The following is a 43,054-nucleotide window of genomic DNA, read 5'->3' as shown; positions in this document are numbered from 1 at the left end:
GTCCTTCACGGCGACCACCACGTTCGTCCCCGCGGGCGTGTGCTTCGACGCGTTGGAGAGCAGGTTCTCGAGGACCCTCTCGATCAGGATCCCGTCCGCTTCGACCGTCCGGGCCGACTCGACCTTCACCTGCAGCTCGCGGTCCGAGAAGAGGGAGCCGAGCCTGGCGGCGACGGAGGTCGTGAGCTCGCCGAGGTTCACCTGTGACGGGTGTGCGCTGATCCGGCCGGCCTGGAGGCGGGAGAAGTCCAACAGGTTGGTGATGATCTGCCTCAGGGTCTGAGCGTTGCGGTTGAGCCGGTCCAGCAGGTCGCGCCGGGTCGCCGGGTCGATCTCGTCCCATCGGTCGCGCAGGGTCACCCCGTTGCCCTCGATCACGGTCAGCGGCGTCCGCAGCTCATGGGAGATGTTGGAGAGGAAGTCCTCCTTGAGCCTGTCCAGCTCGGCGAGCTGCTCGACCATCTTCCGTTCCGCCTCGAACCGGTCGGCGTTCTCGAGGGCGCGGCCGGCCTGCGCGGCCAGCAGCTCGAACATCTCGACCTCCTCGCGGAAGACGCTCGCACGTCGGGACCCCGCCACCAGCGCTGCCACGAGCTGACCGCCGGACCAGATGGGTGTGGCCACGACCCCTCTGAACCCCTCGCGCGCGAAGGCGGGGTCGGCGTAGGGCTGCGCCGCGTAGTCGTCAACGACCACCGTTCGTCTGATCTGCCAGACCTGTCCGGAGATCCCCGCATCGATGGGGTACTCCTCTCCGCTGTACCCCTGCGGGAGGTTGCGGGCCATGAATGTTCGAGTCACCGCGGCCTCCGGGTCGTAGAGCGCCACCTGGACGGCCTCGGCTCCCTGGTCGGCGGCCGTGTCGATCACGGTCTCGATGACGCGCAGCGGGTCGAGGCTGTTGATCTCCTCCGAGGACCGGGCCAGCGACGAGAGGAGGTGCGCGCGACGCTCGGCGAGCAGCCTCTCCTCCTGGGCTCTCCAGGAGCTGCGGGCGATCACCTCCCCGACGAGGACGCACACGGGGATGGCGACCGTCGCCGACAGGGCGGCGGCGGCGCCCTGCCTGGGGTTGAGCATCGGCGGCACGACGTACGCAGCCGTCGCGAGCGGGGACATGAAGAGGCTCGTCCGGGGTGGCTGGGTCAAGCCTATGTAGGCGAACACGACGACGAAGTACACGGCGTAGCTGTAGGCGGAGACGCCGCCGAAGAGGTTCGCCACCGCGATGTGGCCCAACGCGACGGGGCCGAGGGCGAGCGTCGCCGACAGCGGCCACCTCTGCCACGGGAGGAACCAGCACGCGGCCCCCCACGCGATGGCACTGGCTCCCACCCCGTACAGGACGGGGCGATCGAGGTGCTCGAAGGGCGGGATGTGGTTGTTGACGATGGTCAGGACGCCCGCGGCGAGGAAGAGCTTCGCGGCGAGCCGGCCGGAGTACTCCCCGCTGACCGAGGCTCCCACTGAGGACACCCACCGCTCCCGAGATATCGACTGACCGGCCACCCCTAGTTTGGGGGCAACGGTCCTGCAAGGACAGCGTTGGAGGGGGCGGGACCGCGGCCGGGTCCCGCCCCACTTCGACTAACGGACCGGCAGGTCCACCACCGCGTCCTCGAGCAGGACGACGCTGGGGACCCGGCTGGTACCGATGAACATGTCCGAGGTCGGGGAGACGGTCAGGTACAGCTTCTGTCCCTCCGTCAGGGTCGCGGCGACACCAGCGAGCTCCAGCGAGAAGGCCTCACTGAGCTTCGGGAGCCGCAGCCTCATCGGCATCACGTTGTTCTGGAGGACCGTGGCGTTCGCGGGAGAGGTGCCCACCGACAGGGCGAAGAACGCCCGCGCCTCGGGCGCGGCTGACGTCACCTTCGCGAGCAGCACGGGCACACCCGCGATCGTCATGGGTCCGCTGGCGATCTCGTAGGAGATCGGCGCTCCGACCGCGGTCGGGGCGGCCAGCGTGCCGAGCTCCACGGAGGCGCTCGGCTCGAGGGTGTCGACCCACAGGCACTGACCGGTGGCGGTCGTGATGCCGACCTGCTTGCGGAGGAGCTCCCTCGTGTCCTCACCCGCGAAGGCCCTCTTGAAGAAGGCGCGGCTGAGCGCGTCGAACCCGCCAGAGCAGGCGTCCGCACCGCTCGAGCTACCCAGCGGCAGGGCTTGCGGCAGCGCGTGTCCGCCGTTGTAGCCGATGAAGAGGCTGCGCTCCCGGGCGTCGTCGGTCAGCGCCTGGCTGAAGATGTCCCAACCCTCGTTGAGCGGGAACAGGTTGTCCGAGGTGCCCTGGCCGACGAGGAGCGGGATGTCGAGCTGCACCTCCTGGTCGACGAACCAGGCGGGGCTGTTGTTGTAGAAGCGCTCCTTCAGGTTGTACGTCTCGGGGATCTCCCCGTTGGGGAAGGTCGCCGTGGCCACGCCCAGCGCGTACGAGCGGTGCACGTAGTCGGGGAGCCGCGACGCGCCCGCGGCGTACAGCAGCGTGTTCCACAGCGTCCGCGGGACGTCGCTCGGGCCGAGGCTGCGCGGCAGGTCGTACCAGGTGATCTGAGGGGCGAGGGCGTTGAACCGCGTGCTCCCCTTGGTCAAGACCTCGGTGAGCGAGGTGATCATCTGGTACCCGCCGCCGTACGACCCCCCGATCGCGCCCATGACCGGGTCGCCGGGCCCGTCGAGCTGCACCCAGTCGAGCGTCGCCACGTGGTCGATGACGGCGATGATGTCGCGCGCCTCGTAGTCGGGGTTCTGGACGTGGGCGGTGCCCCCGGTCTGGCCGTGGCCGCGCTGGTCGATGCTCACGACCCCGAACCCTTCCTCGAGCCATGCTCCGAACGCGGTCGGGCTCGTCGTGCGGGAGCCGCCCCACCCGTGCGACTGCAGGATGACCGGCACGGGCTCCTCGGCGGTCGCATCCGCCGGCTTGTAGATCGAGATCCAGATCTCCGTGCCGTCGAAGCTCTTCACGGAGACGTGCTGCGGCGCGGCCGACGCGGACGGTCCGGCTCCCACGAGCGCGGTCAGGGCGACGGACAGGGCCAGCAGACCAGGCAGATGCCTTCGGCGCATCCTTCCTCCTCGTTCTCCCCAGGGTCGGGCGGCCGCAGCCGCCCCAGCCTCGAGACGGTTCGACGGGGGGCCCGCGGAGTCCTGCCGACCGGCTAGCCTCGAGGACCGTGACCGACGACGTCCGTTCCAACATCCGCTACTGGGAGTCAGCGAGCGACGAGTACCAGCGGCTGCATGGCTCCCAGCTGGAGGCGGCCCCGCTGGCCTGGGGCACCTACAGCGCCCCCGAGGCCGAGCTGGGGGTGCTGGGCGACGTGTCCGGACGCGACGTGCTCGAGCTCGGATGCGGGGCCGGGCAGTGGTCCGTGGCGCTCGCCCGCGCGGGGGCGCGCGTGGTCGGGCTCGACTCCTCTGCACGGCAGCTGGGACACGCGCGGCGGAGGATGTCCGAGATCGGGACGAAGGTCCCGCTCGTGAGGGCGTCCGGAACGGAGATCCCGTTCCGCGACGCGTCCTTCGACGTCGTCTTCTGTGACCACGGCGCGATGAGCTTCGCCGACCCGTACCTGACCGTCCCGGAGGCCGCGCGCGTCCTGCGTCCGGGCGGGCTGCTCGCGTTCTCCCACACGTCGCCCTGGCTGTACGTGTGCTGGAACCCGGAGGCGAGCCAGACCGAGCCGATCCTGCACGCCGACTACTTCTCCATGCACCGGTTCGAGGACACGGACGGCAGCGTCGATTTCCAGCTCCCGTACGGCGAGTGGATCCGCCTGTTCCGACGCAACGGTCTGGTCGTGGAGGACCTGATCGAGCTCAGGCCCCCGGACGGCGGTTCCAGCACCTACGACCTCGCGCCGTATTCGTGGATGCGGCGCTGGCCGGCCGAACAGATCTGGAAGGTCCGCCGGGAGGCCTAGACGACCCGCCGGTAACGCCGGACGGCGAGCGGAACGAGGACGAGCAGGATACCGGTCGACCAGGCCAGGGACTTCACCACGTTGGTGGCCGTCGGTCCCCCGAGCATCAGGGCGCGGGCCGCCTCGATGGTGATGCTGACCGGCTGGTGCCTCGCGAACACCTCGAGGGGAGCGGGCAGCGTCTGGAGGGGGACGAACGCCGACGAGATGAAGATGAGCGGGAAGATCAGCGGGAAGGCCATCGTCTGCGCGACCTCGCTGTTGGGAGCGGAGAGACCCACGATCGCGAACCCCCACGAGACCGCGTAGGCGAACAGGAGCATCACCGCGGCTCCCGCGAGATAGGCGAGCACGCTCGTCTGGACGCGGAACCCCACGAGGTAGCCGACGCCGGTGATGAGACCGATCACGAATGCGTTGCGGACGAGGTCGGCGATCGTGCGTCCGGCGAGGACCGCGGACCGGGCCATCGGCAGGGCGCGGAACCGCTCGATCAGCCCCTTGTGCAGGTCCTCGGACAGCCCGATCGCCGTCCCTATCCCCCCGAACAGGACCGTCTGCACGAAGATCCCCGGCATCATGAAGTTCACGTAGTCGAAGCCGGGCACCCGTATGGCGCCGCCGAACACGTACCGGAACAGCAGGACGAACATGATCGGCTGGACGCTCGCGAAGAAGAGAGCCTGAGGGATCCTCAGGTACGCGATCAGGTTCCTCTGCGTGACCGCAGCGATATCGGCGAGGCTCCAGCGCAAGCGTGCCCCTGGGGCGAGGGTGGCGGCGCTCATCGGTCGCGCTCCTGCGGTCCTTCGGCCCGGTGGCCGGTCAGCGCGAGGAACACGTCGTCGAGGCTCGGCTCCCGCAGGGCGACCCGCGTGGGAGTGAGCTTGCGCCGGCTGAGGGCGCGCAGGGCCGTGAGGAGGAGGTCGGGCCCGTCGTCGACGGTGAGCTCCACCGTGACCCCGTCGAGCGTGGGCGGCTTCGACGCGACCTTCTCGAGCGCCGTCGCCGCCTTCGCGGCCGCCGCCTCGTCGGCCAGCTCGAGCTCCAGGACGGTCGCCCCCATCTTCGACTTCAGCTCCGCGGGCGTCCCTTGGGCGATCACCGTCCCGTGGTCGACGACCGCGATCTGATCGGCCAGTCGGTCGGCCTCCTCGAGGTACTGCGTGGTGAGCAGGACGGTGGTCCCCTCGAGCACGAGCTGCTCGATCACCTCCCACAGGTCCTGGCGCGAGCGAGGGTCCAGGCCGGTGGTCGGTTCGTCCAGGAACAGGACGGTGGGGCGAGAGATGAGCGCGGCGGCGAGGTCCAGGCGGCGGCGCTGTCCGCCCGAGTAGGTGCGGGCCGGACGCGAGGCGACCTCCGCGAGGCCGAACCTCTCGATGAGCTCGTCCGCGCGCCTCGACCACTCCGTGCGGGGTAGGTGGTTCAGCCGTCCGATCAGCCGCATGTTCTCGCGGCCGGTCAGGTTCTCGTCGACGGCCGCGAACTGGCCGGCCAGCCCGATGCGTGCCCGGACGACCGCTGCGTCATCCACCACGTCATGCCCCAGCACGCGCGCCGTTCCCGAGTCGGGGCGCAGCGTGGTCGTGAGTACACGGACGGCCGTCGTCTTGCCGGCCCCGTTCGGACCGAGCAGTCCGAACACCGTTCCCCGCTCGACGCTGAACGTGACGCCGTCCAGGGCCCTGACCGCCCCGCCGTACGTCTTGACGAGGTCGCGCACCTCGATCGCCGCGTCGCTCATGGTCCTCCCGTGTCAGCCCGTCGCGTTGCAAACCCGGTCAAGGATGTCCCATTCCCGGGGGCCGTGACGGTGTCGCGTGTCCGGCTCTGGACGCATCCGCGGCGTATGCGGCAACCTCGACAGGTGAACGAGAGGACCGAGAGGGTCGCCGAGCTCCTGCACGAGGCGTCGGAGCTCCACCACGCCGTCTATCGGATGGTGGACGGGGACGACCCCGACTGGGCGTCCTGGTACGCCTCCTGGCTCATCGAGCTCTCGGAGCTCCCTGAGATCCTGGGCTCCCGGCCCGTGCGGTCGGAGCTGATACACGAGCTCGTGGAGCTGGGACGCGGCCAGGACGCGGAGGGCAGGCGCTGGGAGGACCGCTACGCCGAGCGCATCGTCGAACGGTTCGGGAGCCGGACAGGATGAGCGCGTTGAAGCGATCGGCGCTCGCCCTCCTCGCTGCGTTGCTGCTGGGGGCCTGCCGGACCGACGAGCCGCCCCCCACCGCGACGCCGACGACGCGGCCGTCCCCGACTCCTGTCGCCGGGTCCCCACAGCCGGAGACGCTCACGCTCGCGCCGGACGGTATCGGCGTGGCGAGGTTCGGTGAGGACCCGGACGTCGTCGTGGCCGCGGTGACGCAGAGGCTCGGGGAGCCGACCTCCGACAGCGGATGGGGGGCGTCGTCTGGGGCCTTCGGCACCTGTCCGGGGACGGAGCTGCGGGTCGTGCGATGGAAGAGCCTGTTCGTCTACCTCGGGAACGGCGAGACCTCGTACGCGGCAGCCGGGACCCGCCATCTCTTCTCGTACATGGACTCCCGCTACGACGAGCGGGGTCGTGAGACGGAGCCGACCGGGCTGAAGACGGACTCCGGGGTCGGGGTCGGATCGACGGTCTCCGCGCTGCGGGGCGCGCACCCCGAGGCCGAGGTGCAGGACGACCCAACCTTCGGTCCGCGCTGGCGGGTCGAGACGCCCTCCGGCGCGCTGTTCGGCAACGTCACCGGTACCGCCGACACGGACACGATCTCGAGCGTGCACGGGGGCGAGGAGTGCGGCGAGTAGGCTTGTCGCATGCAGCACCGCAGGACCACATTCCGCAGTGACGGCCTGACGCTCGTCGGCGACCTGCACATCCCGGACCGCACCCCGGCCCCCGGGCTCGTCTTCACGGGGCCCTTCACGGGCGTGAAGGATCAGGTGACCGGCTCGTACGCGCGGAGGCTCGCCGAGGCCGGGTACGTCACGCTCGCCTTCGACCACCGCAACTTCGGGGAGAGCGAAGGCGAACCGCGTCAGCACGAGGACTCGGCCGGGAAGGTGGCCGACCTGCGGGACGCGACGAGCCACCTGGCTTCCTTCGACGAGGTCGATGCGTCGCGGCTCGGATGCGTCGGGATCTGCCTGGGCGGCGCGTACGCGCTGAGGTTCGCCGCCTTCGATCCTCGCATCGGCGCCGTCGCCTTCGTCGCGGCCGCCTTCAACGACCCGAGGGTGATTCGTGAGGGGATGGGCCCCGAGAACTACCGAGGGATGCTCAGGCGGTTCGCCGAGGTCTCGCAACGCCAGCACGCCACCGGCGAGGTCGAGTACATGGCAGCCGTCGCCGCGGACGGCGGCGAAGCGGCGATGGGCGGACAGGAGCCGTTCGACTACTACGGGACCGACAGGTCGGCGAGCCCGCACTGGGAGAACCGGGTGAGCGTGCTGTCGATACGGGAGCTGATCACGCTCGATGCGATGTCGGCGGCCGATTTCCTCTCCCCCACCCCCGCGCTGATCGTCCACGGTCGCAACGACGACTACTGCTCCCCCGCGGGCGCGCAGGCCCTCTACGACCGTCTCGGGGAGCCGAAGGAGCTCGTGTGGCTCGACACCTCGAACCACATCGATCTCTACGACCAGGAAGGCTTCGTGGGTCCGGCCTCGGAGCGGGTAGCGGCCTGGTTCGACGCGCACCTGCGAAGCTCGGTGAACGCGTAGACCAGCGCGTCCATCTGATAGTGGGCATTGAGCCCGCTCGGGTTGGGAAGCAGCCAGATGCGGGTGTCCGCGACCATCAGCGGCTGTTCGCCGACCTCTGCGTCGGGAGCGTCGAACGCGACGCGGTAGGCGGTCAGGCCGAGGACGGCGAGCCATCGAGGACGGTGCCTGCGGATCTTGCGCCGTAGGCGGCGCGCGCCGTCGCGGATCTCGTCGGTCGTCAGCTCGTCGGCCCTGGCGGTCGTCCGGGCGCAGATGTTGGTCACGCCGAGGCCGTAGGAGAGCAGCTCGCGCTCCTCGTCCGGGCTCAGCTGTCGCGGCGTGAACCCCGACCGGTGCAGCACCGGCCAGAACCGGTTGCCTGGACGGGCGAAGTGGTGGCCGACGGCCCCCGAGTAAAGGCCTGGGTTGATCCCGCAGAAGACGACATCCAGCCCGGGAGCGAGCACGTCGACGATCGTGCGCCCGACGGCTGACGCCAGCTCGTCCGGCGTGGGTCTGCGCAAAGGCGTCAGGCGCTGTCGCTTACCGAGGTGACGCCGGAGGCGTGCGCGCAGTGGGCACAGCAGAAGACGCGCTCGCCGTCTTCCATCCCGTGGCCGACGATCCTCACCCCGCAGGTCTCGCAGGTGGGAGCCAGCTTGTGGATCGCGCACTCGAAGCTGTCGAACGTGTGGGTCTCCCCGTCGATGCGCACCTCGAACGAACGGTGGTAGTCGTTCCCGCAGCTGTCACAGGTCGCCATCGCTGCCTCCTCAGGGAGCCGGGATGTCATCGACGGAGACCGCCGTCCCACAGTCGGGACACGCCTCCTCGACACCCAACGTGACGGGTACGTCCCGCCCGCAGGAGGGACACTCGGCGTTCACGCTCACCGCCTCCGGTACGGGAAGGTCGTCACCGGGCTGATCCGAGGCGTGCTCGTGATGGCTCACTTGCCTTTCTTCCCGGACTTCTTGCCGCCCTTGCTCGACGCGTTGGGCGTGTTGGCGATCTTCGCCGCCCGCTCCTTGGACATGCCCTTGTCCTTGAGAGCCTCGTACTGCTTCTCGTTCTTCACGCTGGGACGCTTGCCTCCGGCCATGGGGACCTCCTTCTCTCTCCAGGAGGATCCCCCCCGGTCCGAGCCACGAAACGGGAGACGGGTCCGACACCGCCTGGAACTCCTCGCGGGAGACCAGCGGGCCACCGACCTCACGTCTTGAGGTAGGCCGCAAGGCGGACCGCGCGATCGCGCGGGGTGACCCGCCGCCGAGCCGATGCCCTCCCTCGCGGCCTGAGGTGTCATCCTGAACGTCACGGTGGGGAACGTAGCCCCTGGTCGGGTGGAGAGACCTGAGATGGACGGACGACGGATCCCGATGGCAACGAGCTTGTTGCTGGGAGTAGAGGCTGTCGGATCCCTCGTTGGCGCCCTGATGGCCTACGTCGTAACGACCCTCCCCGTGGGCGATCACGAAGCCTTCGACATGACCCAACGGGACTGGATCCTACGAGGCCTCAACGTGCTCGCGCTGGTCACGGTAGCCGTGGCGATGGGTAGCGCTCTCGTGTGGGCCGCGAACCGGGCCGCTGCTGAGTTCGGCCTCTTCCCGCGGGGATGGGTCCGGAGGAGCGCGCTGGCCGCGGCAGGTACGGTGCTCCTGGGAGGCGCGATCGGGACGGCGCAGTTCATCATCGACAAACCGTTCATGTGAGGGTCGACCAACCGCCAAGCCTCATGCCGACGGAGCACAACGATGTGGACGCGAGGAGCGGAACCGGCGTCCCCGCTACTGCCGAAACACACGAAGAGCAGACGACTGATCGAGGTACTGGACGAGCTGTCCGATGCGATGATGACCGCGAGTGCGGTGAAGGTCTTCAGCGGATGAGGGGACCGGATCACGTCTTCACCAGACCGGCCGGCGTCGTCGTGTCCCGATCCGAAGTGCTAAGGGGGCTCAGGGAACGGACGGTAGCTGTCGACTCCTATCGGGTGGAGGACCTGGACGTCCGCCATCACGGCCACGCAGCCATCGTCATGGGTCGCGCTGAAGGTATCGGAACGACTCCAGGCGGAGAGCCCTTCAGCGGTGTGTACAGCTTCACCTCCGCGTGGTTGCACTCGGACGGAGACTCGACGCTGCTCACTTGGTCAGCGATCGCGATCGACGGGTCCGTCACCCCACCCCCTCCCGTCGAAGCGACCTAGCCGAGACAGGACCCGACTCATGTTCAACACGATCGTCACGGTCATCGGAGCGCTCATCCTCGCGCTCGGACTCGGCTCGAAGTGGCTCGAGAGGACACCCGTGCCCGCGACGCTCCTGGCGCTGCTCGCCGGGGTCTTGGTTGGCCCGGCCGTCCTGCATTGGGTCGACCCAGCGGCACTCGGCGAGCGCCCCGTGATCCTGGAGAGGGCAGCCCGGCTGACCCTTGGCATCGGTCTGGTCAGCGTGGCCCTGAGGATCCCGAAGGAGTACCCACGTCGACACTGGCGCGAGATGATCACCCTGATCTCGTTGGGCATGGTCCTGATGTGGGGCCTCAGCACCGCCGTGGTCCATCTGGTGCTTGGGTTACCCCTCGCCTTGGCGGCGGTGATCGGAGCGGCGGTCACCGCGACCGATCCGATCGCTGCAACGCCCATCGTGACCGGACGCCTGGCCGAGCAGAACCTGCCCGACCGCATGAGGCGGGCCATCTCCTTCGAATCGGGCGCCAACGACGGTTTGGCATACCTCTTCGTCTTCCTCCCGTTCCTGCTGCTGACCCGCCCGGCGGAGGAGGCGGTGTCGCACTGGCTGGTTCACACGCTGCTGTGGGAGGTCGGGGCGGCGACGGCGTTCGGGATCGCTCTGGGTTGGGCCGCAGGGCGGTCGCTGCAGGCCGCCGAGCGTCGGGACCTGATCCAGGAGGACTGGCGCATGGTGTACGTCGCAGCGATGGCCCTTCTCGCCGTGGGGGCGGGAAGGCTCATACGTAGCGACGAGGTGCTGCTGGTCTTCGCAGCCGGCGCCGCGTTCGCTCAGGTCGTAGGCCCCGACGACCGCAAGGCCGAGGAACACGGCCAGGAGGCCGTCAACCGGTTCTTCTCTATCCCGATCTTCGCGCTGATAGGCACCGCCCTCCCCTGGCGCGGATGGGCCGAGATGGGCTGGAAGGGTCCGCTGGTGGCGGTCCTGCTCCTGCTCCTCCGTCGTCCGCCCGTGCTGCTGCTGCTTCGGCCGGTGTTACCCAGCGTCCGGAGCACCAGAGACGCGCTCTACATGGGGTGGTTCGGACCCATCGCGGTCGCGGCGGCGTACTACGCCGCTCTCATGGAGCACCGGTTGCACGAACCGCGGATCTGGCACGTCGCCAGTCTGGCCATCTGCGCCTCGGTCATCGCGCATGGGATGACGGCGGCTCCGCTCACCCGACTGTACGGCCGCACGGCCGCGTCTCACGAGGAGACGTCCCCGGACGGATGAGCACGATGAACCATGAGGGGGCAGGAGCGCGAGATCCGAGCCGTGGAGGACGCCTACGACGCCGCGTGGAACGCCGGTGATGTTGCGTCGCTGATCGCGTGCTTCGCCGATGACGCCGTGCTGGTGAACCCCCGCGGGGAACGTGCGATCGGCCACGCCGAGATCCAGCGGCAGCTCGGGGCCTTCCTAGAGGGCGAAGCCCGAGGGTGGCTACACTTCAGCGACCTGATGAGCATCTGGTTCGTGACGCCGGATGTAGCCGTGGTGGACGGCGAGGCACGATTGGGAAGCGCGCTCGGGGGAGGGTCGGTGAGGCATCGCTTCACGGACGTGCTGGTCCGGCGAGACGGCCGATGGGTCATCGCTCATGTGCGCGCGTACGGGCTCCGATCGTGATCACCGCGTCGGTACGGGTATCGCCGGGCGCACCAGGAGCGGGCGTAGTCGCTGGACGAAGGGAGGTACGGGATGAAGAAGTCAGCAACCGATCTGGTCGCAGAGGCCAAGCGCGAGGTGCAGAACCTCACCCCGGATCAGGTGGCCCAGGAACTGGAGGAGGGCGCCCTCCTCGTCGACGTCCGGGAACCCGAGGAGAGGGCCGCGGCGAGCATCCCCAGGGCGATCGCCGCCCCACGAGGGATGCTCGAGTTCTACGCCGACCCCGACCTCCCCTATCACAAGCCCGAGTTCACCCACGATCGCCGCATCATCCTCCACTGCGCGAGCGGGGGCAGGTCGGCCCTGGCCGCGGCGACCCTGCAGAGGATGGGTTACGAGAACGTGGCTCACCTCGACGGCGGGATCAAGGCGTGGCAGGAGGCGGGGCGGACGACCGAACCGGGCGCCTGATCCCCCCTGAGCACCACCTGGACTCCCGCACGTGATGCCGGGGGAGGACGGGATGGGCTCGGCTGATGCCGTCGTCCGACGCTTCTTCGATGCGGGGGCGAGAGGGGATGTCGAAGGGATGGTCGCGTGCTGGACCGACGATGTCGTCCTGCACTACGCCGCGCGGAGCCAGCTGACGCTCGTCGCAGGGGCGATGCCTGGAGCCGACACCTGACGAGCGTCGCCTGACCGCTAGCCGGATCGGCGGCGCGAGGAGGGCGCTAGCTGCGGCGGATGTCCTTCCATGGGAGGTCCTTGTCCACCGCCGCGTCGCGCGGCAAGCCGAGGATGCGCTCGGCCATCTGGTTGCGCAGCACCTCCGACGTCCCGCCCTCGATGGTGTTCGCGCGCGCGCGGAGGAAACCGTGCGCCCGGTTCTCGGCCTTGTCGTCGCCCGGGAGCCAGGCGATGGCGCGGGCTCCCGCTGCGTTCATGGCCAGGTTCGTCCGTCGCTGGTTGAACTCGGCGTTGAAGACCTTGAGCACCCCGCCCTCGGCTCCCGGGGTGCCGGCCCGGCGGGCGACCGCCGCGCGGAACGAGGTGATCTCCTTCGCCTGCTGATCGATCCACACCTGGGCGATCCGCTGGCGCACCACGGGGTCGTCGCGGTCGGGCAGCGTCTCGAGGAACGCCTGCCAGGGGTCGCGCCGGGCGCCGCCGGTGAACGACTCCATCCCGGTGGAGATCCCGGACAGCGCGACGCGCTCGTTCATGAGCGTGGTCCGTGCGACCTCCCACCCCTGCCCGATCTCCCCAACCCGGTTCGTGTCGGGAACCCGGACGTCGGTGAAGTAGACCTCGCTGAACTCGGCCGAGCCGGTGATCTGACGGAGCGGACGGACCTCCACTCCCGGCGCCTGCATCTCGACGATGAAGTAGGTGAGACCCGCGTGCTTGGGCAGCGTCGGGTCGTGACGCGCGAGGAGCATCCCGTACTTGGAGAACTGGGCGATCGATGTCCAGACCTTCTGTCCGTTGATGACCCAGTCGTCCCCCACCCGCTCCGCCCTCGTGCCGAGGGAGGCGAGGTCGGACCCCGACCCGGGCTCCGAGAAGAGCTGGCACCAGATCTCCTCGCCGGTCAGGATCTTCCGGAGGTACCGCTGCTTCTGCTCGTCGGTGCCGTGGGCGATCAGCGTGGGACCAGCGAGTCCGACGCCCAGGATGTTGATGCCGATCAGCGGTAGGCGGTAGCTGGCGAGCTCCTCGCGGACCACCTGCTGCATCCAGACCTCGCCGCTCATCCCCCCGTACTCGCGCGGCCACAGGGGAGCCGCGTACCCGCTCTCGCCGATGGTGCGCATCCACCGCATGACGTCGAACCCCTTGCGGATCTGGGTGAAGCGCTCCTCGTCTCCCGCCTCGACGGCGTCGACCCACTCGTCGGGGGCGTTGTCGCGCAGCCACGACCTGAACCCGTCACGGAAGGCGGCCTGCTCCGGTGTGTCCTCGAGCGTCCAGCGCATACCTACACCCCCAGCCTGTTCGCCAGCTGCGCCCGGTGGTACTCGGCGTCCCCCAGGTAGATCTCGTTCGTCTTGGCGCGCCGCAGGTACAGGTGGGCGTCGTGCTCCCACGTGAACCCGATGCCGCCGTGTATCTGGATCGTGTCCGCCGCCGCCTCGAAGAAGGTGTCCGAGCAGGCCGCCTTCGCCATGTTCGCGATCTGCGGTAGCTCGGGATCGTCTGCGGCGGCCGCCCACGCGGCGTAGTACGCCGTGGAGCGCGCGGTCTCGAGGTGCATCAGCATGTCCGCGCATCGGTGCTTTATGGCCTGGAAAGCGCCGATGGGACGGCCGAACTGGTACCGCTCGTTCGCGAAGCGAGAGGAGGCGTCTAGGCACCACTGGGTCCCCCCGACCGACTCGCACGCGAGCGCGATGGCCCCCAGGTCGAGCGTCCGCTGCAGCGCGTCCGACGCGTCGCCGCCCTCGCCGAGCCGCTCCGCCTCGGCCCCCTCGAAGGCGATCTGGGCCTGCTTGCGGGTCGCGTCCAGCGTGTGCATCGCGGTGCGCGTCACCCCGGCGGTGTCGGGATCGACGAGGAAGAGGCCTACCCCGTCCGGGGTCCGGGCGGCGACGACGAGCAGGGTGGCGGAGGCGCCGTCCAGCACGAAGGACGCCATCCCGTCGAGCCGGGAGCCGTCGCTCGTCCGGACGTCGATGCCGTCGGCGCCCCACCGTCCGGACGGGCCCGTGAAGGCGAGCGTGGCGCGCGATGTGCCGTCCGCGATCGAGGGCAGGAGGGCCTGCCGCTGTCCGGGGGTCCCGGCGAGCGCGATCGCGTTGGCGCCGAGCACGACCGACGAGAGGAACGGGGAGGCGACGAGTCGGCGACCCATCTCCTCGAGCAGGACCCCGAGCTCGACGAACCCGAAGCCCAGGCCGCCGTCCTGTTCCGAGATGGCGATCCCCGACCATCCGAGGTCGCACATACGCTGCCACGTGTCCGGGTCGAACCCCTCGCGCGTCTCCATGAGCTCGCGGACACGCTCCGGCGTGAACCTCTCCTCGAAGAAGCGTCTGGAGGAGCTGCGCAGCTCCTCCTGCTCAGGCGTGAAGATGCTGGTCTGCGTCGTCGCCACTCGGTCCTCCCTGGGGCTCGATGATATGGAAGGCGCGTGGTCAGTCGCCCACGCGGGAGACGGCGACTCGGCCCGAGTCGGGGTCGTAACGCAGGGAGACCTCGCCCTGGACGATGCGGACGCAGTCCTCGCCCACGAGCTCCCGCCGCCATCCACGCAGCAGCGGGGGTTGCTCCCCGGAGCCCTTGCGCACGGACCGGACGGCGGCCAAGAGGTCCTTGCGGGTGGCCAGGTAGGTCTGGGCGACGCCCGTCTCGGCGGCCCGGATGCGCAGGAACATGTCCAGCAGGTCGGCGGCCGCGACCACGTCGGGGTCCTCACGTCCGGACGCGGGCTTGGGCCACGTGTCCTGGGGGGTGTCGAGCGCCTGCCTCACCCTCGCGACGATCTCGGCTCCCTCGCGCTTCAGGACCTTCTCGGGGAGGCGGCTGATCGTCTCGATGTCCTCCACGCGTTCGGGAGCCCGGCGAGCTATGTCGAGCAGGACGTCGTCGGGTAGCACCCACCGGCGGGGCAGGTCCCGGCGGCGGGCGAGCTCCTCCCGCCAGATGGCGAGCTCGCGCAGGACGGCCAGCTCGCGGCGCTTCAACCGTCCGGACCCGGACACGCTCCGCCACAGCTCGGACCCGTCCCGGTCGTAGGTCGCGGCGTCGTGGAGAGAGGCCATCTCCTCGGCGGCCCATTCCGTGCGCCCCCGCGACTCTAGCTCCTCCCCCAGCTTCCGACGGAGCTCGGGCAGGTAGCGGACGTCGTCGACGGCATAGGAGACCTGCCGCTCGGTCAGGGGACGCCGCGACCAGTCGCTGGTCGTCTCGAGCTTGCCGATCTGCTTCCCGACGAGCGAGCTGAGCAGGCGGTCGTAGGGCACCTGCTCACCGAACCCCACGAGGGCGCCAGCGATCTGCGTGTCGAAGACGTTGGCTGGGATGACGCCGCCGAGCTCGTACGCGATCTCGAGGTCCTGACGCCCGGAGTGCACGATCACCTCGACCCGCGGGTCGGCGATCAGGTCCAGCAGCGGCTGGAGGTCGACGTCCGCATGCGGGTCGACCAGGGCCACCTCGTCCACGCTCGCCACCTGGACGAGGTCGAGCCGGGCCAGGTAGGTCTTCTCCCGGCGGAACTCCATGTCCATGCCGAACGAGCCCGCCCCCGCGAGGCGCTCGCAGACCGCGCGCAGGGCGGTGTCGTCGGTGACCATCGTGGGTTTCGCTCCGTCCATGCGTGTGCGGATGCTACGTGACGGCGGGTGCGTGTGTCCTCCGGTTATGGTCGGACCCATGCGGAAGCGGACGCTCGTCGTCATGGCGGCCGCGGCGGGGAGCGCGCTGGCGGTGTGGGCGCTGGTGCACCGCCGCGGCGCGGCTCCCGCCCCGTCGGGCTTGCAGATCGGACAGGGCGAGCCGCGCGCACCCCACCCCGGACGCGTCGAGTCCTCCATCACCCAGACGTCTTCGCGGCTCGACCCGGCCATCGACCGCGGGGCCGGATGGATAAGGGGGTACCTGAGCCGTCTGCTGCAGGACCCGCCCGCCGGGCTCGATGCCGAGGTCCGTCGCAACAACGGGGCTCCGGGCGTGCGCCTGACGCGCGAGGGGAGGCGCGTCATGGAGTGCTGGGCCTACGACGAGTACATCCGGGCGACGCTGTTCCACCCGAGCGACGCCGCCCGCCGGCAGATACCCCAGCTCCCGAACGTCGAGGTGCGCGAGGCGGCGAAGTCGGGGTACCTGTCGATCTACGTCCGCGGGCCGCAGGGGCTGGCCGCGCTGGGGTGGCTCATCCTCGAGTGCGCCGCCGGGAACGTCTAGACGATCACCACCGCGTCACCCGTCTCGACCCGCTCGAAGAGCTCCTCCACGTCGGCCCGCAGCATCCTGATGCAGCCGTGGGACGCCGCCTGGCCGATGGACGCGGCCGCGGCGGTGCCGTGGATCCGTATCCCGGGAGAGTTGATGTTCAGCGCTCGCGTGCCCAGCGGGTTGGCCGGCCCCGGGGCGATCACCCGGGGCATCCCCCGCGCCCACTCGCTGCCCGGGTTGTACCAGGCGGGGTTGCGCCGCTTCGCGGTGATCTCGAAGACGCCGCTGGGAGTGGAGTGACCCAGCTTCCCGACCGCCACCGGGTACGTCCGCGCGACCTGACCGTCGACGTAGTGGTAGAGGCGCCGCTCCGCCCTCCTCACGAGGACGACCGACCTGTACCGATCGGTGGGGACCGCCGGGGCGACCGTCGAGACCGGCAGGTCGATGGGAGCCGCGCCGGGGCCGAGCGATCGCGACACGACGTCGACGGCGGCGTCGAGCTCGAGACGCTGTCCGTCCTGCGCGCCGACCACCTGCACCCAGCCCCCCGACACGTCCAGCCGGGCCTCCTGCGGTTGCCTGTCCACCTCGGCGGCCAGGTCGGCCAGGGCTCGGCGCAGGACCTCCCGGTCGAGCTGCGGTGGCGCATCTACCCGTCCCCCGTTGCCCGTCAGGCTGTCCCAGAGGCGGCGGGGCAGCGGCGCGGACCGGTACCCGTCGAAGGCCGCCCGGACCGCTCCGGGGCCGTCGACGCGCAAGCCCAGCTCCCAGGGGCTGACGCTGCGCTGCACCTCCCCCGCCCGCAGCAGGACCGGTACCTGCAGCGGAGGGACGACCGCCCGATGGACCCGGTCGGTCGCCTCCTGCTCCGTGAGACCTCCCACGGCCACCCCTCCGACGACGGTCCCGGCGGGCAGGACCGCGCTCCGGGTCCGGTCGAAACCCCACGCCGCCCCCGTCCCGGAGACCAGGAGCAGCGCGCAGAGCCCGACCGCGATCCATGCGCGCCGCGGCCTCGCCCGTCCCGGCTCGTGGGAGCCGAACTCCTGCCTCGAACGTTCCATCATGTTCCTCCGTCGCATGAACCCGCCGACGTCGCTTTCCCTTCCCGCGGCGTCATCGGTGAACGAGGGGTCCGGACGCAGGGGGGCAGCGAGGTCAATCGTCCCCCGAGGCTGACGCTTCAGAGTGGGGCGGATGGAGGGCCTCCCTGTCGCTGATCCCGATGCCGTTCACCACACCCCCCACGATCGCGAGGAACCCGGCTACGCCCATCGCGAGACGGAACGCGTCTCCGGACGCCTCGCGGGCCACGCCGGCAACCCGCTCCGGTACGGAGGGGTCGGGTCGGTTCAATGGGCTGATCCGCTGCCGGGCCTCGGGCGACGTGATGTCGAGGTCGGGGAACCGCGCCCACATCGCGCTCTGGAACGAAGCCGTGATCGCCACGAAGAGCAGGGCCCCGACCAGTTGGGGGCCCACGCGTGAGACCGCGTTGTTGAATGCCGACCCGATGCCTGCGTGGCGGACCGGCAGGGAGCGCATCAAGGTCATGGTGAGGGGTGGGACCATGACCATGAGTCCGAGGCCGAACAGGACGAGGCCAGGGAGCAGATCCACCACGTACCCCCGGCTCGGTATGTAGGACGCGAGCTCGGTCCCCGTCGCCCTCCACGGCGAGCTGTCGTCGGGGAGACGGGCCAGCCACAGCAGGCCGATCCCCGACATGACCGGGCCCGCGGCCATGAACCGGCGAGGACCCACCCGTGCAGCTATCTGGCCGAAGCGACCGGCTGAGACGGCGAGGAACAGCGACATGGGAACGACGCCGATCCCGAAGGCTACCTCGGTGTAGCCCAGGATCCCGACCGTGTACAGGGCGAGCACCTGCAGCATCACGTACAGCGCTCCGTAGATGAGGAGCGTCGACACGTTCGTGACGACGAAGTTGCGGGACCGGAAGACCTCGAGGGGGACCAGGGGGTTCGCAACCCGCCGCATCCACCACGGCAGCGCCACAGCGGCTCCCACGCCGACGGAGAGCGAGACATAGGGCACCGCCCCCTCCCACGACGACGACTGACCGCGGATCGCACCGAACGCCAGGCCCCCCACGGCGACGGCCGCCAGGGTCGCGCCGACCCCGTCGAAGGGCACCTCCTCAGGGCTCGACTCCTCGATGTGGCGCCAGGCTCCCCAGACGGCCACCCCGATGAGTGGGAGGTGCACGAGGAACACCGCCCTCCACGTGACCCCCTCGACCAGCACCCCCCCGACGACGGGGCCCAGGATGGACGTGACGGCCGACGCGGCCGCCCAGATACCGAACGCGCGTCCTTGCTCGTCCCCCTCGAAGGTGGCCGTGATGATCGCGAGCGACCCAGGAACCAGGAGCGCTCCCGCCGCTCCCTGCAAGAGCCGGAACACGATGAGAAGGTCCATCGTTGGAGCCAGCCCGCAGAGCAGAGACGTGACGCCGAACCCGATGAGTCCGACGAGGTACGTCCTTCTCCTCCCCGCGTGGTCGGAGAGACCGCCGGCCAGCATCAGGAGTGAGGAGAGAGCCAGGAGGTAGCCGTAGTAGACGTAGTTCTGGGCCTCGTACCGCCCGAAGACGGCCGAGGGAAGATCCTCGCCCATGGCGGGGAGAGCCACGTTGACGACGGTGGTGTCGAGGAAGACCGACCCCGAAGCGAGCACCACCGACACCAGCGTCCATGTCTTGCGCCCCACCCGACCAGTGTGATCGTCGGTGACGTCCGAGCCAACCCAGGGACGGCAGGCGTGATTGGGGGGGTCTGAGGCGGGGTATCCGGAGAGCATGAGGACCGACGACGCCCAGCAGCCGAACACGATCGTCGCCACGTTCGCCGACGCCCACGCCGCCAAACGCGCCGCGGACCGCTTGAGGGAGGCCGGGTTCGGACCGGACCGGATCGACGTCGGTCGGGACACAGACTCGAAGCAGGTCGGCGCCGCCGAGCAGGTGGAAGAGCGTGACCATATCGTCATGTCGCCGGGTCCGGTCCCCGTGGCCACCGAATCGATGGTGAAGGGCGGCGGACTGGGGATCGTGTCGGGCGGACTGCTGTTCGCGGTCGCCGGACTCGTCATCGGGTTCGTCTTGGTCGCCATGGGCGTCCTGGACGACCCGGCCATGGTCGGTGTCACGACCCTCGCCGCCGGGCTCTTCGGCGCCGTCGCCGGGATGGTCATCGGAGCCGGCAAGAAGGCCGCCGAGGACAAGGACGAGGCCCTGCATGCGGCGGGCCAGACGCCGGTCGGCGTCAGCGCCCCGACGGCCGAGGAGCTGGAGCGGGCCGAGACGATCCTGCGCGAAGCGGGTGCGGAGCGCATCGACCACTTCGACGGCCGGCAGGCCTAGCGGTCAGAGCACCACCAGCAGCGGCGTCGTCATCACCCACATCGCGAGCAGGACCGCCCCCTCCCGGCGCGTGATGCACCCCCCCGTCGCCATGAACAGGTAGGCGATCGCGCAGACCGCCGCCATCATGAAGACGCCGGGGCCGGCGAGTCCGCGGTCGACGAGGGGGCCCGGAGAGACGACGGCCACCGTGCCGGCGACCGCGAGGCTGTTGAACACGTTGCTGCCCAGGACGTTCCCGACGACGAGGTCGGTCTCCCCCTTGCGGGCGGCCTGGATGGCCGTGACGAGCTCGGGCAGCGACGTCCCGACCGCGACGAGCGTGAAACCCACGAACCCCTGCGATACCCCGATCCCCTCCGCTATCCGGACGGCTCCCCAGACGAGCAGCTGGGCTCCGCCCAGCGTCCCGGCGAGGCCGAGGCCGGTCCGTAGGGCTTCGGCCGAGGTGCGATAGACGGGCGGGGAGCCCTCGCCGAGCAGCTCCTCGACCTCGTGGGCGATCGGCTCCCCACCGTCCCGGGAGCCCCGGACGATGAGGACCATGAAGACGACCAGCGCGAGCAGACAGGCGATCCCCTCCGGACGGCTGACCCCGGCCAGGAGGAGGATCGTCAGCAGGCCGACCGAGAGCGTCGACATGGGAGCCTCGCGACGGAGCGTCGCGCTCGCCACGGTCGCCGGCCTGATGAGTGTGGCGATCCCGAGGACCAGCGTGACGTTGGCCGCGTTCGATCCGATCACGTTGCCGAGCGCGATGTCCCGGGAGCCGGCCGCGACGGCCAGGACCGAGGTGACCATCTCGGGGGCGCTCGTGCCGAACCCGATCACCACGGCGCCGATCAGGACCGGTGACACCCGCAGAGCGAGGGCGAGCCTGGACGCCCCCATCACGAAGTGCTCGGATGCCCACGCCATCAGCGCGAGCCCGCCAACGACCGCTAGGACCGACAGATCGCCACCTCCGGGGGGTTTCTAACGCATCCGGCTGCACCTGCGTCGGCGCCGATGTATCGTCCGCGCGTGGAGACGGTCCGTCGAACGGCGCTCGGTTTGGTCCGTCTGCTGCTCCCGGTCGCGGCCGGAGTGCTCGCCGCCGCCGTCGCCCTGCTCGCGTTCGGCGCGAAGCAGGAGGAGATGGGGCCGTTCACCGTCGAGCTGCACTCCCGGCTCGGACGGGGCGTCACGTCGATCGAGCTCCCGCCGTTGGGAGCCTTGGCGGCCGACACGCACGACGCCCCGCTCCGTCTGACAGCGACGCTGCGCGGGGTCGATGTGAACGGGTTGGGCGAGGAGCTGCGCGGAGGGAGCACGCGCGCGCTCGCCGAACGGGTCGAGGCGGACGCGCGTCGCAGCCTGCGGCCCTACGCCGTGCGCATGACGCTGATCGCGCTGGCGGGAGGGCTCCTCGTGGGACTCCTGCTGTTCCGTCGGGCGTGGGCGTCCGTCGCCGTGTGCACCGCGGCGGCGGTCCTGGCCGTCGGTGGGAGCGGAGCCTCGGCGTGGACGGGTTGGAGGCCGGAGGCCTTCCGGGAGCCGAGGTTCTCGGGCTCCCTCGTCCTCGCCCCGCAGCTGATCGGCTCGGTGGAGGAGGTCACGGACCGGCTGGAAGCCTTCCGGCGTGAGCTGAATCGGGTCGTGTCGAGCGCCGTCCGCGCCTACACGGCTCTCGAGCCGAGCGCGATCAGGGAGCCTGACGAGGTACGCGTCCTGCACGTGTCGGATATCCACGTCTCCCCCCTCGGGATCGGCATGATGCGACAGCTCGCCCGCGGCTTCGACGTGGCCTTCGTGCTCGATACCGGGGACCTCACCTCGTACGGAACCCCGCTGGAGGAGGCGGTCGTGCAGGCGATCCCGTCACTGGAGGTCCCGTACGTCTTCGTGCGCGGGAACCACGATCCCCCCGCGGTGCAGGATGCGATCCGCCAGCTCCCCAACGGCATCGTGCTCGACGGGGACACGGCCGAGCTGGACGGCCTGCTCCTCTACGGGCTGGGACACCCCGCCTACACGGAGAACAAGGAGCAGGAGCTCGACCACGAGCGGTTCGTCGAGCTCGCCCGGTCGGCGTCCGCGCGCATCGCCTCCGACCTGCGAGCCCTGCCGCGGTCACCCGACGTCGTGGCCGTCCACGACGACCGGATGGCCAGGGCGCTCGCCGGCTCCGTCCCGCTGGTCGTGTCCGGGCACTACCACACCCAGTCGGAGGAGACCCGCGACTCGACGCTGTTCCTCCGGGCCGGCACGACGGGAGGCGCCGGCGTGAACCTGCTGTCCGAGCCCGGGGGCGTTCCGCTGTCCGCGCAGATCCTGTACTTCCGGCCGGGGGCCACGCCGCGGCTCGTCGCCTACGACGTCGTCCAGCAGTCCCCAACGACCGGGAGCCTGACGATCGACCGCCGCCTCGTCACCCAGGACCTCTGACGTCGCGCTCAGCTCCCTCGTCGGTGCGGGTCCAGACGGTGCGCTGCGGGAACGGTATCTGGATCCCCTCCGCGTCGAAGCTCTGCTTCAGGCGACGCCGCAGCTCGCGTGACACCTCCCACTGAGAGCGGGGCTTCGTCTTGACCACCAGGCGGATGTCGATGCCGCTCTCCCCGAGGTTCTCGACCCCCCACACCTCGGGCTCCTCCAGGATCGCCTCCCGCCACGCTGGATCGTCGGCCATCTCCCGAGCGACCCTGCCGATGACCTCCATGGCGTGGTCGAGGTCGGTGTCGTAGGCGACCGACACGTCCAGGAGCGATCGGGCCCACAGCTGGGACCGGTTCCCCACACGCTCGATCGTACCGTTGGGCACGTGCCACACGTTGCCGTGGACGTCGCGCAGCCTAGTCGTCCGCAGACTCACGCCCTCCACCACCCCCGATACACCCCCGACGTCGATCACGTCGCCGACGCCGTACTGGTCCTCGATGAGCATGAACAGGCCGGACAGGAAGTCACGCACGAGGTTCTGGGCCCCGAAGCCGATCGCGATACCGGCGATGCCCGCACCCGCGATCAGGGGAGCCAGGTTGATCCGCAGCTCGGCCAGGACGTAGATGAAGGCGATGGTCCAGATGACGAAGCCCGTCACGCTGGACAGGACGGCTCCCGTCGTGCTCGCGCGCAACGAGGCACGCTGGCTGGGCTCGTCGGTGGTGAAGAGCGCCCCGGCGGCCGGCTTCTCACGGATCGTCTCCAGCCCCCTGCGCATGCGGTCCGTCTGCAGGCTACGGACGAACCTGGCGATGGCCCGCTTGGCCAGCCGGTTCAGGACGAACGCCACGAGGAGGATCATCACGATGCGCACGGGCCGGAGGACGAGGACATCGCTCGCGCGGGCGAGCAGCTCGTTGCCGGTGGCGTCGTAGACCCAGTCGCATAGGGCCGCAGCCTCCTCGGGAGGTCCGCACGGCTGGGACTGGAGGAAGGAGAGGAAGGCGGGCATGGCTCCTCCTCTGGGTCGCGGGCCTAGAGCCTATCCGGGCCCGGGCCGGGCTAGGAGGTCCAATCCGGGGCGAACTCCGGGTCGATGAGGCGTTGGTCGCGGCCCAGGGCCGAGATCCGGCGCATCTCGTCGGCGTCCAGCCTGATGCGGAGCGCGGCCAGGTTCGCCTGACGGTGCGCAGGGTCGGCCGACCGGGGGATCACCGACACATAGGGCTGCTGGATGAGCCACCTCAGCACCACCTCGGCGGGCGTGACCCCGTGGCGGTCCGCGATGCGGCGCAGCGTCATGTCCCGGTGCACCCGTCCCCGGGCGAGCGGGGAGTAGGCGGTCAGGGTCAGCTCGTGCTCCCGGGCCATCGCCAGGAGCTCGTCCTGGGCCAGGTAGGGGTGGTACTCGACCTGGTTGCAGACGATATCGGCCAGGTCGAGCGCCTCCTTCAGTAGCCCGGGAGGGAAGTTGCTCACACCGAGGAAACGCACGCGGCCCTTCTCCTGCTGGGCCCGCATCGCGTCGAGCGTCTCGGCGAGGGGGACGTCAGAGCTCGGCCAGTGGATCAGGAGCATGTCCAGGTGGTCGAGGCCCAGCCGGCGGAGGCTGTCCGGGACGCACTTGGCGACCTGGTCCGCCCGCATCTCGTCGGTCCAGAGCTTCGTGACGACGAAGACCTCGTCGCGGTCGACGCCCGAGTCCCTCAGCCCCTTCCCGACGGCCCGCTCGTTGGCGTACATGCGGGCCGTGTCGATGTGCCGGTACCCGAGCTCGAGGGCATGGCGGACGGCTTCGGTGCACACGTCCCCCTCGAGCTGCCACGTCCCGAAGCCGAGGGCCGGTATGCGCGCTCCTCGAACCTCGACGCACGGCGTCTGCATCTCGACAGCCTAGCCGGACGGGACGTCGTCCTCGGGGCGGAACGCAGGCCCCGTCGGCGGGACCTCGACCTCGGCCTCCATCGGACGCAGCAGCGAGGCGATGACCGAGACGGCCAGGACGGCTCCGATCACTCCGAGCGAGAGCCAGATCGGGACGTGGTAGAGGTCGCTCGCCAGCATCTTGGCTCCCACGAAGACCAGGACGGCAGAGAGGCCCAGCTTGAGGTACTGGAACTTGCGGATCATCCCGGCCAGGACGAAGAACAGGGCACGCAGGCCGAGGATGGCGAACGCGTTCGATGTGAAGACGATGAACGGCTCCCTCGTGACGGCGAAGATGGCCGGGATCGAGTCCACGGCGAAGACCACATCGGTCGTCTCGACGACCACGAGGACGGCGAATAGCGGCGTCGCCCACCGCCGGCCGTCCTCACGGATGAAGAACCGCTGTCCGTGGTACTGGTTCGTGATCGGCAGGATCTTCCGGAACAGGCGGAGAGCCGGGTTGTTCTCCGGGTGGATCTCCACCTCCTTGTGCCGCGCCATCTTGATCCCGGTGAAGACCAGGAACGCCCCGAAGACGTAGATGGTGAAGTGGAAGGCCTCGAGGAGCGCTGCTCCCGCGGCGATGAAACCGGCGCGGAAGACGAGGGCGCCCAGGACCCCCCAGAACAGGACGCGGTGCTGGTACTCGTCGGGCAGCCCGAAGTAGGCGAACAGCAGCGCGAAGACGAAGATGTTGTCGACTGACAGAGCCTTCTCGATCAGGTAGCCGGCCAGGTACTCACCCGCCACCTGGGGGCCCTGCCACCACCACAGGAAGGCCCCGAAGCTGAGGCCCAGCGCGATCCACACGACGCTCCAGGTCGCCGCCTCACGCATCGGCACCGTCTTGGCCTCGCGATGGAAGACGAACAGGTCTATGAAGAGCATGGCGAGGACGAAGGCGGTGAAAGCCACCCACATCCACACTTGGACCACCATCAGCGGACCTCCGGGTCGTGCGTCTGCGCGTCAAGAGGGTACTCCCGCGCGGGCGCGTTTGAGACCCCGGCGTATCGGGTACGCCGGCGCCCAGGAGGATGGCGCCTTGAGGTGGATGATCGCGCTCTGCCTGTCGCTCGCGCTGGCCGCCGCTGCGCCCGTGGCGACGGCCTCGGAGCTCGTGGTCGACGGGGTGACGCTGCCGGTGCAGGCGGCGGCCTCCGACTCCACTCCCACGAAGGATCGCATCTACTGCGAGGGACGGGCCCCCACGCAGGCCCAGTGCGCGGGGAGCATGGTGCTCACGGGCAACTTCGACATCGTGGTGGGGGTGGAGTACTGGTACTTCGGGTGGGTGACCGTCCGCGGCGCCACCCCGACCGGCTCCGTCACCATCAGGTGCGAGCAGACGTTCAGCGCCCTCGCCTGCAGCTGGCGCCACGACGGGGTGTTCGTGGAGGGCCAGACCTTCACCCTGACCGGTGTCGCCAGCGGGATGAGCCGGTCCGTGCCCGGGACCGCCTACTGGCGGATCCGGGTCCCCTGACGACGGTTGACCCCACGCGTCCGGGGAATGGCTTGGGCACGACGACCACAGGAGGCTCTCGGAGATGCCACGAGGGATAGAGACGCTCCGCCGCCTGGCGGAGCTGAAGGTTGAGAGCGGCAACGTACTGAGCGTCTACGTAGACCTGGACCCGAGCCGGCTCCCGAACGAGGGCGCACGCCAGACCGAGATCGAATCGCTGCTGAGCGAGGCCGGGAAGAAGGCCGGGGATCTCGACAAGGAGTCGGCCCAGGGCCTAGAGGAGGACATCCAGAGGGTCAGGTCGTTCTTCAACAACGAGTTCTCCGCGAAAGGCGTGCGTGCCGTGGCCGTCTTCTCCTCGGCGAGCGCCGACCTCTTCGAGGCGATCCCCCTCCCGGCCAGCGTGGAGTCGACGGCCGTCGTCGACCGGTCCCCTTACGTCGAGCCGCTCACCGGGCTGCTCCCGGTCGACGACTGGTGCGTCTTCCTGGTCAACCGGAGGACCGCCCGGATCCTGCGCGGCACCCGCGACGAGCTACGGCAGCGCGCGGAGGTGGCCGACGACGTGCCCGGCCAGCACGACACGGGAGGACGCTCTCAGCAGCGGTACGAGCGGCACATAGAGAAGATCGTGGACGACCACGTGAAGCACGCCTGCGACGTCCTCTTCGAGATGTACAAGCGGTCGCCGTTCGACCGGCTGCTCATCGGCTGCGCGGAGGAGATGCTCCCCGAGGTGGAGGGCAACCTCCACGACTACCTCGCTCAGCGCTACGTGGGCCGCTTCGACGTCGATATCGAGAACACCTCCTGGGCTGAGGTCCTGGAGGCCGCCCGTCCCGCCATCGAGCAGGACGAGCGTCGCCGTGAGGACGAGGTGCTCGAGCGGCTCAACGAGGGGCTCGGCCGCAACGAGGGGGCGGCGGCGGGTCCGGACGGGGTGCTCACGGCTCTGTTCGAGAGGCGGGTCGGCTCCCTGATCCTGCAGCCCGGGACCCAGGTCCCCGGAGTGGCCTGTACGTCGTGCGACTGGGTCGGCGCGGGCGGGTCGACCTGTCCCATCGACGGGACCTCGACCGAGCCGCACGAGGACATGACCGAGAAGGCCGTCGAGCTCGCGCTCGGGCAGTCGGCCGATATCGTCCTGCTGCGGCACACCCCCAACGAGCTCGCGGAGCACGGCGGCATGGCGGCGCTGCTGCGGTTCTGATGGGCTCCCTCGACGGTCCGAACCGCTCCGTCTGGGTCGATACCGCCCCGGGCTCCGCCTACGCCCCGGTGGGCGATGGGGTCGAGGTCGACGTCGCCGTCTGCGGCGGCGGGATCACCGGGCTCACCGCCGCCTACCTCCTGCAGCGCGAGGGTCTGAGCGTGGCGGTCCTCGAGGCCGACCGGCTGGTGTCCGGCGCCACCGGGTACACGACCGCGAAGGTCACCGTCTTGCACGGCCTCGCCTACAGCGCGATCACCCGCGAGGCGGGAGCCGAGGCCGCGCGCACGTACGCCGAGGCCCAGGCGGCGGGTCTGAGCGCCGTGCGCGAGATCGTCGAGCGGGAGGGGATCGACTGCTCCCTCGAGACGGCTCCGGCGATGACGTACGCGCCGACCTCGGACGATCTGCAGGACGTCCACGACGAGGTCGAAGCGGCGCGGGAGGCGGGGGTCGACGCCTACTTCACCGAGGACACCGGGCTCCCCTACCCCTCCGCCGGCGCCGTGCGCGTCGACGACCAGTCCCACTTCCATCCGCGGCGGTACTGCCTGGCCCTGGCCGATCTGGTGGCGTCGCGGGGGGGACTCATCGCCGAGGGGACCAGGGTCCTGGACGTGGACGAGGGGGAGCCCTGCGAGCTCACGACCACGCGGGGGACGGTCCGGGCTGGACACGTGGTCGTGGCGACGCACATACCGTTCCTCGACCGCACCCTCCTGTTCGCGCGGGTGATGCCCGAGCGGTCCTACGCCATGACGGTCCGGGCGGCGAGCATCCCGGACGGCATGTACCTGTCCGCTGCGTCGCCGTCTCGCTCCCTGCGTCCGCTGACGGTCGACGGCGAGCGGCTCCTGGTGGTGGGCGGCGAGGGCCACAAGGTGGGCCACGAGACCGAGACCCGGGAGCGCTACGCGGCGCTCGAGGCCTGGGCGCGGGAAGCCGTGGGCGCGACCGAGGTCCTCCACCGGTGGTCGACCCAGGACTACGAACCCGTGGACCGGCTCCCGTACGTCGGCCGGGCCACGGCCCGCAGCGAACGGACGTGGGTCGCGACCGGCTTCCAGAAGTGGGGCATGACCAACGGTACGGCGGCCGCGATCCTGCTCACCGACCGCATCCTGGGCCGGGAGAACCCGTGGGCGGAGACGTTCGACCCCGTCCGTCTGAACCTGAAGGCCTCCCTGCCGGAGGTCGTCACCCACAACGTGGAGGCGGTGACGGAGCTGGTCTCCGAACGCGTGAAGGCTCTCGGTCCCCTGCCGAGCCTCGATGACGTCGCGCCCGGCGAGGGCAAGGTCGTGCGCCACGAAGGCCAGGTGCTCGCGGCCGCGCGGTCCGCCGACGGGGAGGTCCATCTCGTCTCCCCCTGGTGCACGCACATGGGGTGTCAGCTGACCTTCAACCCGGCCGAGGAGTCGTGGGACTGTCCCTGCCACGGCTCCAGGTTCGACCTGTCAGGCCACGTGGTGCAGGGTCCCGCGATCCGCGACCTGGACCGACCCGACGATTAGTCGCGGCGGGGAGCGAAGACGGTCAGCGGCTCGTCGGACTTGCCGATCGTGAACTCCGTCGCGGACGCGTCGAAGGTCTCTCCGTCGCGCGCGAGACGCAGGGGCCCGTCCAACGACCGGACCCGGACGGGCCCCGTGGTCGTGAAGCAGCGGTAGACCCGCGACGTCCCGAGGGTGCCCGTCAGCAGGGCCCACATGAGCCGGAGACGGCCGTACGGCTCGGTCCCGTCGACGATGCGGACGTCGAGCAACCCGTCGTCGAGCCGCTCCCTCCAGCTGGGCGTGAGCCCGCGCGGGTGGTACGCGCAGTTGCCGACGAAGACCATCCACACCTTCATCCTGCGGCCGTCGATCTCCACCTCCACCGGCCGGCCACGCCGGAGTACGCGGAGGAGGGCCACCAGGACGGCCGGCCACTTGCCGATCCTGCTCTCGAGCGCCTCGCGGGCGTCCACGAGGTCGACGTAGGACCCGAGCGACGCCGTGTTCATGAACACCCGGCCGTCGATCTCGCCCACATCGACCGCGACCGTATGTCCGGCGCGCACGGCCTCGACCACATCGGAGACGTCGTGAAGGCCGAGGTCGCGGGCGAAGTGATTCAGGGTGCCGCCGGGGACCACCACCAGCGGCTCGCCCAGTCGACGCGCCACGGCGGCGGCCGCGTTGACCGACCCGTCGCCGCCGCAGACCCCGAGCACGGTCGCGCCGGCGGCCGCCTTCTCCAGGGTGTGCGTGAGGTCGTCGTCGGGCTCCCGCTCGACGACCTGGACCGCCGGGAGCTCCGCCCGCAGCGCCTCGGCGGTGTCGGGTCCGAAGGTGGGGCCGGCCCCCGGGTTGGCTACGACGACCAGACCCTCGCCGTCCGACCCGGGTCGGTCCGCCAGGTGGGTCAGGCGCGCGGGGGCCCCGGCCGGCTCCTCCGGCGCCACCGGCCACCAGCGGCGCGTCGCGAACGCCACCCCGACTCCCAGCGCCGACCCCACGGCGACGTCGGAGGGATAGTGGACCCCGGTGTAGACGCGGGAGAACGCGACCGCGCCGGCGAGGGGGAGGAGCACGGGAGCCAGCGCCGGCTTCTCGATCGACGCTCCCGTGGCGAAAGCGAACGCGGACGCGGAGTGTCCGGACGGGAACGACGACGAGGACGGGAGCCGGGCCAGCCTCCTCACCATCGGGACCCCCGTCTGGTCGGGCCGCACCCGGCGGGCGATCAGCTTAGCGGGGACGTTCGCTATCGCCGATGCGAGACCCACCGAGACCATCCCCCGCAGGGCCGCCCGGCGCTCGAACCTCCCTCCGGCCAGGTCGAGCGCCACCGCGATGACCATCCACAGCCGTGAGTGGTTCGCCGCCCGGGTCAGCCGCGGCAGGACCCGGTCCCCCAAGGGGGTGTCCCATCGCGCGACGCGCTGGAAGAGCGCGAGGTCGGCACGCACGATGGCGTCGGGCGTGACCCGCTCCCGCCAGAACGCGTACCAGGGCACGCGGGCCCCCACGGGGGCTCGGCGCAGGAGGCGCAGGGTGGCCCTGCGTGTGGGTGGGACGGGCTTCCGTCGGCGCATGCACCTCCGGATACCCGGCCCCCCGAGCCACTACACTCGGCCCCCCATGTCCTCGATCGACGTCGACTACAGGAAGTGGGGGGGCTCCCAGCACTACCGCTGGACGGCGAGGCTCCTGGGGGAGGATGCACAGGGGCGGTGGCTGGGTGTCCTGCCCGGCAACCGGGTGACGGGTCCGGATGGGACCGTCTACCACGGCACCCGCCACTCGGTGATGCTCGTCCCGCGCGGCGCCTGGTGGGTCGCCAGGTACCCGGAGACGGGTCGGTTCGAGGTCTACGTCGATATCGCCGCGCCCGCCACCTGGGACGGGGACCGGGTCGAGATAGTCGACCTCGACCTCGACGTCGTCCGGTGGCGCGAAGACCGGCGGGTGGAGGTCCTCGACGTGGACGAGTTCGAGGAGCACCGCGTCCGGTATGGGTACCCACCCGACGTCGTGGCCCACGCCCGGGCCGCCGCCGACGACATCGTCTCCCGGGTCAGCGCGGGAGACGAGCCGTTCGGCTCGGCGCCCACGGGTTGGATGGAGCACCTGCGGACGGCGGCGGGCGGGAGCCCGGGTCCGAGCTGACCCGACGTCAAGCGGCCCGGAGCAGGCGGAGAGCGTCCGCCAACGAACCGACGCCGAACACGCGAACCTCGCCGCCCGCGCGCGCGGCCGCCACCTCGCTCCCCGGTACGAGGAACACGTCGGAGCCGCGGCGCTCCACGGCCGTCGCCTTCTCGGAGACGCCTCCCACCTCCCGGACCGTACCGTCGAGCGATATCTGGCCCGTCGCCGCGATCGTTCGGCCGTTGGCGACATCGGCCGGATCGAGCATGTCCGCGATCGCCAGCGCGAACGCGAGCCCGGCCGACGGGCCCCCGATCACGCGCCGCCGGAACTCGATCTCGAACGGGAGATCGACGTCCATGTCCACGGTCGAGACGTACACGCCGATCCCGACCACGTTCTCCGGCAGCGGCGCGCTCCGGGTCCTCACCTCGGTCGTCCCCCCACCCCGGCGCACGGACAGGGCGAACTCGGTCCCCGGAGGGTGCGGCCGGATCGCCGCTCCCAGGTCGTCGGCGATGCGGACCTCCTGCCCGTTCACCCCGACGATCACGTCCCCGACCTCGAGCGCCTCCGCCGCCGGGACCCCCTGAGGGATCGCCTCGACCCGGGCGCCGCTGCCGGTGATCGAGACCTCCATCCCCACCGCCTGCGCCGCGGCGGCGGCCGCGACCATCTGGCTCTGCCGGTACGTGTCCCGCTGCTGGTCGAGGAACCGGTCCGGGTCGGTGTCTGGCGGGATCACCCGATTGATGGACATCACCTCCCAGCCGCGCGCATAGGCCAGCGCGACGCCGAGGAGGTTGGGCTGCTCGAGCCGGACCGACGTGAGCAGGTACCGTCCGTTCACCTCCGACGTCTCGGCTCCCGAGATCGTGATGTCGCGGGTCACGTCGAGGGTGTCCCCCGGAGTGATGACGGCGACCGGCGGGTGGTACAGGAAGCCGGCCGCGGCGGCGATGGCCAGCGAGACGACCACCCACACGAACGGACCCGCGGACCGCGCGCCCGGGTCGGGCTCAGGCTGTCCGCGCAGCTGCTGGAGCTCGAGCGCCCGGCGGATATCGGTCCCGGACAGGATCCCGACGACCTCGCCGCCGCGGGAGACGACCGCCCGTCCGGGCGGCTCCCCCAGCGCCTGGACCGCCTCGAAGACGTCCGCCTCGGGAGCCAGGACCGGCACCGACTCGAGCGGCAGCATGACCTCCCCTACCGTCCGCATCGCCCTCTCGTGCTGCGGCACGTCGCCGACCCGGCGCAGGGACATCAGCCCGACGAGCCGGCCGTCCTCGAGCACGGGGTACGTCGAGTGACCCGCCGGACCCGCCACCTCGTCGAGGAACCGGCTGATGGAGACGGAGGGGCCCACCGTGGCCGGGTCGCTGGACATCAGGTCGGCCGCCCTCACGCCGCGCAGCGCCTGGCGCAGGAGAGCCACGTTGGCTTCGGAGCCGGCCGCCTGCAGCAGGAACCAACCGAGCAGCGCGAACCACAGGCCCCCGATCCCCCGGCCTCCGAACAGCCCCAGGACCCCGACCGCTATGAGCGTGAACCCGAAGGCCCGGCCGGCCTTCGAGGCCGAGAGCGTGGCCGCCGTGAAGCTGCGCTGGCGGTGCCAGAGGTACGCGCGCAGCACCCGACCGCCGTCGAGGGGGAGCGCGGGGACCAGATTGAACAGCACGACGATCGCGTTGATGTACGCGAGGTACTCGACCGCGGGCTGGACCGGGCCGAGGTCACCGAGCGCGTTTCCCGCCCAGGCGACGCCGGCGAAGGCCGCTGCGATCGCGATCGAGACCACCGGGCCGGCGATCGCGATGCGGAACTCGGCGCCAGCCGATGGGAACATCCCCTGGAACCGGGCCACCCCTCCGAACAGCCACAGGGTGATGCCGTCTATCCGCATCCCCTCCTTCAGGGCCTGGAAGGCGTGTCCGAGCTCGTGGAGAAGGATGGAGGCGAAGAAGAGCATCGCCGTGACGAAGCCCAGCACGAGGTAGGTAGAGCGCCCGAGCCCCGGGTACTGCTGGGGGAACAGGAACGATCCGAGGGTCCAGCCCACTAGACCGAAGACGATGAGCCAGGACCAGTTCGCGCCGATCTCTATGCCCCGGACGCGCAGGAAGGTGAAACTTGACTCCATGGCGCCCTCTATACCCGCCAGGCCGGTCCCGACGCCCCGTGTTCATGGGGGCCCGGCCGCGGCCGATATCTAGTCATGTCGACGTCCATCTCCTCGTCGCTGGTCGGACGCCTCGCGGGCTTCCTCCTGATCGGCAGCGGGTTCTTCACGGCCGGGTACCTGTTCCTGCCCGGACCCCCCATGATGGACCGCTTGGCCGTCGTGGGCGTGTGCCTCGCCGCGACGGCCGCGGGGGGGCTCGCGGTCGCCGCGCCGTGGGACAGGTGGCCGAGGACGGCCTCGCTCACCCTGGTCCCGGTGGCGCTCGTCCTCATCGCCGCCGGCAACTACTGGGGGACGATCGACTACCCGTACACGTTCGGCGTCTTCTACGTCGTCGTCTTCGCCTGGATCGGCATGGGGCACCCTCAATGGACCGCCCTGCGCTTCGCCCCGCTCGGCGCGGCCGCCTACGTCGTCCCCCTGCTCCTCCGACCCACCGCGCCCGGGGGAGCCTGGTCGGCCGCGCTGACGATCCCGGTGTGCGTGCTGGTGGGCGAAGGGCTGGCCTGGATCACCGACCGCGAGGAGCGGACCCGGGTCAGGGCCCAGGCGTTGGCCCGGATCGGAACGGCCCTCGGCGCGCAGATGTCGGAGGAGGGTGTCTTCCAGACCCTGGTGGACGAGGCCCGGGAGGTCATGGGCTCGCAGCACGTGATCCTCTACCGTCTCGAGGCTGAGGAGCGCCGGATCCTCGAGGTCTACACGTCGGGCGTCTCCGACGAGATGGCAACGGGACTCCAGGGCCTGCGCGGCGTCGAGCTGACCCACGTCCCGCAGTTCGAACGATTGGAAAGGGGCGAGGATCTCGTCGTCGCGGATGTGGCGGCCGCTGACCCCGCCTCCCGTCAGATCGCCGAGCACTTCAGGCTGCGCAGCTTCATGATCAGCCCGATCATCACCCGCGACGGGTTGCTGGGCACCCTGTTCTACGCCGACTCGTCGCACGCCGGCCGGTACGGACCGGACGAGGTGGCGCTGGCGCGCTCGATAGCTGCGCAGGCTGGGGTAGCCATCCAGAACGCGCTCCTGTATCAGCGCACCCTGGAGGCCTCCCTGCTCGACCCGCTGACGGAGCTCGGGAACCGCCGCGCGTTCCACGAGCGGTGGAGCTCCGAGACGGAGCGCGCCTCGCGCCACGGCCGAGCGGTCAGCCTGGTGCTGCTAGACCTCGACGACTTCAAGCAGGTCAACGACGCCTGGGGCCACCAGACCGGCGACCGGGTGCTCGTCCGGCTGGCCGAGCACTTCCGCCGGAACCTGCGCAGAGGGGATGCCGCGTTCCGGCTCGGGGGGGACGAGTTCGCGCTGATCCTGCCCGAGACGCCGCCCGCCGCCGCGGCGCGTCTCGCCGAGCGGGTGAGGCGCTCGGTCGCGCGGGAGGCCCTCGGGGGAGGCAAGGACCTCCGCCTCTCGATCTCCTGCGGGATCGCCTCCCTCCCCGATCACGGCGCGGCCGCCGACGAGCTGTTCGGCCGGGCGGACGCGGCGATGTACGCGGTGAAGATGGCCGGCGGCGACGCGGTCGCAGTGACCTCGGTTAGGGAGGACGCCTACGAGGGGAGCGTCCTCGGGCTCGACCTCCCCGCGATCATGCGGGAGCGTCAGCTGGTCCCCCTCTACCAACCGATCGTCGAGCTCGGCACGGGAGGCGTCATCGGGTACGAGAGCTTCTGCCGGCTCCACCCGGACGTGGGGAGCGCGCCCACCATGACCCTGTTCCGCGCGGCCGGGACGATGGGTCTCGTCCCCGACCTCGACCGGGTCTGCCGGTCCGTGTCGCTCGCGGCCGTTGCGGATATCCCGCCGTCCTGCCTGCTCTTCCTCAACGTCTCACCGGCCGTGCTAGAGGATCCGTCCTTCCGGGTCGACGAGCTCGTCGGACCCGTCCTCGAGGCCGGGCTGACCACCCGTCGCGTGGTGATCGAGGTCACCGAGCAGGAGCGGTCCCCGACCTCGGAGATGCTCGCCCGTAACCTGCGGCTGTGCCGCGAGGCCGGCTTCGAGGTCGCTCTGGACGACCTGGGCTCGGGCGGGGCCGACCTCGAGCTCCTGGCCAGGCTCCCGTTCACCTACGTGAAGGTCGATATGGCGTTCGTGCACGGCGCGACCGGCGATGCGTCGAGGCGGCGCCTGCTCCAGGGCATCCGGCTGCTCGTCGGACAGACGGGGGCCCGCGCCATCGCCGAGGGGGTGGAGTCGCCCGAGGACCTGCAGATGGTCCAGTCGATGGGGTTCTGGGGCGCGCAAGGGTTCCTGCTCGGCTCCCCCGCGCCCCACTTCCAGCTGCTCGCCCTCGAGGGCTAGACGCCCCTCCCTACTCCTCCGGCCTCCAGGACCGCTCCCGCTTGCGCTCGCCCCGCGCCCTCTTCGAGGCGATCCTGCGCTCGGTGGCGCCCCGGCTGGGCTTCGTCCGCCTCCGCGGGGGAGGTGGAGGCTTCAGGGCCTCCCGCAGCACGTCGGCCAGGCGCTGCAGGGCAGCCTCCTTGTTCGCGGCCTGGGTTCGGTGCTCGGAGGCGACCACGCGCAGGCGCCCGTCGGCGTCCAGGCGGGAGCCGAGAGCCTCCAGCAGGCGAGCCCTCCGACGCGGCCCGATGGACGGAGCGCCGGCGACGTCGAGGACGACCTCGACCCGCGTCTCCCGGCGGTTGACGTTCTGACCGCCCGGACCGCCGGCGCGCGAGAACCGCACCTCGAGCTCGGACATCGGGATCGTCAGACCGCCGTTCACGCGGACGCCCTCCATGGACCCAGGCTACGGCCGCATAGACTCGTTCGATGGGAGCCAGGCGCCGCCCCAGCAACCCGGCGGAGCTGTGGGCCCTGACGCGGCGGACGCTCTCGAGCGCGGTCGAGGACAGGGTGACCGGGCTGGGAGCCGAGGTCGCCTTCTTCGCGCTCCTCTCCACCCCCCCCACCCTCCTCGCCGTCCTGGGGTCGGTCGGCTACATCGCCGAGGCTCTCGGCCCCCAGGCGGCTGAGCGGATCCAGAGCCAGATCATGGGGGTGGTGTCCACCTTCCTCACCCCCCAGGCCCAGGCCGGGGTGGAAGACGTCGTCAACGACTTCCTCGTCGGGGGGCGCGCGGACGTGATCGGGGTCGGCCTGCTGATCGCGCTGTGGTCGGCGTCGCGGGCGACCAACGCGTTCATGCAGGCGGTCGCGATCGCCTACGACGTGCCGGACAAGCGGTCGGCCGTCAAGCGACGGCTGATCTCCCTCGGCCTCACCCTGATCGGCGTGGTGGGCGCCGTCGTGCTGATCCCCCTCGTGGTGGCCGGCCCCCGCCTCGGACAGGCGCTCGGCGACCCCCTGGGGCTGGGCGACGCGTTCGCCACCGCGTGGCGCATCGGCTACTGGCCGGGTGTCCTGCTGGCCGGGATCGCCTTCATCGTCCTCATCTTCCACCTGGCACCGGGGAGACGCACCCCCCTCATGCGTGACGTGCCCGGCGCGGTCGTCGCCACCCTCCTGTGGCTGATCGGTGGGGGGCTCCTGCGTGTGTACGCTGCTGTGAGCATCGAAGGCGGCACCACCTACGGGCCGCTCGCTGCCCCGATCGTGATCCTGCTCTTCGTCTACGTGAGCGCCCTGGCCCTGCTGCTGGGAGCCGAGCTGAACGCGGAGATAGAGAAGGAGTACCCGGCGGCGGGCCGTCCGGCGCCTCCGAAGGAGTGACCTACAGTTGGGTGTCGAGTCGTCGCGCGATGGGGACAGGTGAGGGGATGACCGCAGACCACCCGAGCGAGGACGGCCGGCGCCGCGCCGTCATCGACGCCGTGCGCCCCGAGGTGGACGCCGGGCGCTTTCCAGTGAAACGGACGGTGGGCGAGCAGCTCGTCGTGGAGGCCGACGCGTTCTGCGACGGACACGACAGGATCGCCGTTCTGCTGCGGTGGAAGGCTCCCGACACCCACACCTGGCGGGAGACGCCGATGCGGCCCGACCACAACGACGTGTGGAGGGGCTCCTTCCCCCTCGAACGGATGGGCCGGTACGCCTACACGGTCGAGGCCTGGGTCGACCACTTCGCCACCTGGAGGTACGGCCTCGCCAAGAAGGTGGAGGCGGGCCAGGACGTATCGGTCGAGCTGCTCGAGGGCGGTCTGCTGCTGAGGGAGGCGGCTGGACGAGCCTCGGGGGACGACGCAGCGCTCCTGCTGCGATGGGCGGACAGGGTTGCCCGCGACCCGCAGCTCGCGATGGACAGCGACGTCGCCGCGATCGCCTCCCGGTACCCGGACCGGTCCCTGTCCACCACGTGGCCACGCGAACTGGAGGTCGCGGTCGACCGGGAGCGCGCCCGGTTCAGCGCCTGGTACGAGCTGTTCCCCCGGTCCTGGGGGAGCGAGGGCCGCCACGGCACCCTGTCCGACGTCGCCGACCGGCTCGACTACGTGGCCGGCATGGGGTTCGACATCGTCTACCTGCCCCCCATACACCCGATAGGGACGTCCTACCGCAAGGGCCGCAACAACACGCTCGACCCCACCCCCGACGACGTCGGGAGCCCGTGGGCCATCGGGGCTCCCGAAGGCGGACACACGGCCCTGCACCCCGACCTCGGCGACATGGCCGACCTCGACCGCCTCGTCGCCCGGGCCCGCGAGCTGGACATGGAGGTCGCCCTCGACCTGGCCTACCAGTGCTCGCCCGACCACCCATGGGTAGCGGAGCACCCGGAGTGGTTCAAGCAGCGCCCCGACGGCACCATCCAGTACGCGGAGAACCCCCCGAAGAAGTACCAGGACATCTACCCCATCGACTTCGAGTCGCAGGACTGGGAGAACCTGTGGCGGGCCCTGGCCGATGTGGTCTGGTTCTGGATCGGACGCGGCATCAAGGTCTTCCGCGTGGACAACCCACACACGAAGGCCTTCGCCTTCTGGGAGTGGATGATCGGCGAGGTTCACAGGGAGCACCCCGACGTCATCTTCCTGTCTGAGGCGTTCACGCGGCCGAAGGTGATGTACCGGCTGGCCAAGCTCGGGTTCACGCAGTCGTACACCTACTTCACGTGGCGGAACACGAAGTCCGAGCTGACGGAGTACTTCACCGAGCTCACGTCGCCCCCGGTGGTGGACTTCTTCCGGCCGAACCTGTGGCCGAACACGCCGGACATCCTCCACGAGACGCTCCAGACCGGCGGCCGGGGAGCGTTCATGGCCCGGCTCGTCCTCGCCGCCACGTTGGGCGCCAGCTACGGGATCTACGGACCCGCCTTCGAGCTGATGGAGCACGAGCCCGTCCGGGAGGGCTCGGAGGAGTACCTGCACTCCGAGAAGTACGAGATACGCAGCTGGGACCTCAAGGACCCGGACAGCCTGGCCGAGTTCATCTCCCGTGTGAACGGGATCCGCCGGTCGAACCCCGCACTGCGCTCGGACCGCTCCCTGCGCTTCCACCACATCGACAACGAGCAGCTGATCGCATACACGAAGCGAGAGGGCGAGAACCTGGTGTGCGTGGTGGTCAACCTCGACCCGTTCAACGTCCAGTCGGGATGGGTCCACCTACCGACCGAGGACCTCGGGATCGACGCCCATCCGACGTACCAGGTGCACGACCTGCTGACCGACGCCCGGTACCAGTGGCAGGGCGACCACAACTTCGTCCAGCTCGACCCGGGGTCCGTGCCTGCGCACGTGTTCAGGATCGCCACCGGCCACCGGACGGAGCGGGATTTCGAGTCCTACCTATGAGCGGCTCCCCCCTCTGGTACAAGGACGCCCTCATCTACCAGACGCACGTACGTGCGTTCTCCGACTCCGACGCGGACGGCATCGGCGACTTCCGTGGCCTCACGTCGCGTCTGGGGTACCTGGCCGACCTCGGCGTGAGCGCGATCTGGCTCCTGCCCTTCTACCCGTCCCCCCTCCGCGACGACGGGTACGACACGGCCGACTACCGCGACGTCCACCCCTCGTACGGCACCCTGCGCGACTTCCGTCAGTTCATGCGGGAGGCTCGCCGGCAGGGTTTGCGGGTCATCACCGAACTCGTCCTCAACCACACCTCCGACCAGCACCCGTGGTTCCAACGCGCGCGCCGGGCTCCCAAGGGGTCCCCCGAGCGCGACTTCTACGTGTGGAGCGACACGACCGACCGCTACACCGAGGCGCGGATCATCTTCAAGGACTTCGAGTCGTCCAACTGGAGCTGGGACGGCGTGGCGGGTCAGTACTACTGGCACCGGTTCTACTCCCACCAGCCCGATCTCAACTTCGAGAACCCGGCCGTCCACGATGCGCTGCTCGAGGTGGTCGACTTCTGGTTCGAGATGGGGGTCGACGGGCTCCGGCTCGACGCCGTGCCCTACCTGTACGAGAGGGAGGGCACGAACTGCGAGAACCTGAAGGAGACCCACGAGTTCCTCAAGAAGCTCCGCGCCCACGTCGACGAGCGGTTCACCGACAGGATGCTGCTCGCCGAGGCGAATCAGTGGCCCGAGGACGCCGTCGCCTACTTCGGCGAAGGCGACGAGTGCCACATGGCCTTCCATTTCCCGGTGATGCCCAGGATGTTCATGGCCGCCCGCATGGAGGACCGGTTCCCGCTCATCGACATCATGCGCCAGACCCCGGAGATCCCCGATGCGGCGCAGTGGGCGATGTTCCTGCGCAACCACGACGAGCTGACGCTCGAGATGGTGACGGACGAGGAACGCGACTACATGTACCGCGTCTACGCGCAGGACCCCCAGGCCCGGATCAACCTCGGCATCCGGCGGCGGCTGGCGCCGCTGCTCGGCAACGACCGGCGGATGATCGAGCTCATGAACGGGCTCCTGTTCAGCCTCCCCGGCACACCGGTCGTCTACTACGGCGACGAGATCGGGATGGGCGACAACATCTTCCTGGGGGACCGCAACGGCGTCCGCACCCCGATGCAGTGGTCCGCGGACCGCAACGCCGGCTTCTCGCGCGCGAACCCACAGCGGCTCTACCTCCCGGTGATCATCGACCCCGAGTACCACTCGGAGGCCGTGAACGTGGAGGCGCAGCAGTCCAACCCCAACTCGCTGCTGTGGTGGATGAAGCGGATCATCGCCCTGCGCAAGCGCTTCAAGGCGTTCGGACGGGGGACGCTCGAGTTCCTCTACCCGGAGAACCGCAAGGTCCTGTGCTTCCTGCGGCGCTACGAGGACGAGGCCATCCTCGTCGTCGCGAACCTGTCGCGCAGCGCCCAGTACGTGGAGCTCGACCTGCGGGAGTTCGAAGGGGTCGTGCCGGTGGAGCTGTTCGGCCGCACCGAGTTCCCGCGGATCGGGGAGCTGACCTATCTGCTCACGCTCGGCCCCCACGCGTTCTACTGGTTCTCGCTCGGGCGCGCCCGGGACCGGGCCGAGCCCGCGGTCGAGCGGAAGCTGCCGGTGGTCGAGGTGTCCGGCGGCTGGGATCGGGCGCTCACGGGCAAGGGGCGGTCCGCCCTCGAGGAGGCGCTGCCTGCCTACCTCCGCACCCGGCGGTGGTTCGGGTCCAAGGGCCGGCGGATCCGCGGAACCACGATCGCCGAGGTGGTGCCGGTCCCCCGGTCCGCCGCTCCGAAGGACGCGAAGGCCCGTCCGGTCGGGTACCTGGTCTTCGTGGCGGTCGAGTACACCGAGGGCGACCCCGAGACCTACCTGCTCCCTCTGACGGGAGGTCCCGCGGGCGACGTCCACGACGACGCGGCCGCCACCGCGGTCGTCCGGGTGCGTGGCCGCGACGGTCACGAGTACGTCCTCTACGACGCGCTCATGAGCCACGACTTCTGTGCGGCGCTCCTGGACATCTTCTCGAAGCGCCGCTCGCTCCCCGACGGAGACCTGCGCGTCACCGCCACCGCCACCTCGTCCTTCCGGGAGCTGCGGGGGGCCAGGTCCGAGGCGTTGACGCCGAGGCTGCTGGGGGCCGAGCAGTCCAACACGTCGGTCGTCTACGGGGACCGGCTGGTCCTGAAGCTGTTCCGACGTCCGGACGAGGGGCTCAACCCAGACCTGGAGATAGGACGGCACCTGACCGACCGGGCCGGTTTCGCGAACGTTCCGCCGGTCGCGGGCGCCATCGAGGCCCGTCGTGGCCGGAGGGAGCCGACGACGCTCGCGATCCTGCAGGGGTACGTCTCCAACGAGGGCGACGCGTGGGAGTACACGCTCGACGCCCTCGACCGGTTCTACGAGGACGCCTTGGCGCGCCCGGTGGCCGACTCGGAAGGACCGGCTCCCGCTACGTTGACCGATCTGGCCCGGGCCGAGCCACCGGACGCCGCACACGAGCTGATCGGACCGTACCTGGAGTCAGCCCGGCTCCTCGGCCGCCGCACCGCAGAGCTTCACCGGTCGCTCGCCTCCTACCGCGACGACGACGCGTTCGCCCCCGAGCCGATGACGACGCTCTACCAGCGGTCGCTCTACCAGTCGATGCGGGGGATGGTGGGACGCGTCTTCCAGCAGCTGCGTGGTCTACGCCGCAAGCTCCCCGAGGTGGACGAGGTGCTGGACCTCGAGGACGAGCTCCTCGAGCGCCTCTCGGCGATCCGGACCCGAAAGATCGACGCGATGCGCACCCGCGTCCACGGCGACTACCACCTCGGACAGGTCCTCTGGACCGGGAAGGATTTCGTGATCATCGACTTCGAGGGGGAGCCGGCCCGCCCCCTGACCGAGCGCCGCATCAAGCGCTCCCCGATCCGGGATGTGGCCGGCATGCTGCGCTCCTTCCACTACGCCGCCTACACGCCTCTGTACGGGGAGGACGCGCGGTTCTCGGCTCCCGACGAGGTGACGGAGGCGAGCACGTGGGGGGCGTTCTGGCAGCGGTGGGTGAGCGCGGTATTCCTGCGCAGCTACCTGGAGGTCGCCTCGCTGGACGTTCCCGAGCACGGCCGCTTCCTGCCCGCGTCGTCCGACGACCTCGAGGTGCTCCTGCGTTGTTTCCTGCTCGAGAAGGTCGTGTACGAGCTGGGGTACGAGGCGAACAACCGCCCGACCTGGCTGCGCATCCCGGCCCAGGGGCTGGTTCAGCTCCTCGAGGCCCCCTCCGCATGAGCGGGGAGGAGCTGCGCGGGCTCGCCGAGCGCTGTGGCATCCAGGCGTCGTACCGCGACGTGCGCGACCAGGAGGTCGAGGCCTCGGACGAGTCACTGGCCGCAGCGCTCGAGGCCCTGGGCGTGCAGGACGGAACCATCCCGTGGGAGGACGACCCGGGCGTCGTGGTGGCTTGGGACGGGAAGCTGCCGCGCGGCTCCCGCGCCACCGTGGTGACCGAGGACGGAGAGGAGGCCGATCCCTCCGCTCCCCTGCCGCCCGGGTACCACGAGCTCCACCACGCGAGGGGTGAGCCATCGCTCGTGATCTCGGCTCCCGCCCGGCTCCCGCGACCCGAGGGTCACTCCTGGGGGTTGTTCGTCCCGCTGTACGCGGTGCGGTCCGGACGCGACTGGGGGACGGGCGACCTGACGGACCTGCGCGAGCTCATCGAGTGGACCGCGTCGCTGGGCGGGGGCATCGTGGCCACCCTGCCGATGCTGGCCCAGTTCTACACGGACCCGTTCGAGCCCAGCCCCTACTCCCCGGTCAGCCGGCTGTACGCGAACGAGCTCTACGTCGACCCGCTCGCCGCACCCGAGGTCGACACGAGCGACGAGGCGCGGAGGATCCTCGCCGACCGTGCGTTCGCGGACTCGCTCGAGCGTCTGAGGTCGGGTGACCTCGTCGACTACAGGGCGGCCGCCGCCGCGAAACGCCGAGTGCTCGAGCCGATGTCGCAGACCTTCTTCGCCGCGCCGCCCCAGGGGTTCCGGCGTCACCTGGAGGAGAACCCCGACCTCGAGACGTACGCCCGGTTCCGAGCCACCTGCGAGGAGCATGCCGCGGGGTGGCCCGCCTGGCCCGACGACGCGCTGGTGGCGGTCGACGATCCCCGCGCCCGCTACCACCTCTACGCGCAGTGGCTGGCGCACGAGCAGCTGGAAGCGGTCGGCGCCGCCGCGCGGGAGCGGGGGTCCGGGCTCTACCTCGACATGCCGCTCGGCGTCTCAGGGGGCGGGTACGACGTGTGGCGCTACCGGGAGTCGTTCGCGCTCGGCGCGTCCGGCGGGGCTCCCCCGGACGCCTTCTTCACCCAGGGGCAGGACTGGGGGTTCCCGCCCCTGCACCCCCATCGGATCCGCTCCGACCGCTACCGATACGTGCGCGCGACCGTCGCCTACCTCCTGCGCTACGCGACCCTGCTGCGGGTCGACCACGTGATGTGGCTCCACCGCCTCTTCTGGGTGCCCGAGGGCCTGGACCCGTCGCAGGGCGTCTACGTCACCTACCCCGCGGAGGAGCTCTACGCGATACTGCTGCTCGAGGCGGCCAGAGCGGGGGCATCGGTGGTCGGTGAGGACCTCGGCACCGTGCCGCCCGAGGTGACGGAGGGGATGGACCGCCGGGGCCTGCATCACTCATACGTGGTCCAGTAC

40 protein-coding genes are annotated in these 43,054 nt (G+C 70.4%); 21 read left to right on the top strand and 19 right to left on the bottom strand.

The features are described from left to right. Both VM840_08685 and VM840_08680 read right to left on the bottom strand, forming a co-directional pair. On the bottom strand, nt 1-1,476 hold a 1,476-nt coding region (locus VM840_08685; protein ID HVL81653.1), incomplete at its 3' end, for a histidine kinase dimerization/phospho-acceptor domain-containing protein. 111 nt (nt 1,477-1,587) lie between these two features. After that, nucleotides 1,588-3,069 (bottom strand): alpha/beta fold hydrolase, encoded by a 1,482-nt coding sequence (locus VM840_08680; protein HVL81652.1) that lies wholly within the window; start codon nt 3,067-3,069, stop codon nt 1,588-1,590. Between the two features lie 107 nt (nt 3,070-3,176). Here VM840_08680 and VM840_08675 point away from each other — a divergent pair, with 107 nt between their 5' ends. After that, nucleotides 3,177-3,926 (top strand): class I SAM-dependent methyltransferase, encoded by a 750-nt coding sequence (locus tag VM840_08675; GenBank protein ID HVL81651.1) that lies wholly within the window; start codon nt 3,177-3,179, stop codon nt 3,924-3,926. Here the strand turns inward: VM840_08675 and VM840_08670 are convergent. Both VM840_08670 and VM840_08665 read right to left on the bottom strand, forming a co-directional pair. Further along, entirely contained in the window at nt 3,923-4,714 is a 792-nt protein-coding gene (locus VM840_08670; GenBank protein HVL81650.1) for an ABC transporter permease, read from the bottom strand. The genes VM840_08675 and VM840_08670 overlap by 4 nt on opposite strands. Continuing rightward, the gene (locus tag VM840_08665) at nt 4,711-5,673 is read right to left on the bottom strand and encodes an ATP-binding cassette domain-containing protein (GenBank protein HVL81649.1); all 963 of its coding nucleotides are present in this window, start codon (nt 5,671-5,673) and stop codon (nt 4,711-4,713) included. Before VM840_08665 ends, VM840_08670 begins: the two co-directional genes overlap by 4 nt. Before the next feature lie 123 nt (nt 5,674-5,796). Here VM840_08665 and VM840_08660 point away from each other — a divergent pair, with 123 nt between their 5' ends. The 3 genes from VM840_08660 to VM840_08650 are packed head-to-tail and all read left to right on the top strand — an operon-like array spanning nt 5,797 to nt 7,643. Then, nucleotides 5,797-6,084, top strand: a complete 288-nt coding sequence (locus VM840_08660) for a hypothetical protein (GenBank protein ID HVL81648.1) — start codon at nt 5,797-5,799, stop codon at nt 6,082-6,084. Next, nucleotides 6,081-6,725, top strand: a complete 645-nt coding sequence (locus VM840_08655) for a hypothetical protein (GenBank protein HVL81647.1) — start codon at nt 6,081-6,083, stop codon at nt 6,723-6,725. The genes VM840_08660 and VM840_08655 overlap by 4 nt, the downstream gene beginning before the upstream one ends. A gap of 9 nt (nt 6,726-6,734) precedes the next feature. Then, on the top strand, nt 6,735-7,643 hold the full coding sequence (locus VM840_08650) for an alpha/beta hydrolase (GenBank protein HVL81646.1): 909 nt from the start codon (nt 6,735-6,737) through the stop codon (nt 7,641-7,643). On the opposite strand, the gene mug is transcribed toward VM840_08650, so the two are convergent. The 3 genes from mug to VM840_08635 form a co-directional block, all read right to left on the bottom strand. Further along, nucleotides 7,556-8,149, bottom strand: coding sequence for a G/U mismatch-specific DNA glycosylase (mug, locus tag VM840_08645; protein ID HVL81645.1), 594 nt, complete (start codon nt 8,147-8,149; stop codon nt 7,556-7,558). The two genes, VM840_08650 and mug, sit on opposite strands and share 88 nt — an antisense overlap. A gap of 5 nt (nt 8,150-8,154) precedes the next feature. Then, complete coding sequence (locus VM840_08640; GenBank protein HVL81644.1) at nt 8,155-8,388, bottom strand: hypothetical protein; 234 nt, start codon at nt 8,386-8,388, stop codon at nt 8,155-8,157. A 186-nt stretch (nt 8,389-8,574) separates the two neighbouring features. Then, entirely contained in the window at nt 8,575-8,703 is a 129-nt protein-coding gene (locus tag VM840_08635; GenBank protein ID HVL81643.1) for a hypothetical protein, read from the bottom strand. A gap of 280 nt (nt 8,704-8,983) precedes the next feature. On the opposite strand from VM840_08635, the gene VM840_08630 reads away from it, so the two are divergent. The 5 genes from VM840_08630 to VM840_08610 all read left to right on the top strand — a co-directional run bounded on the left by VM840_08630 (nt 8,984) and on the right by VM840_08610 (nt 12,161). Next, nucleotides 8,984-9,340 carry a hypothetical protein gene (locus VM840_08630; protein ID HVL81642.1) on the top strand — a complete coding sequence of 119 codons (357 nt, stop codon included), beginning with the start codon at nt 8,984-8,986 and terminating at the stop codon, nt 9,338-9,340. Between the two features lie 516 nt (nt 9,341-9,856). Continuing rightward, nucleotides 9,857-11,098: a cation:proton antiporter gene (locus VM840_08625; protein HVL81641.1), complete on the top strand. Its 1,242-nt coding sequence runs from the start codon at nt 9,857-9,859 to the stop codon at nt 11,096-11,098. A gap of 12 nt (nt 11,099-11,110) precedes the next feature. After that, complete coding sequence (locus tag VM840_08620) at nt 11,111-11,494, top strand: SgcJ/EcaC family oxidoreductase (GenBank protein HVL81640.1); 384 nt, start codon at nt 11,111-11,113, stop codon at nt 11,492-11,494. Nucleotides 11,495-11,566: 72 nt separating this feature from the next. Next, entirely contained in the window at nt 11,567-11,947 is a 381-nt protein-coding gene (locus VM840_08615; protein HVL81639.1) for a rhodanese-like domain-containing protein, read from the top strand. A gap of 52 nt (nt 11,948-11,999) precedes the next feature. Further along, on the top strand, nt 12,000-12,161 hold the full coding sequence (locus VM840_08610) for a nuclear transport factor 2 family protein (GenBank protein HVL81638.1): 162 nt from the start codon (nt 12,000-12,002) through the stop codon (nt 12,159-12,161). 46 nt (nt 12,162-12,207) lie between these two features. On the opposite strand, the gene VM840_08605 is transcribed toward VM840_08610, so the two are convergent. The 3 genes from VM840_08605 to rnd are packed head-to-tail and all read right to left on the bottom strand — an operon-like array spanning nt 12,208 to nt 15,792. After that, the gene (locus VM840_08605; GenBank protein HVL81637.1) at nt 12,208-13,452 is read right to left on the bottom strand and encodes an acyl-CoA dehydrogenase family protein; all 1,245 of its coding nucleotides are present in this window, start codon (nt 13,450-13,452) and stop codon (nt 12,208-12,210) included. Nucleotides 13,453-13,454: 2 nt separating this feature from the next. Next, complete coding sequence (locus VM840_08600) at nt 13,455-14,570, bottom strand: acyl-CoA dehydrogenase family protein (protein ID HVL81636.1); 1,116 nt, start codon at nt 14,568-14,570, stop codon at nt 13,455-13,457. A gap of 40 nt (nt 14,571-14,610) precedes the next feature. Further along, nucleotides 14,611-15,792 (bottom strand): ribonuclease D, encoded by a 1,182-nt coding sequence (gene rnd / locus VM840_08595; GenBank protein ID HVL81635.1) that lies wholly within the window; start codon nt 15,790-15,792, stop codon nt 14,611-14,613. A gap of 58 nt (nt 15,793-15,850) precedes the next feature. Here rnd and VM840_08590 point away from each other — a divergent pair, with 58 nt between their 5' ends. Continuing rightward, nucleotides 15,851-16,381, top strand: coding sequence for a hypothetical protein (locus tag VM840_08590; GenBank protein HVL81634.1), 531 nt, complete (start codon nt 15,851-15,853; stop codon nt 16,379-16,381). Here the strand turns inward: VM840_08590 and VM840_08585 are convergent. Together VM840_08585 and VM840_08580 are read right to left on the bottom strand one after the other, a co-directional pair. Then, nucleotides 16,378-17,439, bottom strand: coding sequence for a L,D-transpeptidase/peptidoglycan binding protein (locus VM840_08585; protein HVL81633.1), 1,062 nt, complete (start codon nt 17,437-17,439; stop codon nt 16,378-16,380). The genes VM840_08590 and VM840_08585 overlap by 4 nt on opposite strands. A gap of 94 nt (nt 17,440-17,533) precedes the next feature. Continuing rightward, nucleotides 17,534-19,108: an MFS transporter gene (locus VM840_08580; protein HVL81632.1), complete on the bottom strand. Its 1,575-nt coding sequence runs from the start codon at nt 19,106-19,108 to the stop codon at nt 17,534-17,536. Nucleotides 19,109-19,196: 88 nt separating this feature from the next. On the opposite strand from VM840_08580, the gene VM840_08575 reads away from it, so the two are divergent. Continuing rightward, complete coding sequence (locus tag VM840_08575; protein ID HVL81631.1) at nt 19,197-19,760, top strand: hypothetical protein; 564 nt, start codon at nt 19,197-19,199, stop codon at nt 19,758-19,760. Nucleotides 19,761-19,763: 3 nt separating this feature from the next. Here VM840_08575 and VM840_08570 read toward each other — a convergent pair whose 3' ends face one another. Next, nucleotides 19,764-20,714 carry a calcium/sodium antiporter gene (locus VM840_08570; GenBank protein ID HVL81630.1) on the bottom strand — a complete coding sequence of 317 codons (951 nt, stop codon included), beginning with the start codon at nt 20,712-20,714 and terminating at the stop codon, nt 19,764-19,766. A gap of 69 nt (nt 20,715-20,783) precedes the next feature. Here VM840_08570 and VM840_08565 point away from each other — a divergent pair, with 69 nt between their 5' ends. Then, entirely contained in the window at nt 20,784-22,187 is a 1,404-nt protein-coding gene (locus VM840_08565) for a metallophosphoesterase (GenBank protein ID HVL81629.1), read from the top strand. On the opposite strand, the gene VM840_08560 is transcribed toward VM840_08565, so the two are convergent. Genes VM840_08560 through VM840_08550 form a run of 3 tightly spaced genes read right to left on the bottom strand, consistent with a single transcriptional unit; the run spans nt 22,171 to nt 25,052 of the window. Then, nucleotides 22,171-23,196 (bottom strand): mechanosensitive ion channel family protein, encoded by a 1,026-nt coding sequence (locus tag VM840_08560; protein ID HVL81628.1) that lies wholly within the window; start codon nt 23,194-23,196, stop codon nt 22,171-22,173. The two genes, VM840_08565 and VM840_08560, sit on opposite strands and share 17 nt — an antisense overlap. A 50-nt stretch (nt 23,197-23,246) precedes the next feature. Further along, a complete protein-coding gene (locus VM840_08555) occupies nt 23,247-24,068 on the bottom strand; it encodes an aldo/keto reductase (GenBank protein ID HVL81627.1) in 822 nt (273 codons plus the stop codon). Between the two features lie 9 nt (nt 24,069-24,077). Next, nucleotides 24,078-25,052, bottom strand: a complete 975-nt coding sequence (locus VM840_08550) for a TerC family protein (GenBank protein HVL81626.1) — start codon at nt 25,050-25,052, stop codon at nt 24,078-24,080. Nucleotides 25,053-25,158: 106 nt separating this feature from the next. Here VM840_08550 and VM840_08545 point away from each other — a divergent pair, with 106 nt between their 5' ends. The 3 genes from VM840_08545 (at nt 25,159) to VM840_08535 (ending at nt 28,305) form a co-directional block, all read left to right on the top strand. Continuing rightward, nucleotides 25,159-25,599: a hypothetical protein gene (locus VM840_08545; GenBank protein ID HVL81625.1), complete on the top strand. Its 441-nt coding sequence runs from the start codon at nt 25,159-25,161 to the stop codon at nt 25,597-25,599. Nucleotides 25,600-25,663: 64 nt separating this feature from the next. Beyond that, a complete protein-coding gene (locus VM840_08540; GenBank protein ID HVL81624.1) occupies nt 25,664-26,791 on the top strand; it encodes a Vms1/Ankzf1 family peptidyl-tRNA hydrolase in 1,128 nt (375 codons plus the stop codon). Beyond that, complete coding sequence (locus tag VM840_08535; GenBank protein ID HVL81623.1) at nt 26,791-28,305, top strand: FAD-dependent oxidoreductase; 1,515 nt, start codon at nt 26,791-26,793, stop codon at nt 28,303-28,305. Before VM840_08540 ends, VM840_08535 begins: the two co-directional genes overlap by 1 nt. On the opposite strand, the gene VM840_08530 is transcribed toward VM840_08535, so the two are convergent. Further along, the gene (locus VM840_08530; protein HVL81622.1) at nt 28,302-29,870 is read right to left on the bottom strand and encodes a phosphatase PAP2 family protein; all 1,569 of its coding nucleotides are present in this window, start codon (nt 29,868-29,870) and stop codon (nt 28,302-28,304) included. The two genes, VM840_08535 and VM840_08530, sit on opposite strands and share 4 nt — an antisense overlap. Nucleotides 29,871-29,916: 46 nt before the next feature. Between VM840_08530 and VM840_08525 the strand changes: the two genes are divergently transcribed. Next, nucleotides 29,917-30,444, top strand: a complete 528-nt coding sequence (locus tag VM840_08525) for a DUF402 domain-containing protein (GenBank protein ID HVL81621.1) — start codon at nt 29,917-29,919, stop codon at nt 30,442-30,444. 7 nt (nt 30,445-30,451) lie between these two features. Here the strand turns inward: VM840_08525 and VM840_08520 are convergent, their stop codons facing one another. Then, a complete protein-coding gene (locus VM840_08520; protein ID HVL81620.1) occupies nt 30,452-32,569 on the bottom strand; it encodes a site-2 protease family protein in 2,118 nt (705 codons plus the stop codon). Nucleotides 32,570-32,644: 75 nt separating this feature from the next. Here VM840_08520 and VM840_08515 point away from each other — a divergent pair, with 75 nt between their 5' ends. Then, entirely contained in the window at nt 32,645-34,915 is a 2,271-nt protein-coding gene (locus VM840_08515) for a diguanylate cyclase (GenBank protein ID HVL81619.1), read from the top strand. 10 nt (nt 34,916-34,925) lie between these two features. Here VM840_08515 and arfB read toward each other — a convergent pair whose 3' ends face one another. Next, nucleotides 34,926-35,354 (bottom strand): alternative ribosome rescue aminoacyl-tRNA hydrolase ArfB, encoded by a 429-nt coding sequence (gene arfB / locus VM840_08510; protein HVL81618.1) that lies wholly within the window; start codon nt 35,352-35,354, stop codon nt 34,926-34,928. Nucleotides 35,355-35,386: 32 nt separating this feature from the next. Here arfB and VM840_08505 point away from each other — a divergent pair, with 32 nt between their 5' ends. From VM840_08505 to malQ, 4 genes are all read left to right on the top strand, one after another. Continuing rightward, on the top strand, nt 35,387-36,286 hold the full coding sequence (locus VM840_08505) for a YihY/virulence factor BrkB family protein (GenBank protein ID HVL81617.1): 900 nt from the start codon (nt 35,387-35,389) through the stop codon (nt 36,284-36,286). A 47-nt stretch (nt 36,287-36,333) separates the two neighbouring features. Beyond that, nucleotides 36,334-38,310, top strand: coding sequence for an alpha-1,4-glucan--maltose-1-phosphate maltosyltransferase (locus VM840_08500; protein HVL81616.1), 1,977 nt, complete (start codon nt 36,334-36,336; stop codon nt 38,308-38,310). Continuing rightward, nucleotides 38,307-41,636, top strand: coding sequence for a maltose alpha-D-glucosyltransferase (gene treS, locus VM840_08495; protein ID HVL81615.1), 3,330 nt, complete (start codon nt 38,307-38,309; stop codon nt 41,634-41,636). The genes VM840_08500 and treS overlap by 4 nt, the downstream gene beginning before the upstream one ends. Beyond that, nucleotides 41,633-43,054, top strand: a 1,422-nt coding sequence (gene malQ, locus VM840_08490; GenBank protein ID HVL81614.1) for a 4-alpha-glucanotransferase, incomplete at its 3' end; no start/stop codon positions are given. The genes treS and malQ, both read left to right, overlap by 4 nt.

Source organism: Actinomycetota bacterium, from assembly GCA_035540895.1.
Lineage (GTDB): Bacteria > Actinomycetota > JAICYB01 > JAICYB01 > JAICYB01 > DATLFR01.
Note: the sequence above shows the minus strand (reverse complement) of the source record. Positions and strands in the feature narration are given on the sequence as shown.

What these genes read in the sequence shown, in the direction of transcription:
- VM840_08550 (HVL81626.1), bottom strand. Translation starts at nt 25,052, where the DNA reads ATGGTGGTCCAAGTGTGGATGTGGGTGGCTTTCACCGCCTTCGTCCTC.
- VM840_08575 (HVL81631.1), top strand. Translation starts at nt 19,197, where the DNA reads ATGAGGACCGACGACGCCCAGCAGCCGAACACGATCGTCGCCACGTTC.
- VM840_08505 (HVL81617.1), top strand. Translation starts at nt 35,387, where the DNA reads ATGGGAGCCAGGCGCCGCCCCAGCAACCCGGCGGAGCTGTGGGCCCTG.
- VM840_08680 (HVL81652.1), bottom strand. Translation starts at nt 3,069, where the DNA reads ATGCGCCGAAGGCATCTGCCTGGTCTGCTGGCCCTGTCCGTCGCCCTG.
- VM840_08605 (HVL81637.1), bottom strand. Translation starts at nt 13,452, where the DNA reads ATGCGCTGGACGCTCGAGGACACACCGGAGCAGGCCGCCTTCCGTGAC.
- VM840_08500 (HVL81616.1), top strand. Translation starts at nt 36,334, where the DNA reads ATGACCGCAGACCACCCGAGCGAGGACGGCCGGCGCCGCGCCGTCATC.
- VM840_08610 (HVL81638.1), top strand. Translation starts at nt 12,000, where the DNA reads ATGGGCTCGGCTGATGCCGTCGTCCGACGCTTCTTCGATGCGGGGGCG.
- VM840_08555 (HVL81627.1), bottom strand. Translation starts at nt 24,068, where the DNA reads ATGCAGACGCCGTGCGTCGAGGTTCGAGGAGCGCGCATACCGGCCCTC.
- VM840_08560 (HVL81628.1), bottom strand. Translation starts at nt 23,196, where the DNA reads ATGCCCGCCTTCCTCTCCTTCCTCCAGTCCCAGCCGTGCGGACCTCCC.
- VM840_08630 (HVL81642.1), top strand. Translation starts at nt 8,984, where the DNA reads ATGGACGGACGACGGATCCCGATGGCAACGAGCTTGTTGCTGGGAGTA.
- rnd (HVL81635.1), bottom strand. Translation starts at nt 15,792, where the DNA reads ATGGACGGAGCGAAACCCACGATGGTCACCGACGACACCGCCCTGCGC.
- VM840_08640 (HVL81644.1), bottom strand. Translation starts at nt 8,388, where the DNA reads ATGGCGACCTGTGACAGCTGCGGGAACGACTACCACCGTTCGTTCGAG.
- VM840_08515 (HVL81619.1), top strand. Translation starts at nt 32,645, where the DNA reads ATGTCGACGTCCATCTCCTCGTCGCTGGTCGGACGCCTCGCGGGCTTC.
- VM840_08620 (HVL81640.1), top strand. Translation starts at nt 11,111, where the DNA reads ATGAGGGGGCAGGAGCGCGAGATCCGAGCCGTGGAGGACGCCTACGAC.
- VM840_08655 (HVL81647.1), top strand. Translation starts at nt 6,081, where the DNA reads ATGAGCGCGTTGAAGCGATCGGCGCTCGCCCTCCTCGCTGCGTTGCTG.
- VM840_08590 (HVL81634.1), top strand. Translation starts at nt 15,851, where the DNA reads ATGCGGAAGCGGACGCTCGTCGTCATGGCGGCCGCGGCGGGGAGCGCG.
- arfB (HVL81618.1), bottom strand. Translation starts at nt 35,354, where the DNA reads ATGGAGGGCGTCCGCGTGAACGGCGGTCTGACGATCCCGATGTCCGAG.
- VM840_08535 (HVL81623.1), top strand. Translation starts at nt 26,791, where the DNA reads ATGGGCTCCCTCGACGGTCCGAACCGCTCCGTCTGGGTCGATACCGCC.
- VM840_08670 (HVL81650.1), bottom strand. Translation starts at nt 4,714, where the DNA reads ATGAGCGCCGCCACCCTCGCCCCAGGGGCACGCTTGCGCTGGAGCCTC.
- VM840_08615 (HVL81639.1), top strand. Translation starts at nt 11,567, where the DNA reads ATGAAGAAGTCAGCAACCGATCTGGTCGCAGAGGCCAAGCGCGAGGTG.
- VM840_08530 (HVL81622.1), bottom strand. Translation starts at nt 29,870, where the DNA reads ATGCGCCGACGGAAGCCCGTCCCACCCACACGCAGGGCCACCCTGCGC.
- VM840_08665 (HVL81649.1), bottom strand. Translation starts at nt 5,673, where the DNA reads ATGAGCGACGCGGCGATCGAGGTGCGCGACCTCGTCAAGACGTACGGC.
- VM840_08520 (HVL81620.1), bottom strand. Translation starts at nt 32,569, where the DNA reads ATGGAGTCAAGTTTCACCTTCCTGCGCGTCCGGGGCATAGAGATCGGC.
- VM840_08525 (HVL81621.1), top strand. Translation starts at nt 29,917, where the DNA reads ATGTCCTCGATCGACGTCGACTACAGGAAGTGGGGGGGCTCCCAGCAC.
- VM840_08650 (HVL81646.1), top strand. Translation starts at nt 6,735, where the DNA reads ATGCAGCACCGCAGGACCACATTCCGCAGTGACGGCCTGACGCTCGTC.
- VM840_08625 (HVL81641.1), top strand. Translation starts at nt 9,857, where the DNA reads ATGTTCAACACGATCGTCACGGTCATCGGAGCGCTCATCCTCGCGCTC.
- treS (HVL81615.1), top strand. Translation starts at nt 38,307, where the DNA reads ATGAGCGGCTCCCCCCTCTGGTACAAGGACGCCCTCATCTACCAGACG.
- VM840_08540 (HVL81624.1), top strand. Translation starts at nt 25,664, where the DNA reads ATGCCACGAGGGATAGAGACGCTCCGCCGCCTGGCGGAGCTGAAGGTT.
- VM840_08585 (HVL81633.1), bottom strand. Translation starts at nt 17,439, where the DNA reads ATGGAACGTTCGAGGCAGGAGTTCGGCTCCCACGAGCCGGGACGGGCG.